At 40.6% G+C, this 57,671-nt stretch carries 60 protein-coding genes and 1 pseudogene (1 of these 61 running past the window's edge); 11 read left to right on the forward strand and 50 right to left on the reverse strand.

What is annotated here, in order from left to right; all coding sequences use genetic code 11:
* Positions 1-467 precede the first annotated feature (467 nt).
* From JJQ88_RS17875 to JJQ88_RS17895, 6 genes and pseudogenes are all read right to left on the reverse strand, one after another.
* Positions 468-875, reverse strand: coding sequence for a VOC family protein (locus JJQ88_RS17875; RefSeq protein WP_210367404.1), 408 nt, complete (start codon positions 873-875; stop codon positions 468-470).
* Positions 876-902: 27 nt separating this feature from the next.
* Positions 903-1,281 (reverse strand): annotated as a pseudogene (locus JJQ88_RS21330) (IS1595 family transposase); the annotation flags it as partial.
* A gap of 127 nt (positions 1,282-1,408) precedes the next feature.
* Entirely contained in the window at positions 1,409-2,575 is a 1,167-nt protein-coding gene (locus JJQ88_RS17880) for a TraB/GumN family protein (RefSeq protein WP_210367405.1), read from the reverse strand.
* A gap of 269 nt (positions 2,576-2,844) precedes the next feature.
* Positions 2,845-3,330: a CcdC family protein gene (locus JJQ88_RS17885; RefSeq protein WP_210367406.1), complete on the reverse strand. Its 486-nt coding sequence runs from the start codon at positions 3,328-3,330 to the stop codon at positions 2,845-2,847.
* An 84-nt stretch (positions 3,331-3,414) separates the two neighbouring features.
* Entirely contained in the window at positions 3,415-3,774 is a 360-nt protein-coding gene (locus JJQ88_RS17890) for a response regulator (RefSeq protein ID WP_210367407.1), read from the reverse strand.
* Positions 3,775-3,952: 178 nt separating this feature from the next.
* Positions 3,953-4,660, reverse strand: coding sequence for a cytochrome c biogenesis CcdA family protein (locus JJQ88_RS17895; protein WP_210367408.1), 708 nt, complete (start codon positions 4,658-4,660; stop codon positions 3,953-3,955).
* A gap of 284 nt (positions 4,661-4,944) precedes the next feature.
* Between JJQ88_RS17895 and JJQ88_RS17900 the strand changes: the two genes are divergently transcribed.
* Complete coding sequence (locus JJQ88_RS17900; protein ID WP_210367409.1) at positions 4,945-5,115, forward strand: aspartyl-phosphate phosphatase Spo0E family protein; 171 nt, start codon at positions 4,945-4,947, stop codon at positions 5,113-5,115.
* Between the two features lie 38 nt (positions 5,116-5,153).
* On the opposite strand, the gene JJQ88_RS17905 is transcribed toward JJQ88_RS17900, so the two are convergent.
* The 5 genes from JJQ88_RS17905 to JJQ88_RS17925 all read right to left on the reverse strand — a co-directional run bounded on the left by JJQ88_RS17905 (position 5,154) and on the right by JJQ88_RS17925 (position 11,182).
* Positions 5,154-6,944, reverse strand: coding sequence for an ABC transporter ATP-binding protein (locus JJQ88_RS17905; protein WP_210367410.1), 1,791 nt, complete (start codon positions 6,942-6,944; stop codon positions 5,154-5,156).
* Positions 6,945-6,947: 3 nt separating this feature from the next.
* On the reverse strand, positions 6,948-8,696 hold the full coding sequence (locus JJQ88_RS17910) for an ABC transporter ATP-binding protein (RefSeq protein WP_210367411.1): 1,749 nt from the start codon (positions 8,694-8,696) through the stop codon (positions 6,948-6,950).
* 670 nt (positions 8,697-9,366) lie between these two features.
* Positions 9,367-9,834, reverse strand: a complete 468-nt coding sequence (locus tag JJQ88_RS17915) for an S-ribosylhomocysteine lyase (protein ID WP_210367412.1) — start codon at positions 9,832-9,834, stop codon at positions 9,367-9,369.
* On the reverse strand, positions 9,827-10,531 hold the full coding sequence (gene mtnN / locus JJQ88_RS17920) for a 5'-methylthioadenosine/S-adenosylhomocysteine nucleosidase (RefSeq protein WP_210367413.1): 705 nt from the start codon (positions 10,529-10,531) through the stop codon (positions 9,827-9,829). Before mtnN ends, JJQ88_RS17915 begins: the two co-directional genes overlap by 8 nt.
* A gap of 6 nt (positions 10,532-10,537) precedes the next feature.
* Positions 10,538-11,182: a class I SAM-dependent methyltransferase gene (locus tag JJQ88_RS17925; protein ID WP_210367414.1), complete on the reverse strand. Its 645-nt coding sequence runs from the start codon at positions 11,180-11,182 to the stop codon at positions 10,538-10,540.
* Between the two features lie 164 nt (positions 11,183-11,346).
* Between JJQ88_RS17925 and JJQ88_RS17930 the strand changes: the two genes are divergently transcribed.
* Positions 11,347-11,703, forward strand: a complete 357-nt coding sequence (locus JJQ88_RS17930) for a response regulator transcription factor (protein ID WP_210367415.1) — start codon at positions 11,347-11,349, stop codon at positions 11,701-11,703.
* A 239-nt stretch (positions 11,704-11,942) separates the two neighbouring features.
* On the opposite strand, the gene JJQ88_RS17935 is transcribed toward JJQ88_RS17930, so the two are convergent.
* Positions 11,943-13,268 carry an MFS transporter gene (locus JJQ88_RS17935; protein WP_210367416.1) on the reverse strand — a complete coding sequence of 442 codons (1,326 nt, stop codon included), beginning with the start codon at positions 13,266-13,268 and terminating at the stop codon, positions 11,943-11,945.
* A 146-nt stretch (positions 13,269-13,414) separates the two neighbouring features.
* Entirely contained in the window at positions 13,415-13,837 is a 423-nt protein-coding gene (locus JJQ88_RS17940; RefSeq protein WP_210367417.1) for a cytidine deaminase, read from the reverse strand.
* A gap of 113 nt (positions 13,838-13,950) precedes the next feature.
* Here JJQ88_RS17940 and JJQ88_RS17945 point away from each other — a divergent pair, with 113 nt between their 5' ends.
* Positions 13,951-14,097 (forward strand): hypothetical protein, encoded by a 147-nt coding sequence (locus tag JJQ88_RS17945; RefSeq protein WP_210367418.1) that lies wholly within the window; start codon positions 13,951-13,953, stop codon positions 14,095-14,097.
* Positions 14,098-14,383: 286 nt separating this feature from the next.
* Here JJQ88_RS17945 and JJQ88_RS17950 read toward each other — a convergent pair whose 3' ends face one another.
* The 18 genes from JJQ88_RS17950 to sirA all read right to left on the reverse strand — a co-directional run bounded on the left by JJQ88_RS17950 (position 14,384) and on the right by sirA (position 30,977).
* Positions 14,384-14,953 carry a hypothetical protein gene (locus JJQ88_RS17950; protein WP_210367419.1) on the reverse strand — a complete coding sequence of 190 codons (570 nt, stop codon included), beginning with the start codon at positions 14,951-14,953 and terminating at the stop codon, positions 14,384-14,386.
* Between the two features lie 204 nt (positions 14,954-15,157).
* Positions 15,158-15,502: a hypothetical protein gene (locus tag JJQ88_RS17955; RefSeq protein WP_210367420.1), complete on the reverse strand. Its 345-nt coding sequence runs from the start codon at positions 15,500-15,502 to the stop codon at positions 15,158-15,160.
* A 517-nt stretch (positions 15,503-16,019) separates the two neighbouring features.
* Positions 16,020-17,360, reverse strand: coding sequence for a phage portal protein (locus JJQ88_RS17960; protein WP_210367421.1), 1,341 nt, complete (start codon positions 17,358-17,360; stop codon positions 16,020-16,022).
* A 56-nt stretch (positions 17,361-17,416) separates the two neighbouring features.
* Positions 17,417-19,015 (reverse strand): phage terminase large subunit family protein, encoded by a 1,599-nt coding sequence (locus JJQ88_RS17965; RefSeq protein ID WP_210367422.1) that lies wholly within the window; start codon positions 19,013-19,015, stop codon positions 17,417-17,419.
* Positions 19,016-19,064: 49 nt separating this feature from the next.
* Entirely contained in the window at positions 19,065-19,460 is a 396-nt protein-coding gene (locus tag JJQ88_RS17970; RefSeq protein ID WP_210367423.1) for a hypothetical protein, read from the reverse strand.
* Positions 19,457-19,675, reverse strand: coding sequence for a hypothetical protein (locus tag JJQ88_RS17975; RefSeq protein WP_210367424.1), 219 nt, complete (start codon positions 19,673-19,675; stop codon positions 19,457-19,459). The genes JJQ88_RS17970 and JJQ88_RS17975 overlap by 4 nt, the downstream gene beginning before the upstream one ends.
* 224 nt (positions 19,676-19,899) lie before the next feature.
* Complete coding sequence (locus tag JJQ88_RS17980; RefSeq protein ID WP_210367425.1) at positions 19,900-20,865, reverse strand: hypothetical protein; 966 nt, start codon at positions 20,863-20,865, stop codon at positions 19,900-19,902.
* A gap of 295 nt (positions 20,866-21,160) precedes the next feature.
* Positions 21,161-22,096, reverse strand: coding sequence for a hypothetical protein (locus JJQ88_RS17985; RefSeq protein ID WP_210367426.1), 936 nt, complete (start codon positions 22,094-22,096; stop codon positions 21,161-21,163).
* A gap of 452 nt (positions 22,097-22,548) precedes the next feature.
* The gene (locus tag JJQ88_RS17990) at positions 22,549-23,418 is read right to left on the reverse strand and encodes an SU10 major capsid protein (protein WP_210367427.1); all 870 of its coding nucleotides are present in this window, start codon (positions 23,416-23,418) and stop codon (positions 22,549-22,551) included.
* 71 nt (positions 23,419-23,489) lie between these two features.
* Positions 23,490-23,918 (reverse strand): hypothetical protein, encoded by a 429-nt coding sequence (locus JJQ88_RS17995; protein ID WP_210367428.1) that lies wholly within the window; start codon positions 23,916-23,918, stop codon positions 23,490-23,492.
* Between the two features lie 15 nt (positions 23,919-23,933).
* Complete coding sequence (locus JJQ88_RS18000) at positions 23,934-24,209, reverse strand: hypothetical protein (protein ID WP_210367429.1); 276 nt, start codon at positions 24,207-24,209, stop codon at positions 23,934-23,936.
* A complete protein-coding gene (locus tag JJQ88_RS18005; RefSeq protein WP_210367430.1) occupies positions 24,209-25,558 on the reverse strand; it encodes a M26 family metallopeptidase in 1,350 nt (449 codons plus the stop codon). Before JJQ88_RS18005 ends, JJQ88_RS18000 begins: the two co-directional genes overlap by 1 nt.
* Positions 25,559-25,564: 6 nt before the next feature.
* A complete protein-coding gene (locus tag JJQ88_RS18010; protein WP_210367431.1) occupies positions 25,565-25,918 on the reverse strand; it encodes a hypothetical protein in 354 nt (117 codons plus the stop codon).
* A complete protein-coding gene (locus JJQ88_RS18015; RefSeq protein WP_210367432.1) occupies positions 25,918-26,133 on the reverse strand; it encodes a BhlA/UviB family holin-like peptide in 216 nt (71 codons plus the stop codon). The genes JJQ88_RS18010 and JJQ88_RS18015 overlap by 1 nt, the downstream gene beginning before the upstream one ends.
* Positions 26,134-28,961: 2,828 nt before the next feature.
* Entirely contained in the window at positions 28,962-29,126 is a 165-nt protein-coding gene (locus JJQ88_RS18020; protein ID WP_210367433.1) for a hypothetical protein, read from the reverse strand.
* On the reverse strand, positions 29,123-30,043 hold the full coding sequence (locus JJQ88_RS18025; protein ID WP_210367434.1) for a tyrosine-type recombinase/integrase: 921 nt from the start codon (positions 30,041-30,043) through the stop codon (positions 29,123-29,125). The genes JJQ88_RS18020 and JJQ88_RS18025 overlap by 4 nt, the downstream gene beginning before the upstream one ends.
* A gap of 190 nt (positions 30,044-30,233) precedes the next feature.
* Entirely contained in the window at positions 30,234-30,449 is a 216-nt protein-coding gene (locus JJQ88_RS18030) for a YneF family protein (RefSeq protein WP_481748315.1), read from the reverse strand.
* Positions 30,450-30,536: 87 nt separating this feature from the next.
* Complete coding sequence (gene sirA, locus JJQ88_RS18035; protein WP_210367435.1) at positions 30,537-30,977, reverse strand: sporulation inhibitor of replication protein SirA; 441 nt, start codon at positions 30,975-30,977, stop codon at positions 30,537-30,539.
* 262 nt (positions 30,978-31,239) lie between these two features.
* Between sirA and JJQ88_RS18040 the strand changes: the two genes are divergently transcribed.
* Positions 31,240-31,875 (forward strand): FMN-dependent NADH-azoreductase, encoded by a 636-nt coding sequence (locus tag JJQ88_RS18040; RefSeq protein WP_210367436.1) that lies wholly within the window; start codon positions 31,240-31,242, stop codon positions 31,873-31,875.
* Between the two features lie 33 nt (positions 31,876-31,908).
* Here the strand turns inward: JJQ88_RS18040 and JJQ88_RS18045 are convergent, their stop codons facing one another.
* The 10 genes from JJQ88_RS18045 to JJQ88_RS18090 all read right to left on the reverse strand — a co-directional run bounded on the left by JJQ88_RS18045 (position 31,909) and on the right by JJQ88_RS18090 (position 42,074).
* Positions 31,909-32,058, reverse strand: coding sequence for a hypothetical protein (locus JJQ88_RS18045; protein WP_210367437.1), 150 nt, complete (start codon positions 32,056-32,058; stop codon positions 31,909-31,911).
* Positions 32,059-32,456: 398 nt separating this feature from the next.
* Positions 32,457-33,830, reverse strand: a complete 1,374-nt coding sequence (locus tag JJQ88_RS18050; RefSeq protein WP_210367438.1) for a 2-oxo acid dehydrogenase subunit E2 — start codon at positions 33,828-33,830, stop codon at positions 32,457-32,459.
* 91 nt (positions 33,831-33,921) lie between these two features.
* Positions 33,922-34,938: an alpha-ketoacid dehydrogenase subunit beta gene (locus JJQ88_RS18055; protein ID WP_210367439.1), complete on the reverse strand. Its 1,017-nt coding sequence runs from the start codon at positions 34,936-34,938 to the stop codon at positions 33,922-33,924.
* A 25-nt stretch (positions 34,939-34,963) separates the two neighbouring features.
* On the reverse strand, positions 34,964-35,953 hold the full coding sequence (locus JJQ88_RS18060) for a thiamine pyrophosphate-dependent dehydrogenase E1 component subunit alpha (protein ID WP_210367440.1): 990 nt from the start codon (positions 35,951-35,953) through the stop codon (positions 34,964-34,966).
* 150 nt (positions 35,954-36,103) lie between these two features.
* Positions 36,104-38,098 carry a sigma-54-dependent Fis family transcriptional regulator gene (locus JJQ88_RS18065; protein WP_349237158.1) on the reverse strand — a complete coding sequence of 665 codons (1,995 nt, stop codon included), beginning with the start codon at positions 38,096-38,098 and terminating at the stop codon, positions 36,104-36,106.
* Between the two features lie 783 nt (positions 38,099-38,881).
* Positions 38,882-39,088 carry a hypothetical protein gene (locus JJQ88_RS18070; protein WP_210367441.1) on the reverse strand — a complete coding sequence of 69 codons (207 nt, stop codon included), beginning with the start codon at positions 39,086-39,088 and terminating at the stop codon, positions 38,882-38,884.
* A 104-nt stretch (positions 39,089-39,192) separates the two neighbouring features.
* On the reverse strand, positions 39,193-39,447 hold the full coding sequence (locus JJQ88_RS18075) for a helix-turn-helix domain-containing protein (RefSeq protein WP_210367442.1): 255 nt from the start codon (positions 39,445-39,447) through the stop codon (positions 39,193-39,195).
* Positions 39,448-39,456: 9 nt separating this feature from the next.
* The gene (locus tag JJQ88_RS18080; RefSeq protein ID WP_210367443.1) at positions 39,457-39,933 is read right to left on the reverse strand and encodes a DUF2975 domain-containing protein; all 477 of its coding nucleotides are present in this window, start codon (positions 39,931-39,933) and stop codon (positions 39,457-39,459) included.
* 633 nt (positions 39,934-40,566) lie between these two features.
* Entirely contained in the window at positions 40,567-41,244 is a 678-nt protein-coding gene (locus JJQ88_RS18085; RefSeq protein ID WP_210367444.1) for a lysozyme family protein, read from the reverse strand.
* Positions 41,245-41,327: 83 nt separating this feature from the next.
* Positions 41,328-42,074, reverse strand: coding sequence for an SDR family NAD(P)-dependent oxidoreductase (locus JJQ88_RS18090; RefSeq protein WP_210367445.1), 747 nt, complete (start codon positions 42,072-42,074; stop codon positions 41,328-41,330).
* 285 nt (positions 42,075-42,359) lie between these two features.
* On the opposite strand from JJQ88_RS18090, the gene JJQ88_RS18095 reads away from it, so the two are divergent.
* The 4 genes from JJQ88_RS18095 to JJQ88_RS18110 all read left to right on the forward strand — a co-directional run bounded on the left by JJQ88_RS18095 (position 42,360) and on the right by JJQ88_RS18110 (position 46,839).
* Positions 42,360-43,055, forward strand: a complete 696-nt coding sequence (locus tag JJQ88_RS18095; protein WP_210367446.1) for a response regulator transcription factor — start codon at positions 42,360-42,362, stop codon at positions 43,053-43,055.
* Positions 43,048-44,052 carry a sensor histidine kinase gene (locus JJQ88_RS18100; RefSeq protein ID WP_210367447.1) on the forward strand — a complete coding sequence of 335 codons (1,005 nt, stop codon included), beginning with the start codon at positions 43,048-43,050 and terminating at the stop codon, positions 44,050-44,052. Before JJQ88_RS18095 ends, JJQ88_RS18100 begins: the two co-directional genes overlap by 8 nt.
* 98 nt (positions 44,053-44,150) lie before the next feature.
* Positions 44,151-44,912: an ABC transporter ATP-binding protein gene (locus JJQ88_RS18105; protein WP_210367448.1), complete on the forward strand. Its 762-nt coding sequence runs from the start codon at positions 44,151-44,153 to the stop codon at positions 44,910-44,912.
* Entirely contained in the window at positions 44,902-46,839 is a 1,938-nt protein-coding gene (locus JJQ88_RS18110) for an ABC transporter permease (RefSeq protein WP_210367449.1), read from the forward strand. The genes JJQ88_RS18105 and JJQ88_RS18110 overlap by 11 nt, the downstream gene beginning before the upstream one ends.
* Positions 46,840-46,982: 143 nt before the next feature.
* Here JJQ88_RS18110 and JJQ88_RS18115 read toward each other — a convergent pair whose 3' ends face one another.
* From JJQ88_RS18115 to yneA, 5 genes are all read right to left on the reverse strand, one after another.
* Positions 46,983-47,399: a VOC family protein gene (locus JJQ88_RS18115; RefSeq protein WP_210367450.1), complete on the reverse strand. Its 417-nt coding sequence runs from the start codon at positions 47,397-47,399 to the stop codon at positions 46,983-46,985.
* 292 nt (positions 47,400-47,691) lie between these two features.
* A complete protein-coding gene (gene tkt / locus JJQ88_RS18120) occupies positions 47,692-49,701 on the reverse strand; it encodes a transketolase (protein WP_210367451.1) in 2,010 nt (669 codons plus the stop codon).
* Between the two features lie 195 nt (positions 49,702-49,896).
* Entirely contained in the window at positions 49,897-50,130 is a 234-nt protein-coding gene (locus tag JJQ88_RS18125) for a DUF896 domain-containing protein (RefSeq protein ID WP_210367452.1), read from the reverse strand.
* A 74-nt stretch (positions 50,131-50,204) separates the two neighbouring features.
* Complete coding sequence (locus JJQ88_RS18130; protein ID WP_210367453.1) at positions 50,205-50,852, reverse strand: YneB family resolvase-like protein; 648 nt, start codon at positions 50,850-50,852, stop codon at positions 50,205-50,207.
* A 19-nt stretch (positions 50,853-50,871) separates the two neighbouring features.
* Positions 50,872-51,189 (reverse strand): cell division suppressor protein YneA, encoded by a 318-nt coding sequence (gene yneA / locus JJQ88_RS18135; protein ID WP_210367454.1) that lies wholly within the window; start codon positions 51,187-51,189, stop codon positions 50,872-50,874.
* A 154-nt stretch (positions 51,190-51,343) separates the two neighbouring features.
* Between yneA and lexA the strand changes: the two genes are divergently transcribed.
* Positions 51,344-51,967 carry a transcriptional repressor LexA gene (gene lexA / locus JJQ88_RS18140; RefSeq protein WP_210367455.1) on the forward strand — a complete coding sequence of 208 codons (624 nt, stop codon included), beginning with the start codon at positions 51,344-51,346 and terminating at the stop codon, positions 51,965-51,967.
* A 50-nt stretch (positions 51,968-52,017) separates the two neighbouring features.
* On the opposite strand, the gene JJQ88_RS18145 is transcribed toward lexA, so the two are convergent.
* The 3 genes from JJQ88_RS18145 to JJQ88_RS21600 form a co-directional block, all read right to left on the reverse strand.
* Positions 52,018-53,946: an ATP-dependent DNA helicase gene (locus tag JJQ88_RS18145; RefSeq protein WP_210367456.1), complete on the reverse strand. Its 1,929-nt coding sequence runs from the start codon at positions 53,944-53,946 to the stop codon at positions 52,018-52,020.
* 150 nt (positions 53,947-54,096) lie between these two features.
* Positions 54,097-54,462 (reverse strand): hypothetical protein, encoded by a 366-nt coding sequence (locus JJQ88_RS18150; protein ID WP_210367457.1) that lies wholly within the window; start codon positions 54,460-54,462, stop codon positions 54,097-54,099.
* Between the two features lie 137 nt (positions 54,463-54,599).
* Positions 54,600-54,734: a hypothetical protein gene (locus JJQ88_RS21600; RefSeq protein ID WP_282597721.1), complete on the reverse strand. Its 135-nt coding sequence runs from the start codon at positions 54,732-54,734 to the stop codon at positions 54,600-54,602.
* 333 nt (positions 54,735-55,067) lie between these two features.
* Between JJQ88_RS21600 and JJQ88_RS18155 the strand changes: the two genes are divergently transcribed.
* Positions 55,068-55,265, forward strand: a complete 198-nt coding sequence (locus JJQ88_RS18155) for a hypothetical protein (RefSeq protein ID WP_210367458.1) — start codon at positions 55,068-55,070, stop codon at positions 55,263-55,265.
* Positions 55,266-55,274: 9 nt separating this feature from the next.
* On the opposite strand, the gene JJQ88_RS18160 is transcribed toward JJQ88_RS18155, so the two are convergent.
* Entirely contained in the window at positions 55,275-55,754 is a 480-nt protein-coding gene (locus JJQ88_RS18160) for a hypothetical protein (RefSeq protein ID WP_210367459.1), read from the reverse strand.
* A 783-nt stretch (positions 55,755-56,537) separates the two neighbouring features.
* Between JJQ88_RS18160 and JJQ88_RS18165 the strand changes: the two genes are divergently transcribed.
* Positions 56,538-57,671, forward strand: the 5' portion of a protein-coding gene (locus JJQ88_RS18165) for a YeeE/YedE family protein (RefSeq protein WP_481748316.1). It continues 66 nt past the right edge of the window; 1,134 of the gene's 1,200 nt are visible here — the first part of the coding sequence; it begins with the start codon at positions 56,538-56,540; its stop codon lies beyond the right edge, outside the window.

The following is a 57,671-nucleotide window of genomic DNA, read 5'->3' on the forward strand; positions in this document are numbered from 1 at the left end:
TGCGCTACCTTTTAACCCTTCCGCTGCCTCAAAAGGGAGTGCATACGGCTCTTGCGCTACCTTTTAACCCTTCCGCTGCCTCAAAAGGGAGTGCATACGGCTCTTGCGCTACCTTTTAACCCTTCCGCTGCCTCAAAAGGGAGTGCATACGGCTCTTGCGCTACCTTTTAACCCTTCCGCTACCTCAAAAGGGAGTGCATACGGCTCTTGCGCTACCTTTTAACCCTTCTGCTGCCTCAAAAGGGAGTGCATACGGCTCTTGCGCTACCTTTTAACCCTTCTGCCTTACCCAAAGGGAGCGCATTCCGTTCTTGCGCTACCTTTTAACCCTTCCCCTGCCTCAAATTCTATTATTTTTCAAATTCAACAGGAGGTAATAGAATCCCTTTTTTATTTGCTATGTTATAGGATAATGTTGATTTTTATAATAAAAGAGAACTCAAATGAGTTCTCTTTTCAATTTGAATTTAAATATTTTTCTTAAAGATTTGGCTCAATTCGCTCCAAACATCAAATATATTTCCATTTAAATCATAGAAAACAAAGTTTCTTCCAGAGTGTCCTCTGTTTTCAATTTCTCCAACTTTAATATTTTTTTCGATAAAATCCTTATGTATAGCTTCTAAAGCACTTAACCCGTTGACTTCAAATGTTAATGAAAAGCGTTCTTCGCCGTGAATATCATTAAAATTCGAGCTTTGATTTCCATTAGACTTTACAAGAAATATGCTTTGATTTGCAAGGTTAAGTATCGCTTTATCTTCATCTTTATAACTCAATTCAGCCCCCAATTTGTTCACATACCATTCTGAGGAAAGTTCAATATTTGAAACCGGGATATATATTGTACCAACTCTTATTAATTTTTCACTCAACCATTTCTCCTCCTTATAGATTATCCATTCGGAAAATTCTGATAATATAAACTTATCATAGGTAACACACATTGAGAACAGGCGACTTTCAACAGCATCTTGCTAACTGTTAAGTTGCCATCTCGATGCCTGATTTGGTCTAAGAATTGAAACCAACTCAAATAATAGTAGAGGTAATTTATTGCTAGTCCATTAAATTGGTTTATCCAGCCCATCTAACTTCTATGATAACTATTCACATTTTGAATATGATATATGCCAAGAACACGTTCTTTACCATCTAATATTTAAATCAATTCCTTTTTATCATAAATGCCCTCCAAGCATCTGTAAAAAGAACATGGGTAGGAGATATTCTAAAATCAATAGCTTTATCCAATCCGACTTTTACAATCCGTCCCTGTCCATATCACCCCATGGCCCTGATGCGATTTATTCAGGGATTCTTCTAAAAGTGGTTTTTATCATTATCTTCGAATGATCCAATCAAAAAAGGATGGAACCACAAAGAGTTCCATCCTTATCATTCTACTTTAGAAATTCTGAAAAAATGTTTTGATGATATCTGCGCCGCCAATGAACGTCCCGAAGGAAGCACCGATGTTGCATAATACGACGATCAGCAAAATGCGGCTTACCTTGTTGCGCCAGAATCCTTTCACTGTAAAAACATCTTCTGAAAGCGTTTCGAAGTCTCTAACACTTGGCCGGCGGATGTACGCCTGTGCCAGCCCTGCGAACCAGCCGGCTGCAAGCAAAGGGTGCAGTGCGGTCATCGGTGCGACAACAAATGCAGTGCCGATCGTAAACGGGTGGCCCATGGCAATGGCCGCTCCAAGTGCCGAAAGAGTTCCTGTCCATAAAATCCAGCTCAGCGTCTGGTTAAATCCCGCTGATGGATTGGTAATGAACGTATAGACTATCAACCCAACGATCAATGCCGGAATGCTCCAGCCAATGATTTTAGGAAGATTGGATTTGGGCGGGAGTGCAGTCAAGCGAGCCATATCCTGTTCCTTTTCGATTTCCTTTGTGATTCCCGGGACGTGTGCCGCGCCAAGTACTGCGACGACTTTTTCCCCTGGCGCGTCCTTGATCTTTTGTGCAAGGTATTGATCGCGCTCGTCGATCAATGGTTTCTTCAGACGGGGAAAAGTCTCGGTGAACTCATTCAGCATTGCGTTGATTGTATCCTGTTCCTTCAGCTTTTCCAGTTCTTCTTCAGAAATGCTGTCATGGCTGAAAATGCTGGTAATGATTTGGCTTAGCAGAATGGTCTTTCCTTTGAATCCCAGGTTGCCCCAAATCCTTGAGAAGGTGATTTGGATGTTTCGATCGGCGAGTACCAGTTCTGCTCCGACTTCTTTTGCGGATTCAATACCCTGGATCATTTCCTGCCCAGCCTTGATACCAAGCTCTTTTGCCATCCGATTTTGGAAAGAAGAGATTGCCAGGTTCATCAATAACAAGGACGCTTTCTTCTGCTTGATGACCTGGACGATATCCATCTCCTTCCACTTGCTGCCTTCAGTGATGGTTTGATAACGCTGTTCATCCAATTCCACGCAGACTGAATCTGGCCGCTCAGCTTCGATGACCTCTTTTACCTGTTCTGCACTGTGCTTCGAAACGTGTGCCGTTCCAATCAAGATATATTCTTTTCCATCTATATTAAGTCTCGTAATATTTTCCTCTGCCATAAATACCATCCTTTTAACACCAATCACATGGTTTCATTTTTCCATTATACCATGAAGATTAGCTGGCATGGCATAGCATATTTTACAGTGGACCCAGATTTAAAAAAGGCTTTCCGACCAGGCTCATCGAAGGTTAAAAAGGGACTCTAATTGTTCTCTTATCCGTTAGGTCATAAAACGTCTCTTTCAGACTACTAAACAGAAGCAATACAGAAAAAACCTTCCAATAAAAAAATCCTCGCCTAAAAAGACAAGGATTCATGATTAGATCAAATTCGGATTTCAGGACCTATATACAGTTCTTTTTCGAGCTTGCGGTATTCACGGTACATCGCGACCCTCCAGGGAACTATCATGCCGAACGCAAGGATCCAGAACATGCCGCTCAGCTCCCCGACATCGATGGAACTGCTCAATACAAGCTTGGCAGCGACCCGGATAGCAAGAAGGCCAATCAGGATAAAAACAAAAGCTTTCGATCTTTTCAGGTAAATTTGCTGATCACGGATTTCGAATTTTGAGGTTTTGATCAGCAGGATCGAGAACAACATTCCCACAGTCAATGCCTCGATTACTTGCAAGAAATGTACCCTGAACATCGGGAAGATGAACATGAGTGCTCCTGTGCTCATGAAGATTGGCGGCAAGATGATCTTTTTTGCGCTTGCCGGTTTCTTAGCTGCTTTCATCCTCATAAAGGTGACGAAAATGGCCATGCCTATGGCTCCAACAGTAGATGCCAGAACATAATTCATTCACTTCTTCATTCCCCGCTTATAGATTTCCACTATCATTATAATGAAAAACAGCCATTTAAGAAAGTCTAAATGGCTGGATTTTTATCTTAATACCCTTGAAACGGAATCGATCACTTGAGATTCATCGAAAGGCTTGACGATAAAATCCTTCGCTCCTGCCTCGATTGCATCGACGACCATTTTTTGCTGGCCCATCGCTGAACACATGATGATTTTAGCATCGTTGAATTCCCGCCTGATTTCCTTCACGGCATCAAGGCCGTTCATTTCAGGCATCGTGATATCCATTGTTACCAAATCTGGGTTCAGCTCACGAAACAGCTGAATTGCTTCAAGCCCATTCTCTGCTTCTCCAACAATCTCGTGATCGGCTTTTCTTAAAATATTGGTTAAAGTAATCCTCATGAATCTTGCATCATCCACTATCAGAATTCTAGCCATTGGTGGTCCTCCCGGGGTAACCGAACAAGTCTGTTACTTCTATTACAATATAACTATATTTCCATTACATTTTCAACGCAAGGGTAGCGATAAAGTTCTCCCATGGTAAAATTAGCTACTGGAAAAAACCATTAATATGGACATATATCTTCCAGTCGTCTCGAACGATATATTGGCTTCAAAATCCAGTGAAGTCACCGAATAACATGGACAGCAGCGAAATCAGCTTTGTCATCCAGTCGAAGAACAGCATGGCTCCGACGATTATCATGATATAGCCGCCAATTTTGAGAATCCTGGCATTGTTCCTGCGGATCCATTGCATTTTTCCTATGAAGAAAGACAGGATGAGGAAAGGGATTGCGAATCCGAGTGTATAGGCAATCATATACAGCATTCCGGAACCAGGGTTCGAACCTGCCAGCAGGATGACAGAAGCAAGGATTGGCCCTGTGCAAGGAGTCCATCCGGCAGCGAAGGCCATCCCAATCAGGATGGAACCGAAGTATCCTGATGGACGGTTCTTGAATTCGAATTTCCGGTCTTTCATTAAAAATTGCGGGTTGAAGAAGCCGATGACCATCAGACCAAAAGCAATGATGAAAATCGCACCGAGCTGGCGGATTAGATCTTGATACTGGATAAAAAACTGCCCAACGAATGATGTGCCGAAGCCAATCGCGATAAAAATGACTGAGAAGCCAAGCAGGAAGAACAGGGTATGAAGCATGCTCCTTCTTTGCAGCATCACATTCTCGCTTTTCAGTTCGCCAACTGACATTCCAGTTATGTAAGAAAGGAAAGCAGGATACAAAGGAAGGCAGCATGGTGAAATAAAACTAAGGAACCCGGCACCTAGAGCCAGGAATATGTTAATATCCGTCATGGTTACATCTCCTGTGATAAGTCGATTTGTTCCCATTCTATCAAACTTTTTTTAAATCATGATACTTAAGCTGTGAACAATTTCTAAAAAAATATTCGAACCATGAATAACGTAAAAAACCGGACCCAAACAGGTAAATTTTTTACAAATCTTTCTTTTGATATTTGGCAGTGTATGCTATATACTAATATAGCAACTTGAAATAATTTCTATATTTATAATGAATTTACATATATGCATTTTTAACAGCTGCCAAGATAAAACTCATGAAAGGAATTTTTGCTTTGTCTAAACAAGAATTGATTGCTCTCATTGAGAAAAAACGCGAAGAACTGATCATGATTGCTTCGAAAAATGGCTTGAATTCTTCCATTGCCATCCACCACAGCCAGGAGCTTGACGAATTATTGAACGAATATAACCGGTCATATATCAAAAAAGCACAAGCCCAATGAAAACAGCTAAACGCACTCGCGTCTAGCTGTCTTTATTTTTATCCGACTGCATCTTCCAGTTTTTCTGCCGAACCATTCTGGAGAAGATACATTTTGTGATAAAGTCCTTGTTCAGCAAGCAGCTCCTGGTGTGTCCCCCGTTCGATGATTTCACCATGGTGGAGCACGAGGATCAGGTCAGCATCCTGGATTGTCGAGAGCCTGTGGGCGATAGCGATTGTCGTCCTGCCTTTCCTCATTTTTGAGAGCGCCGTCTGAATCGCTTCTTCTGTTTCGGTATCGATATTAGCGGTCGCCTCATCGAGCACAAGAATCTTCGGGTTTGCTGCGATTGTCCTCGCAAAGGCGATCAGTTGCCTTTGGCCGCTGGAAAACGTGGACCCCCGCTCCGTTACCCTATGGCTATATCCTTCTTCAAGCTTTTCAATGAAACTGTCCGCCTGGACGAACTCAGCGGCCTTTTTGATCTCTTCTTCCGTGATTTTATTGTCATGGAGCCTGATATTGTCCGCAACGGAGCCAAAGAAGAGGAAGGCATCCTGAAGGACAAGCCCCATTTTCTGACGCAGTTCAGTGATAGGATAATCCTTGATGGATCTATCATCGATTAAAATATCTCCTCGTTCGAATTCATAAAAGCGCATCAGCAAATTGATGATGGAGCTTTTGCCGCTGCCGGTATGCCCGACAAATGCGAGCGTCTTGCCGGGATCCACAGTGAAGCTGATATTCCTCAGGACATCACGCTTCCCGTCGTATGAAAAGCTGACATTCCGGAATTCGATTTTGCCTTCAGTGATCTTCTCTGCAAATCCTGCCTGTTCCGGCGCTAGCTCTGTTTCATCCAGCAGTTTGAAAACCCGTGACGCTGCGACAATCGCCTGTTGGTACATGGAAAGGCGCATCATCATATTGTTGACAGGTTCGAAAAAACGGTCCAAGTAATTAATGAAAGCGTAAAGAACGCCAATCTCGATCGGACTTTCGAAGGATGTGATCCCGAAAAAGCTAAGAACGATGATTAAGGCAAGTGTATAGACTAGATCTACGGCCGGACGGAGCAGCAGGCCGTCTGCCTTGATATTTTTCATGCCCGCTTCATAATGCTTATCATTGATTTCACCGAACTCCTTCTTCAGCCTCTCCTCCTGCCGGAACAACTGGATGACCGCCATTCCTTGCAATGATTCGCTGAGTTTCGCGTTCAGCTGGCTCAGCCGTTCCCGCATATCCTGGTAAAATTTCGAACTAAGTTTACGATACATGCTCATGATAAAGACAATCAGCGGCAAAATCAGCATCGTAAATGCCGCAAGTTTTACATTAAGGAAAAACATCGCAATGAATATCCCCACAAGCATGAATCCGCTCTGGATAAAGGTCGCTATGACACTGACGAACATATCCTTGATCGCTTCGGTATCGTTTGTGACTCTCGAAACGAGGGAGCCAGCAGGGGTTTTATCAAAATACCTCATCCCCAATTTCTGCACCTTGGAAAAAACATCGATTCTCATTTGCTGGATGATCTTCAAGGCTATTTCCTGGAACTTCAACAGCTGGAAATAAGAAATGAACACATTGAGGATATGAATCCCCAGATATGCAGCTCCCAGCATGAACAATGGCTTGAATGGCAAATAGCCTTCCCTGAGGTAATCATCGATAAAAATTTTTACGAGGATTGGCCCCAGGACATCGCCTACGGTCGAAAGCAGCAGGAAGATGAAGGCAACAACGATCGTCCCTTTATGTGGCAATGCGTATGCAAGCAGCCTGAACAAGACGGTCCGCTGCTCCTTCGCATCCAATACAGTCGTTTTATCCATCATTCACCCTCCCTGCTCCACAAGCTCTTCAAGCTGCTGCCTTAAATACATATCTTTGTACCAGCCATCCTTCTCCATTAATTGATTATGCGTGCCTCTCTCTGAAATCTGCCCGTTTTCAAGGACAATGATGAGATCGGCATGGTGAATGGCACTCAATCGATGCGCAGTGATAATCGTCGTTTTATCTTTCCGGTTTTCTTTCAATGCTGATAAGATTTGTTCTTCTGTCTTTGCATCCACGGCTGAGAGTGAATCATCCAGTACAAGGATTTCCGGATTCATCACGAGGGCGCGGGCAATCGAGATCCGCTGCTTCTGTCCGCCGGATAGCGATACTCCTCTTTCGCCGACAACGGTCTGATAGCCATCCGTGAATTCGAGAATGTCATCGTGGATATTGGCGATTTTTGCAGCCTCAAACACAGTTTCTTCACTTGCATCAGGATTGGCGAACGCGATATTTTCCATTACCGTCGCTGAAAAAAGGAAGTGATCCTGTGGAACATATCCAATCGCCTCTCTTAACCGTTCCATCCTATAATCTTGGATGTTTTTTCCTCCAATCATGATGCTGCCATCATGCAAGTCGAATTCGCGAATCAAAAGCTTCAGGAGCGCTGTTTTTCCAGAGCCCGTCTTCCCCGCAATCCCTAGCGTCTGTCCTTTATCTAGTTCAAACGAGATATCTGATAAGACTGGGATTGGCTCATTTGGGTAATGAAAGCGGCCGATTTTATAAACGATGTCCCCATTTGGAACAACATCAAGCGCATCCGGCTTATCAATGATCTCAATCTTTTCATTGAGCAGGGCCGAAACCCGGTCATAAGAAGCACGCCCGCGTTCAACGATATTAAAAAACCAGCCAAAGGCAAGCATCGGCCAGATCAGCAGCCCCAAATATGCCGTGAACGAAACGAGTTGTCCGATTGTCAACTCTCCATTCAAGACATATTTTGATCCAAATGTGATGGAAAGGAAAAAAGAGATCCCGACAATGATGGAAATGGTCGGATCATATAGGGAATCAATCTTCGCTACAGCGATGTTCTTGTTGACAACATCTTCGGATTGCCTGCGGAAATCTTCAATCTCTTCCTTTTCCTGTCCAAAAGTCTTGATGACTTTTATACCGTTGATGCTTTCCTGTGTTTTATCATTCAGGTCAGAGAAAGCCTCCTGAGCTTTTCGGAAACGCTTGTGCAGCATTGTCCCATACCAATTCGTCAGGATCGCCATGAATGGCATTGGGATCAAGGCGATCAACGTCAGTTTCCAACTGATGGTGGCAGCCATCGTGATGATCACAAATCCGCCAGTGGAAACAGAATCGACAAATGTCAGCACCCCGCCTCCAGCCGTCTGCTGGATTGCCGAAAGGTCATTCGTCGCGTGCGCCATCAAGTCGCCCGTCCTTCTTTTCTGGTAAAAAGACTGTGACATGCTCGTGAAATGTGCATATAGCCGATTCCGTAACAGGCGTGACAATTTCACCGCAGAACCAAATATCATGATTCGCCAGTAATAACGGAGCGTATACATCATAAGCCCTGATACAGCCAGTGCAGCAATCCATTTTGAAAGTGAGCTTCCTGTCAGCGTTCCTTCGGTAATCTCATCAACCACAATCCCAATCACCTTAGGCGGTACAAGCGTAAACAGGGAAACGAGAAGCAGCAGAAAAATCCCTGTCAAATAAGCTTTCTTCTCCGCCTTGAAATACCACATCAAATCTTTGAAAACGCTCATATCCATCTCCCCTAACCCTCAAATGCTTAAATAGTTTATCAAATATTTGTAAAATAGGGAAGATTTATTAAATAGATGATGGATGCCCCTTTACTCGGATATCGCTGCACCGGTGATTGATTTTTGGTTCAGGAAGCTTTTTTCGTTGAAAGTCCTTTGGAGCATAGGCTGTCGGCTTGTTTAGTTGTGCTTGGTTATGGCCGCACTTTTCGTTTTTTTCTGTTCGATATCAAAGCCAGTATCATTTCTTCAGATTATGTTTTAAAAATAGGTGGCTGATAATGTCCTGGATTGTTGATTTAGCGTTTTGGAAAAATAATTTAGCGGATGGAAAGGTTAATTGAGCGTCCAAGCATTCTTATTTAGCGAAAAAATGAACTATTTAGCGCAAAAACCGCTTTTTTTAGCCATTTAAAGGGATACTTTCCATTTAAAAAAGCATGAAAAAATGGCGTATGTCCATGCCATACACCATTTCAATTGATCATATTCGTTCAGCATTTGAGTTGTGTCCGCTTACCAGCCAGATGGTTGAAGTGTCAATTAAGCACTGACGGGGAGCTGGCAAAACCTGGCGCAATTTCGATTAGTGAGGGTCTCCGTATGGGATTCGATAATTGGCCAGCTCCTCCCGTGTGTTTAGCCAATTAGTTGTGGAGACTTTAACAATCTATTCAGCAAACACCTGCCGCCACTCATCCTTTTTCGCCAGCATTTTCGACGCTATCTCCTTTGCGCCTTCAAGACTGTGGCTTGCTGCCCAGCCGCATTGAACTTCGTTGCACGCCGGCACCTCTTCAGCTTCAAGAACATCATTCAAGGTTTTTTCCAACACATCGAGGATTTCGTCATAGTTATCGTGATTGATGACAGAAAGATAGAAACCTGTCTGGCAGCCCATTGGACTGATGTCAACGACCCTGTCGTGATGATTGCGGATATTCTCAGCCATCAAATGCTCAAGGGAATGTAGACCTGGCATTTCCATATGCTCTTTGTTCGGCTGGCAGAAACGGATATCGTATTTGTGGATGACATCCCCATTCGCACCCTGGGTTGTTCCCGCTAGGCGGACATACGGAGCCGCCACTTTTGTATGATCCAGATTAAAGCTTTCGACATTCATTTTTTTAACCATTTTTCTTCAGCTCCTCTAACATGAATAAGATTAATTCAGCAGAATTTTTTGCAGCTGTCTGTAAAAATTGATCAAAAGACAAGTTTGCATCTTTCCCGGCAATATCCGATAACGACCGGATCACGACAAAAGGGACACCAAATTGATAGGCAACTTGGGCTATGGCTGCTGCTTCCATTTCAGCGGCATATAATTCCGGCAGTTTCGATCTTATAGATTCTACTCTTTCAGGGTCATTCATGAAGGAATCGCCGGATGCGATCAGGCCTTTTGCCACCTGGATGCCATCAATTTTTTCCGCGTTCCTTTCCGCGATTTCAACTAATTTTTCATCCGGCGCGTAATATGCCGGCATCCTTGGAACCTGCCCGAATTCATAACCAAAAACCGTAACATCGACATCGTGATGGCGGACCTCTGTGGAGATGACCACATCTCCGACATTCAATGCATTATGGAAGCCGCCTGCAGAACCTGTATTGATGATCGTATCAGGCTGGAACTTTTCAATCAGCAAAGTTGTCCCCATCGCTGCGTTCACTTTTCCTATCCCTGATTTGAGAAGGACCACATCAATGCCATCGATACTCCCCTTATAAAACTCACTGCCAGCAATCGTAATCGTCTCTCTATCGTCGATTTTGCTGCGCAGCAATTCCACTTCTTCGTCCATCGCTCCGATAATTCCAACCTTCATTCTTGTTCACTCCCTGTTTTTCTCCGCTTCCATCAGCCAAACATATCTATTCAGCTTCTCGAAGCGTACGTTGAATCCATTCCTATGAAAAATCTCTTTCAGTACCTTGAGTGTGGAGTAATATTCACGGCGCAAATCCGCAAGCAAGTTTTCAAATCCTTGCTCCTTGACGAGGCGATGCCGTTCCTGCCGGTCTTCTTCATTGATAAAAGCGGTATCAGCAAACACAATCCGGCCGCAATCTCTAAGCAGCTTGCTATAAAGGTTAATCGCCTGATTCTTTTCTTCATCAGTCAGGTGGTGGAAAGCATAGGTGCTGACAATGGTGTCGACACTTCCAGGCAGCTGCGGGAAGTTCAGGAAATCCCCCTCCAATAGATTAAAACTCTTTAAGCGCTGGCCAGCTTTTGCTCTCATGGCAGGTGAAGGTTCCACTCCATACACTACACGCCCTAATTTTAACAGTTTTTCAGTCAGATTGCCCGTTCCAACACCAAATTCGAGCACGATTCCCTCAGATTTCAGTGCGACTTGCTCAAGAATATGCTCGTAATGCTCGAACACCTCAGCATATTCCCTATCATGCCCCGCGACAGTTTCATCATAAAATTCCGCCCAGTCATCAAATAAAGAGATAAACTCTCTGCCCATTTTTGTGCACCTCGATTCCAATTTATATAATTCATATAGGTATAGTATGAATAAATTCCATATAAGTTGTTTATATTAGTCATTAATTCGAGGGGTTTTTAAAAATCCAGAGGAAAACAACATTTCTATAGTGTATACTTAGCATAAAAACAGTGGGGGCTAAGATGGGGAAAAGAATACTAGTTGCCGAAGATGAGGCCAGGATCAGCCATTTATTAAAAATATATTTGGAACGGGAATCTTTCATCGTCAATGTTGTCGATAACGGGAAAGATGCGCTTGATATTGCGCTGAATGAGCCTTGTGATTTAATCATCCTTGATATCCTCATGCCTGGGAAGGATGGATTCACCGTTCTCAAGGAAGTAAGGAAGACGCAAAGCACTCCAGTCATTCTGCTTTCGGCCAAGGGTGAAGCGCATGACCTTCAGAGAGGGGCAGAACTTGGCGCGGATGAATATATTTTAAAACCATTCAGCCCAAAAGAGGTTGTGGAAAAAATCAAAACGATGCTGTCTTAAACTTTTCTCGTATGAAATCGCGTTGATAATACGGGGGGAATCCGGAATTTTCCATTTTGCTGAATTAATCGGTTTATCCGCTAAATAAACGTGTGTATTTCCGCTAATTCATCTTACATAATTTGCAATTCTATAAATTAACTTGACCCAGACGTTATAAAAAGCAAAAAAGTGCTCATACCATCAAGGTTGTGAGCACATTTTTATATGGGACGGCTCCTCTCTTTGTAAATCTGCCGCTAAGATGATTGCGAAGCCTTCAATTCTTTGCTTTTACTTGACCATAGTACTGCCGGGATAAGCAAAAGGGATAGAACTCCGCCGCCGAATGAAAGTGCAGCGTAGCTAGAATGCGCGACTACCATGCCGGACAGCGCTCCTCCAGATGCGCCAGATAATGCGACCATGACATCGATTGATCCCTGCATTTTTGCCCGGTTGCCTATGTTGGTTGCATCCACGAGCATGGCTGTCCCGCTGATAAGTCCGAAGTTCCAGCCAAGGCCAAGAAGAATCAGGGCAATGTTTAGAAGCATAAAGGATTCGCCGGGAGCGAAGGCTGCTAGAAGCCCCGATGCCAGCAAGGTAGATCCGGAAGCCACTGCCATTGCGGTTCTTCCGATTTTATCTACGAGGAACCCGGTTAGCAACGATGGTAAATACATAGCACCAATGTGGAAACCGATGATCATCCCGACATCACTCAGTCCATGACCGTGCTTGCCCATATGCACCGGTGTCATGGTCATGATTGCAACCATGACCAATTGCGTTAAAACCATCACGAGAGCGGCAGCGGCAATTCCACGCCTGTCTGTTTTCAAAGTCTCTGCCTTATAGCCTGGATTGCTGCTTATTGTCTCCCGCTCAGCCTTTGCTATCGCACTGGCTACCACATAAGGGTCGGGACGCAGCAAGATAAGCAGCAAGATTCCTGCCACAATATAAGCGGCTGCCGCAAGGATGAAAGGACCGGATAACGCAGGAACACCAATCGACATGGCGAAATCCCCCATGACCTCGACCAGGTTGGGTCCGGCAACGGCGCCAAATGTAGTCGAGACCATCGCGATACTGACGGCGGTCGCTCGCTGTTTCGCACTTGCCAGGTCTGTCCCTGCATAACGCGCCTGCAGATTAGTCGCACTTCCTGCGCCATATATAAGCAAGGAAACAAAAAGCAAAACGATATTGTTTGTAATCGCCGCAAGTACAACACCAATTGCGCCAATCCCTCCAGCGATAAAGCCGGATGCAAGTCCAAAACGCCTTCCGAATCGCTGTGACAGCCTGCCGACTATTAAAGCTGCGCCGGCTGATCCGAGAGTGAAAAGTGCGGTCGGCAGCCCGGTGACACTGTCCGTCCCAAGCATTTCCCTGGCGAGCAGCGCACCGACCGTGATTCCTGCGGCCAATCCTGCTCCACCAAATATTTGTGACAGGACAACGGCGAACAAAGTTCTTTTATATAAAGATTGCCGTTTCTCCTGTGAATTTATGTAGTCCTGAAGCCATTCGGGATCGTGTTCTGAAGCGGCTCCTGGATAATCCGATTTAAAAGCCATTGTGCAGCCCCTTTCTGATGCAGTACATTATCCTAAAAATCGATTATCACCATAATACCATATAGGGTATAATAAATGCACACAATTTTAGGAAATTCGTATCACTCTCCGGCTTTCATATATTTTTACGGAAATCCGTATCACTCTCAGGCTTTCGTATATTTTTCCGGAATCAGTTCCACAATATTGACCTTCACGACTTTTCCTTTATAGGGAATGATTACGTCAATATTCTCTCCATAGTCGCTGATCAATTCACGGCACATGCCGCATGGAGCGACCACCCAACATTTCTCGATGTCTTCATGTGGATGTGGGTGGGCGACTGCGACGATGGTATGAAACTCGCGGTCCCCTTCCGATACTGCCTTACCGATGGCGACTGCCTCACCACACACGGCAATCCTCCCGACATTGGCTTCCAAATGGACCGCTGTGTGAACGGTGCCTGTTGCGGTCGAAATCGCTGCCCCGATATGATGCCTGCCAAATTCATAATTTTTCTCAATCACTTTTTCTGCTTCTTTGATCAATTCGTAGTCTTTTGTATCTAATTGCTTTATCTTCATTGCCCTTCCCCCTTCATCTATTTTTTCGACAACAAGAATGGGGTTTCCTTCCATGGTCGGTTCTGTTTATTGTTTCCTGGTTTGGCCAATGCTACTTTTTAGGAGGTGCTAAAATGGAAAGATTCCAAAAGGATAAAAACAAAAAGAGCGAGAGCCGCCTGTTCCGTGGTGGCATGATGGAGAGCGTCGACCAAATATTCGACTCTGTGCTTAAGGTAAAGGAGGATTCTGCCTCAACCCGTCCAATCAAGAAAAAATAACGCCTGTGCAGGGCGTTATTTCCATTTTGAATGAAAAGAAAAGCACCCATCCATACGAATAAGTGCCTGTCCTCTATTATTTGCCTTGTTGTTTGTTCATGGCTTGCATCATTTGGTTGATCTTCTTCTGGGATGGTTTCTAAAAATAACCACCAAAACCTTATAAATAAAGGGTTTTTCACTACCCTTTTTTCCACTTTTACTGCTAAGGAAAATATACCATGATTTTTACCTATTGTCTACTCAAAAGGAAATAATTAGGTTTATCTTTCTAATTATGAATAAATTAGACACTCTTCTCACAAGTTAAAATTAATAATCCCTTTTTCGTAAAATCCCTATTCAGCACCTTATAATTACCCTCAAAACTAAAAGTGTCATTAACCATGAACTTTTCTCTGTTGTAACTATTGTCCTGTATTACTACAACAATCTGATTTTCTGGAACTCGAATTGCAGAAGAACTGTCAATTGAGAATGATTTATTATCAATAATTGAAGGTATATATGTAGAATCAACATAGACATCTTCATAAACTGGCTCACCAAAATCTGTATGTCCAATTAATTGTTTTGTATAGTTTTTTATTTCAACCACAACATTACAATGACGCATAAGGGCTTTATACTTTCCACCACGTTTACTAATGGATTCAGTAATGACTAAGTACCTCTCCCCCTCTAACGTAACCATATCACCTTGTAAAACCTGTTCAAGAGTATGTATATACTTTTGGTCAAACTCACTTAATGCAGGATTAGTAATAACTGAAATTCTTTCTACATCATTAACTAATATTTTTTGTCCTGCTGATTCAAATAAATATTCTAAGTCGGCTGAATTGGCTTGAAACAATGTTCTAACCTCCCGTCCATATTATTTTAAAATAGATTACCCTTCTTACCCGCTCATTACCGCATCATTACCGAGTGCTTGTATTTTTCATTACCGCAATGATTACCGCCTTACGGGTAATTACCCAGACCCTCGGTAACATAAAAATGGGTAGTTTGATTGTCGGGTAATAAGAGTTGAAAATTACTTTTCTAAAAAATAAACTCAATCAGAGAACATCATAAAAAAGTTAGATTCATTCTGCAATTGTTCATCCGTTTTTAGTGTTCTAATTTTCCGTTCTAATTGATCAATTCGATTCATTAAATTCTCATGGAAATCTGATACTGTCATGTCATCCATTTTGTATGATTTCATACTGGCAGGATTATTCGCAATTGATTCAAGGACAGACAAGGCAGCACGGTATATATTTTTCTTATTTGTGGCTGATTGTGCGTCATATTCATCAAATGGTTGTAAGTCATTTTCTTGTAGGTAAATGGATAGTTCATCTTGTTCTAATTGGATACCTTTTGTTTCTAATTCTAATCGTTGAAGGTTATTCATTTAATTCATTCCTTTCTGTACAAAATAAAAAGCACGGTATAGAACCATGCTGAAATTGATTTATTACTGTCTATTTATTCGATATTAACGTTTTAGGGTAAAGGTAATACGATTGTAAGGGTAAGGATTAAAACGGTTAATTTGCCTGTAAATATCAATATTTTTTCTTGGGTGTGTAAAATGGTATGCTAAGGGGCAGATTTTTCCAATTAGGGGTATTGATATGACTAAAAACACCTTCCAAATACCCTAAAATAGTGGGGGTATAAGATTCATTATACCGGAGTTTACATAATGCACTTTATCAGAAGCCGATTTCTACCCACTTAAAACCATTGATACTACTGGATTAAGTTAGGTTTTTAAAAAATCATCTAGTTTACAATAATTTTACCCACAATACCGCCTATTAGTCAAGGATATATATAATAACATGTGCGTGACAGGTGATATATTACACTCAAATACAAACACTTGCCACGCTTACATTTCCGATTAACTGTCAAGTATTTTTACTTTACACTAACCCCCCATTATCATCTACATTTCCATCTTTACTATTATCCTTAACATTCCCCTCACTCACAATCTTACCTAGTTCCATCTGAACATCAGTCGTATATGGAGAATGTCCTAGAATACTTTCTAAACTAATGGCTCCCATTTCCCTCAACTCTTTAAGATTCTCAATAATCTCCTTGTCATTGCTTGGAGTTGCGTACTGGAATACTAAATCTAAACTCTCAAACTCATCATCTGTAACCTTAATCCCTCTGTATTCTAATAACTTCCTTACCTTCTCGTTCCTTTGCTCCAATCCTTCACGCATAAATTGTTCATTCATTCCTGCCTTTATATTTGCCAATTGGAACAATAACTTAATACTTACCTCTGACAAGTTGCTTATATCCGTCTTATTTAAACTTACAGCAGGAGTTTGTGATACATCTAATAGAGATTGCAGCAATGTTTTATAAATCGTTTCAAAGGATTGATAATCCAATTGATTACTTACAAACTTTGCGTCTGCTCCATCATCTAGGTTAATCCCTTTACCTACTACTTCACTTGGTAATGCTTCACCCTTCAATGTCTGCCCTTGTGTTATAAAGATTGGATCAATAAACTTATAGAAACTATCAGTATACTTACTGATTAAGTCCTCCATGCTATCAAGTATCTGTATCCAATCATCTAACTCACTTCTACCTTCTAATTCAGATAACTCATTTTCATTATGGTAGACAATAGGCAACCCACTTAGATTAGCATACCTTTCAATTAGATTTACTCCCTCGCCACCTGCATTACTATATGTACTAACAGTATCTTCCTCATACACAATATAATAAGTTATTGCGTCATTCACATATGCTTGAACAAAGGCAATTAGATTGTTCTCATGGTCATATACTGGATAACCCTCACTACTATCAATCAACTTAGATTTAATGACACCCTTATCCATATAGACATATTCAGCGACCTGTCCATATTTTAAAATCTTATCCAGCACTTTCAAATTAAGACGGTCATATTTCCCCTTACGATTCACCTTTTGATATTCCTTAACCGCCTTTTCATTCCCTGTCAATGTGATAGGATTCTGCAGAAGATATGCCTTTTGAAAATTTAATAAGGTTTTAGCATACTGCAATACAATCTTTCTTGGTGCAAACTCTTTGCCATTGTATTTATAACTGGCTCTCTTCAATATCTTATGATTACCGTTCAAATATTCTTTTTTGTTCATAATCTCCATGACACGTTGCTGATGATAAACTTCACCTACTACTTCAACGAACCAATCAAAAGCACCATCATATTTTTCACGGATATACTTTTCTAATTTATTCATTCTCTCAACCCCTTCAAATAAAATAAAAGAGGTCTAGTTCAAAGTGAACCAAACCTCTAAATGTCTACATACCATTTTCCAACCTTGACCGCCTGAACACTTAATGCGGAAGAAATAACCAGGTCATCATGATTCTTTTCACCCTTTTTATTTCCCATTGATCCATTTGCACTTTCTACAAATAGTTGCATTTGCTGTAGAGTTTCTTTACATTCAATATTGATTAATCCTTTTTCAAAATTCTCTTTGAAGTCAGTTATAAGGACACTCTTTGACTGTGTTGTTGTGGTAAATCCTAATTGCATTTTCTTTTTACCAGTTTTTTGATCGAATAATTTTTGCTTATACAAATTAAGATAGTTATAATCCTTCCTTAACCTCTCTAAAACTGGCAAACCATAACTGTTCCTTTCGATTGCATAAAACGCATAATTGTACCATCTCCCTATACAATCAATAATCTCCGCAAATAAATACACTGGCACTTTGTCATGGTAGAAAGATAATACTTGCTGACCTTCTGAATCAAAAAGAGACAGTGTAGAATAATCTCCACCGCCCCCGCTCGCTGTATCTACACCGCCATAATATCTTTGTCCTCGTTTTGGGAAATAGAATATACTTAATCCTTTACCTATGTACTTATATAAAATTTCAGGCACATCATCTTTAACTTCGTTCTTGCTTAAAGGTGTTTTAATATTACCTAATCGACTTAATACAATGGATTGGTCAAATACACTATTACCTGTTGAAATAAATGACTCTAATATATTACTAGGATATTCCTGCTGAAACTCCTGTAAGGTCATATCAAGCAATTTATACCTTCTCCACATCAAGAAGCGTAAATTAGCCCCATTGTCATATAAAACTTTTTCATCAGGTTCTAAATCAGCAACAGATAATCGTTTACCTTTATTTGTTTCCCTGTGATACTTTTCTGCTTCATCATGGTCATGTGCAAATTGCTTTTTGTATAAATCATGATAAAAAGGAATGAACATAGTTTTATACTTTGATTCACCCTTAATGGATGCCATTGTTAATCTATAAAACATATTAGAAGTACCATTTGAGGTAGTTTCTATGGTTAATTGACTCTTTTCACCCTTCATTAATGACTGTTCAGCAGAAAGTAATTGCATTTCTTGTTTTGCAAAGAAGGAAAACTCTGACATGTGAATCCAACTATATGTACTTCCTCGACCTATACTTTTATTACTTGCGACAAGGCACGTTACCCTTGATCCATTTTCAAAAAATAATTCATCTCTATTGTCACGTCTAACATTAGGGAATACATTGGGATATTTTTCTCTGGGTAGCCAATCATTCATTGATTTTAATTTTTCAAACAGTGCCTTTGATGAATCTGATTTATATGAAACAATTAGAATATTTTCATTGTCATTTGTAACTGCTCGCCATAATGCCTTTGCAACGGAAAACGTAGAAATGCCTCCTTGTCTCGCCTTACTGACATTTACAAAACGATTTTTATTCATTAATTCTTCTAACTCTAATTGTGCCGAATTCAGTTCAAATTTTACTTTCTCACCATTATTATCAATGATGTAAATAAAGTTCTTAGCAAAAAGGGGAAATGAATCTAATACCTTTTGAAGTTTGCTTTGTTTAGTTTTAACTGCCATCTACCCACCTCCAATCCAATAAAAAAAGGAGTGCCAATTCAGACACCCCCTAACTCAAATCTAATTCGTCATCTTCTTCTAAATCTTCTTCAACCGTCTTAAAAGTTTTCGCTGCCAATTTAGCATTTTGTGTAATATCCTTCTGAATGGACAAAAATAGACGGATAAACTTTTCATCTCCGTCTTTGGCTTTATCAACTATATTTTTATAGATTATGTCATAATCATTTGCCACTTTACTATCCAGTAATAGTAAAACTAAATTCTTGTACTCTTGGCTTTTTTCCCATTTGATGAAACCATTAAGAGTTTTTAATCCAACACTTTTCAGAAAATCTTCTTCTGATTTCTTGGGTACACCTTGAACAAATCGAATATCATGTTTCCATTCAAAATACATTCTCTTTTTATTCTCGGTCTGTTTTAATGCTTCATAGATATTCATTTATTTACACCTTCCAACAGTTCAAGCATTTGATTATAACGTTCAATTTCCTCTTGCTTTGAGATTAATAATTCAGTGTTTAACTCAATTAATTTATTAACCCCAACTTGCATTTCAGAAATATGATAAAGGGATTTTTCCATTGTTTGATTGAAACTTTCAAATACATCTTTCTTGCCTGACCTCTTATTGAATAGATTAATTAATTTTTTCATGATTAAATTCCTCCTGAATTTTTATTAGAAATGGCGAAAATGAAAAAGTTATAAAATGACGGTAATTAGAATATAAGGAAATTTATTAATTGATTAATTTAAGATAATTATTAATTTAAAATTTAATTTAATAATTAATAACATATTCTCAAAGGTGAAATTTCACCTATATTAATATGTACCGTCAAAATATAACTTTTTCAAAAACACAAAGAAACTACCTATCAATAAGGTAGTTCTGCTAAATCAATATTTGCTTTTTTGCCCCATACTTTAATATATTTTTCTTCTTGTTCCTTTTGATATTCTTCAACTAACACAACTTTAATCTTTTGATATTCTTGTGGTTGGTCTGTGAAATGACGAAACTCTTTAGCATGGTATGTATTTGCTTTCCTATCATTTAGGTTCATTGCTAAACAAAAATATTTCTGATTATGTATTGCTTCAATCATTCTGTATTTTTTCAATTGGTCAAGATACCTTAATAATGTTTTCTCAGGCAATCCTGTACTATCAATCATTTTCTCGATTGAAACATCCCAACCATCTTTATGAAAGTCATTCATTCTTTTAATGTATGAGTACAAATAGAATCCAGTCGTACCAATATCATCATTATTCATACAATACATAAACACTTCAAAAGGAATACAGTGTGTATTGGAAATTTCAAAGAATGTACCTTCATCTTCTTTTTCATTTCTATAGAATGCTTTGACCGGAAACTTAATATTATACTTCCTAGGAATTTGATATGTTTGTAGAATTTCCCCTTTTGTCAACAAATGACTATTTTTCATTTCTTCCTCAATTGTTTCCTGTAATGTTGTGAATGTTAATCCTTCAAACTTATCAAAATTCCAATGTAATGGAATGTCATTTGTTGTCATAGTGTATTCCAATTGATCCAGTAAGCCATTTTTCTTAATGAGGTAATCCAATCCTTTTGTTTTAGCATTGTAACCTAGAATTTCCTTGATATGCTCATTGGTAATAATCGACTTACTGTTTAGATATTTAGCATACCTATACAGCCAATGTACAAGGTAAATATATGAATAGGCAAATGTAAGGTGAGGACTATTCTTAATAGCCCCTTTCAAATCATCGAATATTTCATTTGGCATGTAGATTTTTGATTCTTTATCAGTGTATTGTAGTAGTTCCTTGATTTCCTCGAATTTCATTTTGTTACCTCCGAATTTTTATTAGAATTTTTATAGAGTTTCTTATCTTGCTTTGTATTCGTCTAGTGCCTTCTGCAACGTTTCATCAATTGGATATAGTGAGAAAACTTTCTTAGTTTTCAAATCCTGTGCCACTGTGATAAAAGAAATCCCCTGATTCCGCAGAAAATCAGAAAGGGATTTATTGTAACAGAAAAAATATTTCATTGAATTTGTCCTCCCTTGGTATATATATTAAGTTGTAATAGTTCCGTCAACGAAAAATAGAAAAAAGAGGAACATTTTTTGCCCCTCTTTAAGCCAATTTTTCTAATGTAGTTAGTTCAACTTTATTTCGGTATGTATAAGCCAGTGATAAGATATTTTTCTTATCCAGTGTATTAAGATTGATTTCATGTAATTCTTTTGACTGCCTATGTAACTCTCTTGCCAATTTGAATTCACCTTGTGGAAGAATGATAGGAAAATCTAAATGCTTTTCAATGAATGGAATATCAAGTAAATTCCCATCACGAAACCATTTACCTGTAACTGCACTCTTTTTCCACGGTCTTTCATTGACAATATAACCTTGCTTATTCATCTCAATTTTAGAATCAAGACCTATTTTTCTCATGAAGTCATACATTTCATTTATTGAGTATTTGTCTAATAGGTCAATCATCCAAGTAAGACCTAAATCTTCTAGGTATTGGTTATGTATTGCTTTGTATTGAGTTGAATAATGTCCTTTAAATGCAACATCAATACATGCTAAAATAAGCCCTCCTTCAATTGTAGGGGGCTGTTTACCTTCCATATAGTAGGCATACATTTGTAAAACTGTACTACCTGCATACTTTTGATTATAGGTACTTAGGTTAATTCCATTGAAAGTATTGATATTTGCCATTTTACTGTTGCCAATGTCGGCAGCGTTGGATAAATTAACGTGATTATCAAAACACCTGAAACCATCTTGCACTAATGACATATCAATACCAACAAATTTCTTATCTAAATCCCTATCATCTGAATAGTAAAGATTCTTGAAGTTGTAAAATCCTCCTATTTCCACACCTGAAACATGTGAATACAAGGAAGCCCCAATTAATGAATCGTTATCGTCACCTAGACAACTTTCAAATTTATCTTTATTTGGATTAACTACAAAATCTAAACTATCAAATTTAACTTTTAATTCTTTTTTCATACTATCAGTGAAAGAGAAAATTCTCCCACTATTCCTCATTGGTAAAGCCCTCATGACAACAATTATTTAGTCGTCAATAACCTCTATCCCTCAAATTTCAAGAGATAGATTCCTCCTTTTAATCCTCATAAATAAATTTGCGTCTGTACGCAGTTATGATTAAAAAGAGGAATGTGGTTATGACGAATCTTTTGTACCTCTTGTCACTTTTTCACCTCCGCTTTCTGCTGATTATTTTTTAGAATTATTTATTGTCTATGTATTCTCTATATCTTTGAATCTTTTCTTTTGCCATTCCACAATTGCCAGTTTCAAATCGTGAAATTAGTGATTGACTGCAATTCATATAAACTGCTAATTCGATATGTGTAATTTTCTTCCGTCTGCGTTTTAGCAGGTATTCCTCCCTTTTATTCATCCTTTTTACTCCTTGATTAAATTAAAGAACGCTCCTTCAATAAGAAGGAACGTTCCTGATATGTATTTAGTTATTAAGCAACAGTTACTACTGCAATACCTTTCTTTGATCCAATTTTAAGAGTGGCTTCTCCAATTACTTGTCCTTTTACGTTATCCCCGGTTTTCGCTAAAGGTTCGAAGTGTGGCTCACGAAGGTAAACAAGGTCAACATAGTTGTCGTTAAATACAACCATTTTGTTTGCAGGAACATGCTTAGAAAGTACGATATTCAATGTGCCATAATTTGTATTGATAGATTCAACAATCAATCCAAAATTTGTAGTTACATGATTGTAACCATATTTATCCTTGTAGATTGCGTCAATTTGCTCCTTAATGTCAGCATTAACAAAAGCATATACATTTCCTTCTGCTAAATCTTGATTCCATAGTTTACGCATAACTTCTTTAACTGTGTCCTCTGAAACAGCACCAGTAGCAGATACAGCGTTTGAAGCGTCTGCCATCTCAATTAGACCTGACAATTGACGTTTAAATGGAGCAACAGAACCGTCTTTTTTGATACCGTTGATGAATTTCTTCTCCATGTTAATTTTCAATTCAAGAAGGCGGTCATTAATCTCTTGTGTGAATTGTGCAGATTGCATAGCCAGTGCCGTACCTGAAACGCTCGCACCCTTCTTAAAAATTTCCAAAATGTTATTCAATTCTGCTCTTGCAGATTCAAAGAATACAGTAGTATCTTCACCTTCAACCGCTGAAATATCATCAGTATTATCAAGTGTCTTTTCTCTCCATGTGTAAACTGTAGCAAGTGCCTTTTCGATATTACCTTTTGCCATCAACATAGATGTAAGAGGTGTTGCCGAAATGCCCAAAATTGCGATTTCCTTGCTTAGTGAAATTTGTTCAGCATTAGTAAAGTTAGTAGATTTAAACATAAATAATCATTCTCCTTTAAAGTTAGTTTTTAATATATAAAAAGCACCCTGACATTTTGCCAAAGTGCTAGTTACCCAAATAGTTTTGCAAATTTTGCTGAAAGCATACCATTTACATCTTTTTTCTGTTCTGCGACACTATAAGCGTCTGTTTTACTATGGTCAGTAGGTACATATCCCATTGACACTTTAATTTCATTCAATAGACCTTGAAACTTTTCAATTTGTGGCTGTAAATCCTCAATCTTTTCTACCTTGAAAAATTCAGCAAACTTATCAAGTCCTGCTGTTTTTAATTCAAGTGATACTTCTTTTTGAAATAACTCTTGTTCCTTAGTTTGGATTGCCTTTTCTTCATCAGATAAATCTTTCGGTTTGAATTGCAATAGTTCATCCCTTTCACTTTGGATAGGGTTTAACACCTCTGTTTCCCATTGTGCCTTGGCTGTTGCTAATTGTTCATCTAACTGTTCCTGGGTAAAACTAATTTCTTCTGACATTTTCCTACCTCCTGATTAAATAAATTTGACTGCTACCTTTCCTCTACTAAGGATAGGTTTGTTACTATAACTGCCGACAAACTCGAAAATAAATTCGTTCAATTCATCGGCAGGCACATAGTCATAAAAATAGACACCGACTGATTCTTTGTCGCTGTCTGTAATGGCTATTTGTTCAATTTGTGTTTTATCAGTTTTATAAATGGTCAACTTAATATCTGTTGGATCAACTGACTGACCTGTAAATGTTTTAAAATGAACTTTTAACCTAACTGTATCCCCTTGATACATTATTTATTCACCTCCACATGGGAAGGATTGATAATCATGGCTGAATGGCTCTGATTATTGTTTATTATTGATTCTGACGTGTTTATTACCTTCTGAATACTAGACATACCCTCATTGATAGACACGCTAGAATCGTTTAATAAGACGCTTATAGAAGCGGTTATTTGTTTGTTGAGAATTGGATAGATGACATTTACATTAGAATAGATTGGTTGAATAAAGGATAGTAATTCATTTACCTTTTTTGATTCTCTATTTATAAATGATTCTATTGGTTGAATGTGAGTATTAACATTCGCAATCCTGCTTCTAACTGTCCTAGCGTTCCTTGTGGCTGTCGTTTCAATATTCGATAGATAGCCCTCAACTATTCTTTTCGTTGCAGTATGACGTTCAGAAGCGGTAATAAATTGATTTAAATGTGTATGTAACTCTTTGAATGACTTCTTATTCTTTTGAAGATTAGAATCTAAATTAGCAACATATGAATTTACTGAAATAGTTTCTTTTTTAGCAACAATAGGCACACCAAATACTCTTAATGTTGGATAGTTACTATTAATTGCCCAAGTGTTAGAAAAATCCCAACCTGTGTATGTTGATTGAGTTTTCATTTCTGCTGTTGATTTACCTAATAGACCTGTAACATTTGTTGAAGGAGGACTTGAGATTTTTGCTATACTTGGTTGTCCGCTTGTTTGAGTATCCCAAAAACAATTATTAAAGACCACATCTGTATTATTACGGACATATCCAACAAATCCGCTAATTCCATCCCAAGGTGAAGATTGAGTATAATCAACAAAACCACTAGAATAGCAATTTTTCACAGTAGTTAAACTATCTGCTGTTCCTAAGAATCCTCCACCATAATAATTAGTATTTAAATTCATATTGATATTGGCATATGAATCTTCAATATTGGTTTCAAGTGCCTTCCCTATTAACCCACCTGATTCATCTTGTGAAGTAATACTTCCACCATTGACATAGCAATTTTTAATAGTGGCTTGATAGGTATAACCGATTAAAGCACTTGCAAAACGACAATTAGAACCATTTACAGTTACATTCTCTAAACCTACATTTTGAATAGTTCCATAAAAGAATTGTCCAAATAAGCCCAAGTACATTCCTGTTGATTTGTTTATTGTTAAGTTTTTTATCTTAAAACCTTTACCATCTAAATTACCTGTAAATCCACTTATCCAATTTACATTGTCATAATAAGAAATAGGTGTCCAATTTCCCCAACTGGACATATCAATATCATTGGTTAATTCATAATCTGCTGTAAGATTATTTCTGATATTATCTAGGTCTTGGGGTGTGCTTATTAAAATAGGCATTTATCTTCACACTACTTTCGGCACTTCAATTAAATGAATCACCGTCAATTCGTCTTGATCTCCCTCAATTGTAAATGGTGTAAATGATTCTGTACTTAATAGATTACCACCTGTTGCAACATTGAATATTACTGATTTTGCAAATGTCTTAGGTACAGTAATATCTGAATCTGAACCTTTAATGATAACTTGTAATTTTAATGTTTGTTCCCCTACTGAATGTGTCCAAGTTACTCGACTATCATAAACAGATAATCTTACAATTGCAACTCCTGTATCATCTTGTAACTCAATATACTTCCAATTGGCTTGAATGTAATCCCTTAAATTCTGGTATGCTGCCTGTGTTATTTCAGCCATTATTTGACCTCCTTCAAATTCTGAATTTGTGTTTCTAAGCGTTCTAATGATTGGACAATTTTGTCCTGTGCCTCATTTTGCTTGTCAATTTGTGCTGTGAGTTTATCTTCTCTTGTTTTGGCTTCTTTGCGTGTGTCAAAAAGCAACCAAACGAAGAGTAAAGCGAAGATTCCCTGTTGGGCAAATTGATCCAATGGAATTGCGGATAAATCCATGTCAACACCTCCCTTAATAATTGTTGCGATTTAATAATAAATATGAGAAAAAATTTTAAAATCCATAAAAAATAGGAGTAGCCCAAAAAAAGGACTACTCGCAGAAAGTGGAAGTCAAAAAGTGATTTTGACTTTGGAGGATTAATATAATGCACTTGATACTTGAAGGGAATACCCTTCATTCATTGTCATATTGAAATGGCAATCAATGAAATGTATTTTTCTATCATAGTAACAAGAAAATTAAAAAGTTATGTATTACTTGCAGAAGTAGGGCTTGATAGCGTTTTCTATTTCGTCATTTTACGCTTTAAGTAGTTTTCTTGTCTGATTTTGTGATTTTCTTTTTGTAGTATCTCAAGGACTTTTCTCTGTTTTGCTCATCTCTAATGGTGGTTATGTTAGTTTTTATGGTTTTCACCTCTTCCCTAAAAGACGATTAACTACCTTCCCAATTGTCGATTTTCAAAACCTAGTAATAGTAAGGGGTGAAGGGCTTTTTGAGTGAACAATTTTGCTGTTTTTTGATGTTTTTAATGTTCTATTTTCCTAACATTTCACCTCTTCCCTTATAGACGATTAACGGAATTACAGATAAATGCTGAAAAACATTGCCATATCAACATCTAAACAAGATGCCTTTTAAATAGACATGTTCTATTTCAAACATTTTGCTTTTTTCTTCTGTTTTTTATGCTCTATTCTCCTAAGATTTCATATGCTCCCTTATAGACGATTATCTAAAAAATGAAAAAAGTGCTAGAAACATAGACACAGCAATGATTTGAGAATCCAACTTATTTTTTTGAGTGCTGAATACCCTTAACATCTAAATAAAACCGTTATTTTACTGTGCTATCCACCCTGAGAAATAAAGGTCTAATTTTCTATTTGGGTTTTTCATTTTATCCACCTATATCCACTCTGAGAAATACCATTCTAATTGATTAGGTTTTCCTATTTTGATACCACCTGTTTCCACTCTGAGAAATAAATGTGTAAGTTCGGACAAAAAGTTATCTGGAATGTAGTTTGTCTATGTGTATCCGACTCTGATAAATACCATTCTGCTTTATTAACATTTTTGTTCACTTATACCTATCCTGATAAATAAGCCCTAATTGTCCATGTATACCTATGCTGATAAATACCATCCTATTTTATAACAATACTTCTACCATAAGTACAAAAATACCAAAATTTCTTCTATCCCAACTGGCACAAGGGATACAGGTTTTTTCTATTTGTACACGCTACTTCATCCATAAGTACAAAAAGTACATTTTGCTTATGAATCCAGTATTGGTAATTGATCTAGCGTTTTTCTAAACTTCTAGCACTTCATCCACAAGTACAAATTATCAAAAGTTTTGTCAATGTTATATAGGATAAGGGTTTTAGCGTTTTAAAACTTTCTCGCTATTCCTTCCAATAGTCGATTTTCAAAACACTGTAATAGCATAGGTTTGAAGATGTTTTTGATTCCTTTTTTTAGTCATTTTTTCACTTTTTACTCCTTAAAAGAGGATTCATAGTAATTCACAAAACCACACTTAAATCGTTTATATATAAGCAATCTCAAACAATCAACAAATAATACAATATCTTAAAATGGCATTTAACCTTGTCGTTAAGGGAATTATTCTTTTTTATTTCCGTTCACACCTATCCTGATAAATACCGATTGTTGTTCTTATTAAATGCTCCTTAAACGGGGATTCATCAAAATCACGCTTCATTCTTACTGGCTCTAAGAATTGTTTGACATGGTGTGTTACAAAGTTACCCTTACATGGCTTAACAATGCCTATTTGGCAAGGTTTCTATATCGTAACAAACTTCTAGTCAAACTTGGACATTATATTTTTCTTCCTTTAGGGTTTATCCAATAAAAACCGTTAGAAACGTTGATATATCAATGTTTATTAGTTTATTTAAATTTAAAATTTTCGAGAAACGTTGATGTATCAAGTTTTTTTCCGTTTCATTTTTCTCGCCAAACTTGGACATTATATTTTTCTTCCTTTAGGGTTTATCCAACAAAAACCGCTATGAACGTTGATATATCAATGTTTATTAGGGTATTTACATTTTAAAATTATTACAAAACGCATATATATCAACGGTTTGGACAATTTCTATTTCAAAAATTTAGCATATACCCTCATTTATTTTTTATAACGTTTCAGGCATACCCCTCCATTAAAGGTCTTTATCTCCAATTATTCCAAAATGTCCATTTAATCTTACAGTATCAAGGGTTACAAGTCATTTTCGTTTAAAAATGTCACGTTAAAAACTTCATTCTTCATTTTTCTTCCTTTGTAGACGTTTATCTCCTTTGCACTCAATCGCTTGTGGCTGTAAGGGTAGACGGTTATTAGGAATAATTAACGATTATTTAATGTGGTAAGAATGTAGGATTATCAAGATTTTAAACTATCTTAAACTGGTAAAGTTTTTCTCGCTGTTTATACACGCAAACCTTTTTCTTCCTTTGTAGAATATTATCTAAATAATAGTCAAATCCTTATGGTAGTAAGGTCGAATAGGTTATTAAGATAATTAACGATTTGCTAACGTGATTAAAGTGCTGATTTATCAAGTGTTTAAACTGTCTTATTTTTATAACCAATTGTCCACGCTTTTTATTTTTCTTCCTTTAACGGACATTATCTAAAATCGGATTCAAATCCATATGGTTATAAGGGTTAAGGTAATTAATCGGTTTCAAATAATTATCAAATATATTTAAACTGTTGATTTATCAAGGGTTCAAACTTCTAGTGATTATACACGCAAAATAAAAAACAGGGATTGCTCCCTGCTTAATTTCGTTCCTTATTGATACGTTCATGTAATTTTCTTTTTAATTCAAGTATTTCATCTTGCTTTGAGTAATCTCGCCTTTTTGAATAATCAGCAACTACACCAGTGTAATAAGCAATTGCTTCTGGAAGTGTTTTGAATGAGTTAATATCTTTGAAGGTCATTTCTTCCCACTCCCTAAATTCATCAATGGACTACAAGCAATGGCTTTCTCTAAAAGTTGGTCATTACCTAGTGACTGTAAATACCTTTGAGTAGTGCCAATATCCGAATGTCCTAATAGGCGGGATAATGAGTATATGTCCATTTGTCCTGATACCAAACTTTGGACTGCATAGAAATGGCGAAAAGTATGTGGGCTAACCCTTTTATCTTCAACTCCTGCCCTTTTACCTGCTTCTTTAATGACATTATATAATCCAACGTGAGATATTCCTGTTCCAAAGTAAGTTAAAAAGTAATTGTCATCCCTCATGGATATATCCTTGAAGTATTCTTTTTTCAATCTGTCATATTTTATTAGGATTTTCTTCAATGCAGGGCTAATATAAACTATCCGTTCCTTATTGCCTTTTCCATAAACTAAAATACTTGTTTCCTGAATGTTACTTGCCTTTAGTCCTCTAATTTCCATTGCCCTAAGTCCACAATCAGCCATCATAGCGATCATGGCTTTATTTCTCACGTCAATGTAAGTTTTTGTTGAAAAAGCGTCTATCATCCTTTGTACCTCAATGGGAGTAAAGCCCTTCAATACCTTTTTTGGCACTTTGGGAGTTTCAACTTTCTTCATTGGATTCTCTTGTAAATATTCTTCCTTCACACACCAATTGAAGAAGGCAGATACCATTTTATACATAGAAACTATACTTTGAGGTTGAAGTCCTGAATTTTGCTTGTCACGGATATACGCTTTTAAATCAAAAACAGTGACACTTTCCAATTCAGTAATTGCCCTTTTCTCCATTAGAAAAGATTTAACCTGTTTCAATTCTTGACGCTTGTTAATCATGGTCTTTTTCGTGAATCCTTTGGCTAAACAGTGGTAAAAATATTCTTCCATTACATCTTCCAACAACATAAAAAAGCCACCTCTCTGCTTAATCATTCGCAGTAAAAGTGGCTTTTCGTTTCGGGATATGAAAGATTAACCAAATTGGACAAAAATTCTAATGAAAGATTCACTCTGAAAGTAAATTTTCATTTAACTTTTGTCCAATTAGATTTAATAATCACCGTCAAACCCTTATTTGATAAGGTTTTCAACCAAATTATTTGCCTTGTTGTTTGTTCATGGCTTGCATCATTTGGTTGATCTTCTTCTGGGATGGTTTCATTCCCATCTGCATCATCATCATTTTAAGCATTTGTTCATTGATTGGCGGATTTTTCTTCAGATAGCTCTCCATGTATTTCCGAGCAATGAAAAATCCTAGCGCTACACCAGCTACTAATGCCAGTATACCGACTAGAATCAGCTGCCACATAAAAACTTCCTCCTTCATGTTGTCTAACATACAGTGTACTAAACCAAAAGCTATTATACAATATTTGCTGGTTTTTTTCCTCTTATTTTAGATATATTTTCGCTCTTTGATAGGCTTGAGCCAGCCATACTTCATCGACTCAAGGTCGATTGCCAGGAATGACTTCTCACATTTCCGCAATATCTCGAAAAAAACTGTTTCAGTATCGATTGGTCCGTTCGAATCCAGCTTTAGCCACCGGTCAAAAACCTCAAGGGAAGCAGAGGATGAAGTGCTTTTATTTTCATAAAAATAAACGCCATTTTCCAGCTTGAAGCCTCTTGCTTTTGCGAGCCGCTGATGAAGAAGCTGGTGGATACGCAAGACGGGGATGGGCTTCGTAATAAAATCGACCTGCCTTGAAAGGATCGATTTAAATTCACCTTTCGCCTGGCTGCGTTCCAGAAATAATTGGTAAAACATCCGTTCTCTTCCGAAATAATGGGAAGCAAATTCTTCTTCTATTAAATATAGCTGATAAGACCTCATCCAATCCCCTCCCCTTCTAACAGGCTTTTTCTCTATTATAGGAAACCTATTCATTTTCGTTTGTCTAAAGTTGCCGCAAAAGTTCACTAATCTTGTCGAATTCAAAACTTTCTTACTTTTTATTATAAAATTTCCATTAATAGATGTCACGGATTAATAGATTTAGTTGAAGAGTTGATTAATTTTATGTAAAAGGGGCATACTTGACGATTTTAAGGGAATATTAGTGCTGTTGACTTTGATTGTGAAAGGATGAATATACTTGGCTACTGTTTTGTACATCACAGCAAATCCAAAACCTGTTGAAGAGTCCTTCAGCTTGTCTGTTGGAGAAGAATTTATCAGTGCATATCGCGAAAATCACCCAAATGATGAAGTCGTTCGGCTTGATCTCTATAAATCCGATATACCTTATATCGATACCGACGTTTTCAATGGCTGGGGCAAGCTGCAAAAAGGAACTGCCTTTGAGGAGTTAAGCGGTGAGGAAAAAAGGAAGGTCAGTGAAATCAATCAACTGACAGACCAATTTGTAGCGGCCGATAAATATGTATTCGCGACACCGATGTGGAATTTCAGTTTTCCTCCTGTGATGAAAGGCTATATTGACAATATTGCGATTGCTGGAAAGACATTCAAATATACCGAGGATGGACCCGTAGGATTGCTAGGCGGGAAAACAGCGCTTCATATCCAGGGACGCGGCGGTTATTATTCAGAAGGCCCAGCAAAAGGTATGGAATTCGGCGACAGCTACCTAAGAGCTGTCCTTGCTTTCATGGGAGTGACGGAAGTAGAAACAATCGCAGTTGAGGGGATGGCTGCAGAACCGGAGAAGGCACAGGAAATCAAACAAAAGGCAATCGATCAAGCAAAGAGATTGGCAAAGCAATTTTGAAACAAAAAGAGCCTGTTATTCAGGCTTTTTTTATTACTCTGTCACATTCATGGGAATTGCTTTTTGGTGATCATACGAATATCCCTTTCCATCTGTCTGTGGCTTTTCTACCGTTCCTTCCTGCTGAGCAGACCCTGTCATCCGCACTTCTTCCAAAGGGATATCTTTTCCATATTCGAACATCAGCACACCTCCTCTTCCTCATGCAGGCCTTTCTTTCTAAAATATTCCCCATAGGTCTATATTTATCCTATTTTTTTTGAGATGTTCAATTTGACAGATTCCCTGCTCCAGGCACTTTGTTTTTAGCGGCAACCCCTAGTCCGTACTCCCAGCATACTCAGAATGAGCTTCCTTTAATTCATCCACGTAAAAAAATTGCGTTCATTTCGCCCGGACTTAGAGAGGTTTAAACATCAAAAAAAGCAGGGTACCGCCTTTGATTACACAAGAATTGACTCCTAACAGGAAAAGCATCGGAACCAGCCCTTAAATGCAACACAGGGACATAAAAGACAAAAGGCAACCGATTCGATTGCCTTTTGCCGCTGGTTAAAACCTCTATGATATTGGTTTGTTCCCTATTGTAAATCAAGGATCAGAAGTTCAGGGTCCTGAAGCAGGGTTTTGATCTCGTTTAATGCTTTTTGGGCGATTACACCATCAATGATTCTGTGATCGTAACTTAAGGAAAGAGCCATCATTTTGCCTATCGTTATTTCACCTTTCTGGACAATCGGCTTTTCGACAATTTGACCGACCCCAAGAATCGCTGTTTCTGGATGGCGGATAATCGGTGTGAACCATTCCCCTTTTGCGGAGCCGATATTGGAAATCGTGCAGGTTCCATTCTCTATTTGACTTGGGGTTAATCGATTCTCACGGGCTGCTTTTGACAGAATCTCGATTTCCTTTGCGAGCTCAGGAATCGTTAATTGGTCTGCCTGTTTGATGACAGGAACGACGAGTCCATTATCCGTCTGGACGGCAAAGCCAATGTTGTAGAAATTTTTATAAAGGATTTCGTCTTTTTCTTCATCAATGGATGCATTCAGTTCTTTGAATTCCTTTAGTGCTGATACCAATGCTTTTATGATATACGGCATATAGGTAAGCTTGATTTGTTTAGCAGCCGCGAGTTCTTTGTATTTTTCACGATGGGTGACGAGATCCGTGACTTCCGCCTCGCCAAAGTGGGTCACATGCGGAATTGTCTGTTTGGAATGTGACATCGCTTTGGAAATTGCTTTCCGGATTCCTTTTAATTTTACACGTTCAATCGCTTCATCATGGACGTCAATTTGCGGCGATTCCGGCTGTCCTACGAGCTCCTTCTTCTCATCAGCGTACTTTCTGACATCTTCACGATGGATGCGGCCATTGACACCAGAGCGCTGGATTTCTTCAAGATTCACTCCTAGCTCTCTAGCAAGTTTCCTGACTGAAGGCGAAGCAATGATTCTTGGACCGGATTCAGCAGCAAGATCCTTTTCTCCGTGCTCCGCTGCTTTTTGGACATCCTCGATTGTTGGCTGGCCGTTCTTCCCCGTCCCTTTTACTTCGGCAAGGTCGACCCCCAACTCTTTTGCTAGTTTCCGGACTCTTGGAGAAGCTTTGACAAATTCCTTTTTCGCTGACGCTTCCTCTTCTGGCAAGGCTTCTGATGGCTGAGAGGCTGCCTCATCTGCAGGCGCCACTCCGGCTGTACCCTCTTCCTCAATTGTTCCAAGCACATCGCCTACATGTGCCACATCCCCTCTTGGAATGTGTATTTTCGTTAAGATCCCATCCGTCTCCGCGGCAATTTCGGTTACCGCTTTTTCTGTCTGGACTTCTACCAATGTCTCTCCTTTTTGAACAGGATCCCCTTCAGATTTATGCCAAAAAACAATCACACTTTCATCCTCGCTATCATTTATGCGCGGCAGCTTGACTTCCTTTACACTGTTTACCATGCTGATCCTCCTTTGACTGACATGAAGATAAAGCGGTTACCCATAATATGGAGGCAACCGCTGAATCATCGTTACACTTTTTATAAATCGCTTATTCCTCCATAAGCTTGATGACTTCATCGGCAATGGTCCGGGCATTCGGGATCACGAATTTTTCCATACCCCTGTTATATGGAATCGGAACATCCGGAATGGCGAGCCTGCGGACAGGTGCTTCAAGCTCATACAACGCTTCTTCAGCTACCACAGCGGAGATTTCTGAAGTCAGCCCGTAGGAACGATAGTCTTCATCTACGACGATAAGACGATGCGTTTTTCTGACAGACGAAAGAATTGTTTCTTTGTCAAGCGGTACGAGTGAGCGAATATCGATGACTTCTGCACTGATTCCCTGCTGTTCGAGGAGTTCGGCGGCCTCAACGGCATTGTGCATCATCATTTGGATTCCAACAATCGTCACATCCGTCCCTTCACGCACTACTTTCGCCTTGCCTAGAGGAACAGTATACGGCTCTTCAGGCACTTCCCCGACTGCGACATCCAATTGATCCATCCATCCAAGCCCCTGTAACGATTTATGGAACATGAAAACCACAGGATTATCATCCCGGATGGCAGAAGCCATCATGCCTTTCAAATCATAAGGGGTCGAAGGTGCTACGACTCTCATGCCTGGCAAATGGGCAAAAGTAGAGTAAAGAGTTTGCGAGTGTTGCGCTGCGTCGCTGTATCCGCCCCCTACCGCCGTCATCAGTACCATCGGGAGCTTCACTCCCCCTCCGGACATGTACGGGATTTTTGCCATGTGATTATAGATTTGGTCCATGCAAACCCCAAAAAAGTCGACAAACATCAACTCTGCGATCGGTCTCATACCTTCTGCAGCTGCTCCGATGGCTGCTCCAATGAAGGCGGTTTCAGAAATAGGGGTATCAAGCACCCGCTTATCGCCGAATTTTTCAAGCAAACCCTGGGTGGATCCAAATATCCCGCCATATGTTCCGACATCTTCACCTAAAACAAAAACACTCGGATCTCTTTCCATTTCCTGGGCGATCGCTTCTGCCATTGCTTTATTGCCAGTCAGCATTCGTTTCGTTGTCTTCATCGCTTTTCTCTCCTATCGTTCGAATTTAAAAAAATACACCATCTAAAGCGGATTCCGGCAGCGGATCAGCACTTTCCCTCGCAAAATGGTATGCGGCGTCAACTTCATCTATCGCGCGTTTCTCCAATTCCGCGATTTCCGATTCAGTTACTGTCCCTTCAGAAACCAGCTTTTCTTTTAACCTCTTAATCGGGTCTTTCTCACGCAGTCCGGCAACTTCGCCCTCCCCACGATATAGTTCAGGATCCCCCTGGAAATGTCCCAAGTATCGGTACGTTTCAATTTCGATGATCGAAGGTCCTTCCCCTTTCCTGGCTCTCTCAACCGCTTCTTTAGAAACTCGGTACATTTCAAGTGGATCATTATCCTTCACATAATAGCCAGCCGTATTGTCATAAGCAGCTGCACGTTTGTCATTGGAGCTGATTGCGGTTGAAGCTTCTTTTGGAACGGAAATTCCATAGGAGTTATTCTCTACGACGACAATCAACGGAAGTTTCCAAAGGGCCGCCAGGTTCAGTGATTCATGGAATGCCCCCGCATTTGCCGCACCTTCTCCAATGAAGGCGACAGCCACCCAGTCTTTTCCTTTCTGCTTGGCAGCCAAGGCAGCACCAACTGCTTGCGGAATGCCTGCTGCAACAATTCCACCGCATGAAAATTTCACATTAGGGTCAAACAAATGCATATGCCCGCCTTTGCCTTTCCCGAGTCCTGTTTCCTTACCGAATATCTCTGCGGTCATCCTGTTCAGATCAACACCTTTAGCGATCGCATGATGGTGGGGACGGTGAGGGGAAGAGACTGTATCTTCTTTTGTCAAATGCGCACAAATCCCGACTGCTGCGGGTTCCTGTCCAGTCGCTAGATGCATTTCACCCGGAACAGGTCCGGATCCGATATTAAAAACTGGTTTTTTTCCTTCAGCATACACCTCTGCCATGGTATCCTCGTAATACCGGGACTTGACCATTGTTTCGTACATCCAGAGCAATTTTTCCTTGGGAATTGACATGCTGAATCCTCCTTTGGCTTCATTTGTTCAATTTATATGATGCAAGTTCCATGCCAACCTAAAAGAGTTGATCCATCAACAAAAAAGTGTCCCGTTTTGGGACAAGTGTTGCGTTTTGTACGGGACACTGACACAAAATGGGACACTATTTTATTTTATATTGAATCGATCCATCCGGCGATATAGAGTGCTTCGTGATATTCCAAGCTTCTTCGCTGCCTTGCTGTAGTTGTAATTGCATTCTTCAATTGTGTACAGCAGCATCTTTTTCTGCATATCTTCCTTCTTGAAAGGGGAATGATGGGAAAAAGAAAAACCTGGATGCCCTCTTTTAATATCTTCTGGGAGGTCATCGATACGGAGAAAACCGTCTGAAGAATGATTGACCGACCGCTCGATTACGTTCTGAAGCTCACGGACGTTCCCAGGCCAGGAATAGTCTTGAATGGCCTTGATATAAGATGGGGAAATCGACAAATGTTTCCCAGGAAGCCGCTCATTGATTTCACTTATAAAATGGCTGGCGAGCAGCGGGATATCATCCCTGCGTTCACGCAAGCTTGGGATGGAAATCGGCAGGACATTCAAACGGAAATAGAGATCTTCCCGGAAACTTCCTTTTTGGACTTCTTCTTTCAAATTCTTGTTGGTCGCAGCAATGATTCTGACATCCACTGGAATCACCTTGTGTTCCCCAATCCGGACAATTTCTTTGTTTTGAATGACTCGTAAAAGCAGGACTTGCATATCCAGAGACATCTCGCCAATTTCATCCAAGAAAATCGTCCCACCGTCGGCAAGTTCAAATTTCCCCGAATATCCGCCTTTTCTTGCGCCAGTAAATGCCCCTTCGGCATAACCAAACAATTCACTGCCCAACAATTCCCTTGGGATAGCCCCGCAATTAATCGCGACAAATGGTTTCGCGAATCTGTCGCTAGCATTATGGATCGCCTGGGCGAACATGTCTTTACCTGTTCCGCTTTCGCCCAAAAGCAATACGTTGGAAAGGGAGGCAGACGCAGACTCCGCCTCTTTGATCCTTTTTAAGAAGGCTGTATTCTTTCCGATGATATCATCAAATGTAATCTTTGCCCGATTCCCAGTCACCTGGTTCACCAATTGCCGGACTTCCCGAATTTCCTGGATTGTCAGTAACGAGCCGATGCGGATATATTCCTGGTAAACCGGCTTGATATTCAGGAGCACATGCTTCCCATCTGGAAGCCCTTTCACTTTCAAGCGAATATCTTTATCGCGGACCACTCCCTGAGTACGGATATCTCTTAGGAAGAAAGAGTTTGTGAAAATTTCTTCCAGACTCCTATCCAGGAGTTCGTCTTCATTCATTTGTATCATTGTTTTTAAGGTTTGGTTTGCTTGAATGATTTTTCCTTGCTGGTTCACAAGCAGGATTCCCGAAGTCAATGTATCGATTGTTGCTTCAAGATAGCTCTTCATTAGTTCATTTTTTCTTGTTTTTTCCTGGAGCTTAAGGAGATTTTCCACCGCCTTGGCAGCCGATACGACCATACCCAGAGTATGGGGATGGACCTTTTCGAATGGACCTGACATATTCAGCACGCCAATCAATTTTCCATTCGGCCCAAAAATCGGAGCGGCTGAACAAGTCCAGCGCTGGCAAAGCTGGCTGTAATGTTCATGGGCATAAACCTGCAAAGGATGTCCTTCTATAATGCTTGTTCCGATGGCGTTCGTGCCCATCGCTTCCTCGCTCCAATCTGCCCCTTCTTGAAACCGGATCAACTTTGCCTCTTCCAGGGTGGTTTCGTCCCCAATCATTTCCAGCAATAACCCGTTTTCATCACAAAGGATGACAGTAAATCCTGAATCTTCCACAAGATGGTAAAGATTTTTCATCAGCGGAAGGGAGGTTTCAATTAAAGCGCTGTTTTTTTTGATGCTTTCCTCCCACTTATCCAAGTCGATTTGCCCTGCTTTTTGATAAGGATCCACCTTGTTCTGCATTGAACGGATCCAGGAATTCTGGATTAATTTATCAAGGCGTGAATCGATTGTTCCTGTTTCAATGAATATCTCCCACATGCTCGCCAACTCTTCTTTCACCTTCAACCCGCTCACCCCAATGACCGAATTTTTCAGCATCTTCTTTAAGCTTACCACTAAAATGTACCTAGTTTGTTAAGAATAAAGCACATTTACCGCAATGATTGCTACTTAGTCCCTTTTTTGTTTGAATATTCTGTTTTTTAAAACTGGGTTAAGTGGTTCTTTTTGCGTTGGCAGACTAGCAGACTGTCTGATTCTAATTATATCACTATTCCCCCTTGTCGAAGTAGATTGCAGCCTTCTTTCTGATTCGATTGATTGGCCAAAAAAGCTGGACCTCGGCGATGTTTCATTTTCGGGTATTCGGATTTTATGAAGGAAGATCCATCACCATATTTGCCTGTTATGTAGGAGTCTGTTATTTCATGCCAATTGAAAGTGTATAACACAGCTTACTGGAAGTACTTGGATTAAACCGTGGTTACCGTTTCTTTTTAACGTTCTCATTGAATAGTATCTTGGCACATAACGTTTCATATGAGTAACCTCTAGCGTTCTTTCGAAATCCCTAATAATAGGAAATGGAGTAGTGCAAAAAAATTCATTTGTGAACTTTGCTTATCTAATGCGCAAATAACATAAATGGAATGATTCACTACCTAAACCAGGCTTTAAACATTACTCTCAAACCCAAGCTCACTCTATTCTTTTCAAATTTACTTCCTTTATTGAATCACCAATAATTTCAAAGAAGTATTCCTTGTTTGTTGTTAATTCAAGTGCGATTTTTTTCAATGGTATTCTATTTTCTTCTTCACCTATTAATATAAATTCAAATGATGCTTCACCCTCTAGGTCTAAATCTTGTTGGTCAATATATTCTTTTCTAAGCGTTTCTCATTTTTGTATTTTGGAACCATCAGCATTTCTTATACCACTTGTGGTGTTATCGGTGCTGATTTCTATCGTGTGAAAATCAAAATTAGCATAGTTTTTTATACTTAAAATCATGTTGTTCTCATTTGGCTGCACAGGATTACCCGTACAAGAAGATAAAAATATAACTATCACAAATGAAATGGATAAAAGTACTAATCTCTTCATACAATCACCCCCTTCGCCCTTGATAAACACCCCACAAACCATTGGCGTGTTTGTCAAGAGCGATTGCGGCAGCATTTTTACAAGCTCAGTGAAGAAATCATCCCTTAGAATTGATTTTTCACAGAACTTTTGACACTACCTTCTTGAGTATCCCTGTCACTCTGATATTCAAGAATATCCCCAGGTTGACAATCCAAAGCCTTGCAAATAGCTTCTAAAGTTGATAATCGAATCGCTTTTGCTTTCCCATTTTTCAAAATTGAAAGGTTTGCCATAGTGATTCCAACTCTTTCGGATAGTTCTGTTACACTCATTTTTCTTTTCGCTAACATCACATCAATGTTGATTATAATTGCCATGTTTTCACCTCAGACCGTTAAATCATTTTCCGATTTTATATCTAAAGCATTTTGTAATAATTTCTGAAGAACCGCAGTAAAAACTGAAATAACAACAGAAGCTAAAATAATTAAAAATCCGATAATTGCTATTCCTGGATGCAAAGCGTTTTGTGATATAAGAAAGATCATCCCTATCGCATATAAGATACTGATTGTAACCGAACAATATTTTATAGATTTTAACGCCTTTACAGACACTCCCGAGAAAGCCTTGTTATGATCAATACAATTTAAAAGTTTTAAAGCCTGATATAGAGCAATAAAAAACGGAATAGCTGTTCCATACAATCCAATTAAAACAGGATATTGCAAATAAGCAAACTCTGGATACATTTCTGCTGTATCATTCGCTAACCATGGCAGCCAAAATATACACAAAGTAAGTACTGTAATTCCAATAAGAAAAACAGCTGCCTTTAAAAAAAGTGTTGTTCCACGTTCCATAAAAAGCACCTCTCATAATTATCGTTATTATCAACCTAGCACATTATTTATCGAATTACAATAAATTATTGTTGTTTCTTAATATCCTGTTGTTTTACTAATTGATAGGCTCTGTTAAACCTGGGTGTTGATTTACACTCCAGGGACATGCTTTCCGCGGGGCGTCAGTGGAGCTGGTCAAGCTTCAGCGCTGACCAAAGCGCTTCAGCTTCCCTATCTCCTCGGCGCTAAGGGCGCCAGCGGGGTCTCCACCTTGCCGCTGCATCCCGCAGGACACTGAAAGGCTCCGGCGAATTCGCCCACGCACGAAGGAAATGCATTAGCATTTTTGAGGAGTCAGTCCCTTTCGTTCCAATCAACTCTTTAAAAAACAACATCTTTAACAAAGCCAATTGATAAAAAAAAGCATCTCTCGTTAAACGGAGATACTTCAAATAATTAGTTGTTGTTACATAGCGGTAATCGTTTAGCTCCATCTGTGAGAAAAAACAGCCCCTGCAGCAGCAGGAACTGGTTGTTGCTCACCACCAAACTAAAAGGTGTTTCCCTTTCATAACTGAAGATCCAGTCTGCATTCCATCGAACCAACCGCAATCCCACCGCACTGACTGCTCGCTGTAAAGTACATCCGACCTAAAACGCTGCCTTCGCCGCCAATTCATCTGGTTTTTCAACGGTGATGGTCTCAATATGCTTTGCCACTTTCGTACTGTAGCTGAAATCCCCATAACAGTATGGATAGCGGAAATTGTTTTTATCTCCGCCGCAATTGTATTTTTGTGGGTTTTTCTCCACCTGGATCATCGAATATTTCTTGGCCAGCTCCTCGCTGTGCCTTTTGCCATTCTCCGCAACAAAATCTATGTAGCCGATCCCCATGTTATAAGCTTGGATGACGGCAGCAAAATCGACCTGCTTTTGCTCACCATATGCCGCAGCTTTTGAAAAATAACTGACTCCTTGACTGATGCTTTGCCTCGGATCTGTAATGGTGTTTGGCGGAAGGCCTAGAGATTCTGACGCCTGCATCGGGTCTCCGCCCATTCCTTTGCTTTCCTGCATCATCAAGGCTGCCACTGTGACTGTATGTTCTTCCAAATTCACCTTTTCCAATTCTTCATGGATCACCGGACCATATTTTGCGACCTCTTCAATCGAATTGTCCTCGACAATCTTCAATTCGTTGAATTTTTCATTAAACATCCCTAAGAACCTATCAAACATAAAAAATCCCATAAATAGGATGAATAAGAGCATGACAATATTGAAATTCCGCTGAACCTGTTTTTTACTGGATTTCTTCCGTTTCATCGTGACTCTCCTGGCATTGTCTTTATGTCTATATTATAATCGCGGCAGGAAAAACATCAAGGAAACCACCTATAGACTGGTTTTTATTCCTCATAAATCATTTTCCGTGTCATGCCGCCATCAATGATCAGATTCTGCCCATTCACGAAGTCATTTCCAGGCTCCGCGAGATAAAGGCATGCACTCGCAATATCCTCAGGTTTCCCCACTCTTCCCGACCAGTGCTGAAGATGATCCTTTTCCCTCAAACTTCCATAGTCCTCATTCTCGATCCAGCCGGGACTGATGCAATTCACGGTAATTCCTTTCGATTGAAGTGACGCTGCCAACGCATGGGTAAGAGCGACTATGCCTCCTTTGGACGAAGCATAAGCCTCAGAGCCAGGCTCTGACATGATCGCCCGGGTCGAGGCAATATTGATGATCCGGCCTCCCTTTCCCATCATTTTCCCGGCTTCGCGGGATCCGATGAAAGCACTCCGCAGATTCGTGAAAATAACATCCTCCCATTCTTCTGTAGTCAATTCGAATAACGGTTTAAACCTGGAAACACCCGCATTATTGACGAGAACATCAATCTTTCCGAACCGATCGACCGCATTTCTGATCAGGCTGGACAAGTCCTCCTCCTTACGGACATCGATCTTCCAAAAAGCTGCTGTTCCCCCTCCGTCCTCTATCGATTCCTTTAGTTTTTTTCCCTTTTCCCCATCCAGGTCTGCGATGCAGACAGTCGCTCCTTCCCTGCCAAAAGCCATTGCGATCCCTGCTCCGATCCCTTTGGCCGCACCTGTGACAATGACTGTTTTGCCTGTGAATTTTTGTTCCATCTTATACATCTCCCCTTTTAAAATTCTTTTCATTTCTGCCCTTTTGTATAAGCCACAAAATTGTTTCAAGCTCTTTTTAGTTTAAACTATTGAATAGAAAGAGGGTTAAATACTCCTTTCCCCTTTGTCAGGCGAAGTGAAGAAAGCAGCACGATGTTGTGCTGCTTTATAACAAAGCCAGATGGGGGAGGCGGTTCGCTCATACCCTTAAAATTCTCACATGTAGCGGATTGTATATTTTTCCTTTAAAATTGATTCAAGTAATGAAAATAAGTGGTGATGCATGTGTTCAAAATTCTGCTGATCGAGGATGACGCTACTTTGTACAATGAAATAAAGGAACGGTTGGCCCAATGGTCGTATTCTGTCTATGGAATAGCGGACTTCAATCGCGTTATGGAGGATTTCTCGATGATCGAGCCAGACCTTGTCATCATTGATATCCAGCTTCCAAAGTTTGACGGTTTCCACTGGTGCCGGATGATCCGCAGTCACTCTAATATCCCGATTGTCTTCCTCTCATCAAGGGATCACCCAATGGATATGGTGATGGCGATGCAACTGGGAGCGGATGATTTCATTCAAAAACCGTTCCATTTCGAAGTACTGATTGCGAAGATCCAAGCGATCCTTCGAAGGGTCTACAATTATAGTGCTGCAGCCAGTAAGTTAAAAACATGGTGTGGTGCCACTATCGATTTTGATAAAAATACCGTAAGCAATGAATTGGGGACAATTGAGCTGACCAAAAATGAAGTCTTTATCCTTAAGCTCCTGATTGAGCGGAAAAATCAAATCGTCAGCCGTGAAGATATCATCGAAAGCTTATGGGATGATAAGCGTTTCATCAGCGATAACACCCTGACGGTCAATGTGAACCGGTTGCGGAAGAAGCTTGATGAAATTGGACTTGGCAGCATGATCGAAACGAAGGTCGGGCAAGGCTATCAGGCGATCGAAGAGGATCGGCCATATGCTTAAACTGTATCTAAAGGAAAGATTAAGCTGGATTCTCCTGACCTTCTGCCTGCAGATGCTGCTTGTGCTCATCGCTTACTTGGACCCGGCGATTTCCATTGCTTCGACTCTTTATTATGTATTTCTTTCGACAATCGTCACGGTCATTTTCCTGTTTGTACGATACCGGAAAGAAACAAGGTTTTACCAGCAGCTAATTGAACAGGCCGAAATCATGAACTATTCAAATATACCGGCATTTGAGAGTCCGCTTGAAAAAATAACAGCAAAAACGCTTATTCACCAACTGGACAGCTTGAATCAACAGGCAGCCCGCAACCAACTTGAGCTCGAGCAGGAAAAAGATGATCATTTATCCTGGATCCATGAGGTAAAGACACCCTTGACGGCCATTCGGTTGATGATTGACCGGATTGAAGACCCAGCGTTGAAGAAAAACATGACTTTCGAATGGCTTAGAATCCATCTCCTGCTCGACCAGCAGCTCCATCAAAAACGGATTCCTTTCATGGAAAACGACTTGTATATTGAAACGGCCGATTTAGAGGCTCTGATTTTCGGTGAATTGAAGACATTGCAGTCGTGGTGCATCCAGAAAGGAATAGGCTTTGAAATCGACCTCCGGGAATCCGAAGTCATGACAGATGCAAAGTGGCTTGGATTTATCCTTAGGCAGTTACTGACGAATGCCGTAAAATACAGCGATTCATCTGATATTTATATCAGGAGTTTTAATAGGGATGGACACCTTATTCTGGAAATAGAAGACTTCGGGAGAGGGATCGACCCAAGGGATATGCCGCGGATATTTGAAAAGGGATTTACCTCAACAGTCAACCATCAGGATAAATCATCCACTGGGATGGGATTGTTTTTGGCACAGAAAGCAGCCTCTACGCTAAAAATAGATATACAGGCATCATCCAGGCTTGGGTCGGGTACAACCTTCACTCTTACCTTCCCGGCCAGCAATGAATTCACAAGGATCATGGGCATGTGACAATAATGTCACATGCCTCTGTCATTTGTTCGCTGAATCGAAGGATTGTTCTGGAACCTGATTTTATAATAGAGGTATCAAAGAAAGGAAGTGCCGGAATGGTTATCTTGGAAGCTAACAAACTTCATAAATCGTATGGAAATAAGTTCAATAGGCAAGAGGTTTTAAAAGGAATCGACCTTAAGATCAGCAAAGGTGATTTCGTCAGTATCATGGGAGCCTCCGGATCGGGCAAAACTACCCTCCTCAATGTATTATCCTCTATTGACCACGTCAGCAGCGGAATCATCAAGATTGAAGGCAACGAAATTACAAGGTTAAAGGAGAAAAAACTGGCTGAATTCAGGAAGCATCATCTAGGTTTCATTTTCCAGGAATATAACCTCCTTGATACCTTGACTGTGAAAGAAAATATCCTATTGCCGCTGTCAGTCACAAAAACACCAAAAAAGGAAGCAGACCAGAAATTCGAGACTGTCGCAACTGAACTTGGGATTTTTGACATCAAGGATAAATATCCAAATGAAATATCCGGCGGCCAAAAGCAGCGGACCTCCGCAGCGAGAGCCTTCATCCATGAACCAAGCATTATTTTTGCAGATGAACCGACCGGTGCGCTTGATTCCAAGTCTGCTTCGGATCTCCTGAACAAACTGAGCGAACTGAACCAGAGAAGAACGGCAACGATCGTGATGGTCACCCACGATCCAGTGGCCGCCAGTTACTGCAGCCGTGTCATTTTCATAAAAGACGGACAGATTTATACAGAGCTGAACAAAGGGGGGCAAGGCCGACAAGCTTTCTTCAAAGACATCATGAAAACCCAGGCTTTGCTAGGCGGTGTCCAGAATGAGCATTAATAGATTGATGATCCGTAATCTGAAGAAAAACCTGAAAAACTATTACTTATACGTTTTTGCCCTTATTTTCAGCGTCGCACTTTATTTTGCTTTCGTTACCCTGCAATTTGACCCTGCGCTTGATGAAACGAAAGGATCCATAAAAGGCGCAGCATCAATCAAAGCAGCATCCGTCTTACTGGTCGCGATCATCTCGATTTTCCTGGTATACGCAAATAATATTTTCATTAAAAGGCGGAGCAAAGAAATCGGCTTGTACCAGCTCGTAGGGATGACAAAGAATAAGATTTTCGGGATTCTGAGTGCCGAAAACGCCCTGCTATATTTTAGCTCGATGTTTATCGGCATTTTTCTCGGTTTTTCCGTTTCGAAATTGATCATCATGATTCTTTTTAAAATCACTGGTGTAGAAGGAATCGCCTCCCTACATTTTTCAGTGGCAGCATCCATCCAGACACTCGCTGTTTTTATAGCTATATACTTTTTGATCATGCTGATGAACTATATCTTCATCAAAAGGCAAAGCATTCTGTCACTTTTTCGTGCTGTTTCTGTCGCAGAAGCTAAAGTGAAAAAAGTCTCCTATCGGGAGATGCTGATTGGAACCATTGGAATCATTTTGATAGCTTCCGGCTATTTTGTATCGTCGAAGCTATTTGATGGTGATTTCACTACTGTCAATAAACTATTCATGGCGATGGTTTTCATTTTGGGATCCGTTATTGTTGGTACGTACTTTTTTTACAAAGGATCCGTTAGCTTTCTTGCTAACATTGCAAGGAAAAAGAAAGACGGCTACTTAAATATCAATGAGGTTTTGTCACTGTCTTCGATTATGTTCAAGATGAAATCGAATTCCTTGCTGCTGACGATTATCACAACGGTTTCTGCGTTAGCGATCGGCTTATTATCTTTAACGTATATTTCCTATTATTCAGCGGAAAAAATGGCAATAAACAATGTTCCTGCCCACTTCACCTTCGTCAATCCAGAAGCGGCTGATACTTTCAAAGAGTCGCTCAAGAAAGAGAACATCCCATTTAGGGAAACGAAAATTGAAGTACTCCAGGTAATCGTGAATGCTGAGGAAATCATTGGACTTAAAATCGAGAACTTTACCCAGGATCCACACTCCATGAGCTTGTCAGTTATAGGTGAAGGAGCTGTCAATGCCAAAGTAGAAAAGGATGAGACCTTCTTCACTGGATGGAGTGACATCAATCAAAACTTTTTATCGATGAAAGATTCCGGAAATATTGAACTAATCGGAAAAAATAACAGCATTCCCCTGAGATACACGGGAATGGAGAGGGAATATCCCGTATCGCGCTATTTTGGCGGATCTCCTGTAGCCGTTGTCGATGACAAAGTATTCAAATGGCTGAAGGAAAACCTGGACCCCGAGCTGCAAAAGCCATCGTCATTATATATTGGGATCGATATCAAGAATGAGGATCATGTAGTAAAAGCAGATAGAGCTTTTGATGCATTGCAGCTTGCAAAAACCGAAGGAAGTGAATCAAGGTTCGATTTGGTCCAGCAGCAAAAAGCGCAAATGGGATTAATCATGTTCGTGGTCGGTTTCCTGGGGTTGAGCTTCCTTATCACATCTGGCTGCATTCTATACTTCAAGCAAATGGATCAAAGTGAGGATGAGAAACCAGATTACACGATTCTCCGGAAGCTGGGATTCACCCAAGGTGATTTATTAAGAGGCATCCAGGCAAAACAAGGATTCAACTTCGGTATTCCACTGTTGATTGGGTTGCTGCATAGCTATTTTGCTGTAAAATCAGGCTGGTTCTTTTTTGGGACAGAGCTTTGGATGCCAATGTTCCTGGTAATGGTCCTGTATACAGCCCTCTATTCCGTCTTTGGAATCCTGTCAGTACTGTATGCGAAACAGGTCATAAAAAATGCCCTTTAATCAGGGAAGCAATATCCTGTCAGCGATGAATGGAAATCAAACTTGCTGAAAGGTTACGCTATGAAATTATTATCCGGAGAACATCCAAAGGTGAAATCCTAGAAAAAGATGGCGAGGCTGCAGCCTCGCCATCTTTTTTGGTTCTATTTTGCAGACACATGCCAGGCTACACCAAATCGATCGGTCACTAGTCCGTACAGAGGACTCCAGAATGTTTGTTGAAGAGGCATTCCCACTTTTCCGCCCGCTTCAAGCTTGCCAAATACTTTCCTGGCATCCTCAACGGTTTCCACAATGATCGCGACACTCACCTGGTCCCCAAGTTGATAAGGCATTCCAGGGTACGTATCGGATAACATCAAATCTGTATTGCCGACTTTCAAATGGGCATTGAGTACCAGTTCCTTTGCTTCCGGGGGCGTAGGATGCTCAGGGTTATCAGGCAAATCTCCGAAAGTCTGGACATTCAAAACCTCAGCACCCAGGGCGTCCTCATAAAACTTGACTGCTTCCTGGCCATTTCCGTTTGTTACTAAATAAGGATAGATTGTCGCTATCATTGCAACACCCCTATACAAGAATATATGTTCGGTTCTAAGATAACATTGACGCTTCCGATTTGCAAGTAAAATTTAAAATTTTCAATATATTTTTCGCTTCTATAATTTTAAATCGCTTCACAGAGCATACTTTCTTTTGACACAGGAAATTTCCTATCCAATAAAGGAAAGCCGGATTTTATTCCAAGAATCTGGAATAAAATCCGGCTTTTTCAAGTAGCCACTGATTTCAAATGGAACATAACCGGGTTCGGGAATTCTCGAAATCCCTGTCCGTTTCGATTTCAGAGTTTTAGTTTTGCTCAAGCAATGCTTTTACACGCGCGACAACATTGTCTACAGAGAAACCATATTCCTCCATGATTCTCTCTCCTGGTGCGGAAGCGCCGAATGTATCGATGGACAGGACTTCGCCTTCATCGCCTACATAACGGTGCCAGCCAAGTGAAGAGCCCATCTCGATGCCAAGGCGTTTCTTGACAGACTTAGGAATGACGCTCTCTTTGTATTCCTTGGACTGCTGCTCGAATCGATCCCATGATGGCATGCTAACAACAGAAACATTGATTCCTTCTGATGCAAGTGCACTCTGTGCTTTGACAGCAAGTCCTACCTCAGAACCTGCCGCAAGCAATAACGCATCTGCTGTTTCTTTCCCTGCAGGGGAAACGACATAAGCGCCTTTAGATACACCTTCATATGCGTTCTTGTCTGTGCCTTTGATTGTTGGCAGGTTCTGGCGTGTCAGCACTAATGCGGTAGGTGTCTTCGTCGATTCAACTGCCAGTTTCCATGCTGCTGCCGTTTCGTTTCCATCCCCAGGACGGATCACAGAAAGGTTTGGCATGGCGCGCAAGCCTGCAAGCTGTTCAATCGGCTCGTGGGTAGGGCCATCCTCGCCAACAGCGATGCTGTCATGTGTGAACACATATGTGACAGGCAGCCCCATCAAGGCAGCAAGACGGATGGCTGGCTTCAGGTAGTCAGAGAATACGAAGAATGTTCCCCCGAATACTTTCAATCCACCATGGAGCGCCATTCCGTTGAGAGCGGCTCCCATTGCGAATTCACGGACACCGAACCAGATGTTGCGTCCTTCGAATGAACCTGGGAAAAAGTCGCTTGATCCTTTGATCATTGTTTTGTTTGATCCAGCAAGGTCAGCAGACCCGCCAATCAGGTATGGAAGGTTTTTAGCAATGCCATTCAATGCTTCACCCGAAGAAGCGCGGCTTGCAAGGCTCTGTCCTTCCTCATAAACTGGGAGATCCTGATTCCATCCTTCGGGCAGCTCTCCCTTCATTGCTTTTTCAAGCTGGGCTCCGAGCTCCGGATATTCACTCTTATAGCTGTCAAAAAGTTCATTCCATTGTTGTTCTGCTTTCTCACCTTTGACGGCGATTTGCTGTTTGAAGTGATCATATACTTCATCCGGCACATAGAAATCTTCTTCGAATGTCCACTTATATGCTTCTTTCGTCAGCTTCAATTCTTCTGCTCCAAGTGGTGCACCGTGGACATCCGATTTTCCGGAAAGATTAGGGGAACCATAACCGATGACTGTTTTCACTTCAATCAATGTCGGACGGTCTTCATCCTTCTTGGCTTCTTCGATTGCTTTCGCAATAGCATCAAGATCATTCCCATCTTCCACGCGCAAATATTGCCATCCATATGCCTTGAATCGGTCAGCAACGCTTTCGGAGAATGACTTGTCGAGATCACCGTCAAGCGAGATATCATTTGAATCGTATAAAACGACCAATCTACCAAGCTTAAGGTGGGCTGCAAGGGAGGCTGCCTCTGCTGATACACCTTCCATCAAGTCGCCATCCCCGCATATGCCGTATGTATAATGGTCAACAACATTGAAGTTATCCTTGTTGTAAACAGCTGCAAGGTGACGCTCTGCCATTGCCATCCCGACAGCCATGGCAATTCCTTGTCCTAGTGGGCCGGTTGTCGCGTCAACACCTGCTGTATGGCCGTACTCAGGGTGCCCTGGAGTTTTGCTGCCCCATTGACGGAATTGTTTGATATCATCCATGGAGACATCATAGCCTGCAAGGTGCAGTAAGCTGTATAGAAGCATGGATCCGTGTCCGGCTGATAATACAAAACGATCACGGTTAAACCATTCTGGGTTTTTAGGATTGATATTCATGTAACGAGTCCATAGGGTATAAGCCATAGGTGCTGCTCCCATCGGCATGCCCGGGTGACCAGAGTTCGCTTTTTCAATTGCATCAATCGACAAAGTCCGAATGGAATCGATCGATAGCATATCAATTTTATTAAACATTCAATACATCCTTTCTATATAGATACTTGCTACATCATTTATATTATAGCGGGAACAATCATTATACAACAAATTGCATCCAGGGGAGACAGAAAATAAACGAATCTTCCCTTTTTAGACACATTCCCTATTCCCTATTATCTTTCCTCAATAACAAAAACAGGATACATATTTATGTATCCCGTATATCGCCTATTAATGAAGTTTGTTTTTGCTTTGCAATTCTTTCAATTTATCAGGCGTAACATCATTTCCCTCAGGATCGACAATCGTTACACCCTTGAGGGTATTGAGCATCGAGGACCGGAATGACTGAAGATACTCAGCACGAAGCCTGGATTGTTCCTTCGCCTCTTCGTCAGTCAGCATGGACTCTTTTGCTTTTCTAGCCAGCTCGTTGATTCTTGCGATTTTATCACTTGATAGCATGGTAAAGCTCCTTTGTAAAAAAGTTACGTCACCAGACATGTTACTAGAATCATTTATGTTTTACAAGTTTGAGACTAACTTTCCCTTGACTCAATGTATTCCAGATACCTCCTGTTAACGGTTGCCTTTGAGACATCGAAACCAAATCCCCTTAGAGTCGCAGCTATTTCAGAAAAGGTCAATCCATTGCTCCTTAATTTCACAACCTCTTCAATCGGGATTTCCTTCCGGTCCCGCCCTGACTGGCTGCCGTGATTTTTCAGGTTCCTTTCCGGCTTATACCCACGTTCGATTGCCCGCTGCATTCCTCGTTTAATTTTGATATTATGGATTTTTCTTTGGTATTCCTCGACCATGCTGACTATTTGCAGCACCATAGAATCCGATTCGGAAAGCTGCAGTTCCCCATTATGGGCAATGCTGTACAGCTTTACATTTTCCTTTAAAATGCAATGGAGGAGCGCAACCTTGGCGTTCCCCCTTCCAAGTCTCGTCTCGTCCTGAATGAGCAATGCACCGATTGATCGATCCTTTATTAACTCTAGCAGCTCGAGAATTCCTTCTCTTTCAAGATCGTATCCGCTCGCCTGCTCCTTGATGACGGATACCACATCGAACCCATAGCTTGCCGAAAGGCGGATCAGCTCCTCCTCCTGCCTCGCGAGCGAAGTTTCCTGTGTTTCCTTTGTTGTGCTTACACGGCAGTATATGATTGCTTTCATGATAGCTCCTTAAGTAAACTTATCTTCCGCTGTCTGCAATTTGGGAAATCTCTTCCCGTTCCGCATTCACTGGGATGACCAATTCGTCCCCAGGGTAAATCTTTTCATCCATGATTCCATTTTCCTTTTGCACCCATCTGACAAATTCGCTTTCAGAAAGATTATGCTCTTCGGAAAAAATATCGGCGATCTCCCAAAGCGACTGGCCTTCTTCTATTGTAACAGTTATGTATGAATCATCGGATGAATTCAAATGGACTTTTGCAACCAATGAAAAAATCAAACTTACAGCTATAAGCACAATTGCATATGAGTAATGATTCCAAAGTTTTTTCATGTCCCTAACCCCTTTATCGAATATGCGTTCGGTTATTTGAATTTATTATAAACCGAACATTTGTTTCCTGTCAACCAAAAATTCGAACTTATGTTTGTATCCACCGAACAGACATGCTATAATAATGACAAGAAACGATACGAGGTGCTTTAACATGACAAAGCTATCAAAAAGGCAACAAGATATATTCGAGTTCATCAAACAAGAAGTCAAGAAGAAGGGGTATCCGCCATCAGTCCGCGAAATCGGCGAAGCAGTCAGTCTTGCTTCCAGCTCCACTGTCCACGGACATTTGGCAAGACTTGAAAGCAAGGGATTGATCCGCCGTGATCCAACCAAACCGCGCGCGATCGAAATCCTGGAGATCGAAGAGGATGCACGGATTCCTAAGTACAACGTTGTCAACGTCCCTGTAGTAGGTAAAGTAACAGCCGGTATGCCAATTACAGCAATTGAAAACGTCGAAGAGTATTTCCCACTGCCTGACCGCCTCGTACCTCACGATGAGCAGGTTTTCATGCTGGAAATCATGGGGGACAGTATGATTGAAGCCGGAATCCTAGATGGTGACTATGTCATTGTTAAACAGCAGAAAACAGCAAATAACGGCGAAATCGTCGTTGCGATGACAGAAGAGGATGAAGCGACTGTCAAGCGTTTCTTCAAGGAAAAGGATTACTTCAGACTGCAACCGGAAAACTCGGCAATGGAGCCAATTATCCTCCGGAATGTTTCCATCCTTGGAAAAGTAATCGGCGTCTATCGCCATATGCACTAAAAAAGCAAGCGGCCCACACCGCTTGCTTTTTTTTGATATCTATCGATCCATCAGACCGATTGTATTGCTTCTACAGGAAGGACCTGATGTATTTTCCCACTGAAAAGGGCTTCCTGATCCGGTTTGATCCAGATGTGTACTGTTCCATGATCCTGGCTGCTCCTTATCAATCTTCCGACTCCCTGCCTCAATCGCAAAAGCATGTATGGAAGGTCAATTTCGAGCCATGGATCAAGAGCATGCTTCCGTTTCGCCTCAAAGACTGGATCATGCGGAGGGAATGGCAAAGAGGCAATCACCACCTGTGTCAATGACTCTCCGGGTACATCAAGGCCTTCCCATAAGCTGAATGAACAGAAGACTGTCGTCTTTTCTGCCTGGAATTGCTTTACAGTTTCACTGATTTCCCGGTCACCTTCATATACGATTGCAAATGGCCAATCATTCTGGTCTGCCCAGTTCCTGAACCTGTCCATTTCCCCGGAAGAAGAAAATAACACAAGCGCCTTCCCGCCTTTACTTCTTAGGTCCTCCCCTATCTGCTCCCATTTGGCCTGTTCATCGTTCTGTACATGTCTGAATAGTTCCATCCGTTCTGCATAATCAAAAGGCGAGTCAACTGTAAATGAATCAAACTGGTCGATTCCAAGGGTCTTTGCAATGTAGCTGAAATCACCGGCTTGGGATAAAGTTGCAGAAGAAAAAACGAACGGAATCGTTTGTGAAAATACTTCCTTTTTCAAAATATCTTCCACAAGCCTAGGCATTATGATGAACGATGTCTGGACACCATTTTCCTCCAGCCAGTAAATACCTTCATCATTCTTAAGAAAAATGGAGAGCCCGTAAGCGAAAAACTCAAGATACTCCTCCATGATTTTCAAATGATAGTCATCAATCATGAACAACTCGGCATCAAATACAAGCTGGTCCAGCAGCTCACTCACCTTTTCCTCCAGCTTCTCCGCTGTCTTCATGATTCCATCTGTTCGAGGCACTACCTTACGGTTCGATCCTTCAGTACCTGGAGTTTGCGCTGACAGCATGTCGAACCAGTCATCGTTCAACGCAAGGATCTCCTCGATCAGGTAAAGGGACTCCTCCCTTACATCCTGGTTCAAGTAGCCTGTCAGAACAGAATCCAGCGTTTGCGAATTGAATCGATAGGTCAATCCTTTTTGGGCAGCAAATTCCAACAGATGCCCTTCATCGAAAATCACTGTGCTTGCATCGGGCAGCAGTGGCATCTGCCCTTCACGCCTGCGTGATTCCTTTGTCCAAATATGCTCCATATAAAAATCATGGGAGCAAATGACAAGATCAGCAGAACGATGATAATATCCCCGATTCAGCGTCTGGCCGCAGCGGTGCCGCCAATTGCACGTTGAGCATTGCTGCAGCGGGTCCCAGGCAATACTCGCCCACTTGTCATTTGAAACCCAGGGATATTCCTTGCGGTCGCCATAACGGCTGAAGGTGTTCATTGAAATACCTTCATCCAAAACAAAGTCAGGCAACCGGTCATGGACATCGAGAATGTCATCATCCTTTGTTTTGGCCGACAAATCATCCAGCTTTCTCACGCAAACATATTGGTCACGGGCTTTTGCCAAGCGGACATCCACTTTAAGACCCAGTGCCTCTTCAAGTTTATCAATGTCCCCGCCTTCTTTTACGAGCTGCTCAATCAGTGTTTCATCCGAGCAGGAAATGATCGCAGGTTTTCCCATATAACGCGCATAAAAGATCGCATAGAGCAGGTAAACGAATGTTTTGCCTGTTCCAACACCTGCCTCGGCAAAAATGATGCCCTTGTTCTTGAACGCCTGTTCGAGCTGGAACGCCATATAAATTTGCTCATCCCGCAGCTCATACCCTTTTTCGGGCAAAATGTCATAAAAAACATCCCCAATATAGTCACCCAATAAATCAAAGAATGTATTTTCCTTCGTGATAGCAAATGGAAGTTTGTTCGTCATGCAGTTACTCCTTCAATAAAGTTCATTAAAAGCCAGACCTTTATCATAGCAAACATAAGCTTGTTTTGCATTCAGAATTTGTCTTTGCAAAGAATGGGAAACCCTTCATATAAGAACAGAAATCCAATTTGCTTCTGCGTCCCAATTTCCTCAATGCCCTTCATGTCGGAAGATCACGTCTGAAAATGCCCAGGCAAGAGCGAAACCAAATGATAATCCATAGTCAAGCAGGCCCGATGAAGGTTTCACCAACAATGAAACAATAGATAAGATGGCAAAAAGGGATGTGAACTTCCAAACCCGTTTCCAAAGTTCTTCCTTAGCCATCGTTCTCGTGCTTTTAAGGATTATCACAATCTGATAGAATGCGTAAATCAATAGAAAAAGCGCAAACCCAATGATGAATTCACCCGTCCATGGACGTTCTACACCCTTTAAGATTATATAAGTCGTCGTTAACAGGCCTGAAAGGAACAATATGAACAATCCGATATTGATCCGACGTTTAGTATGCATCAAACTTCCTTCTTTCCTTGGACAAAATAAAAAAGGGGTTGGTAAGCTATTTGCCGAGTAGCCATAAACCTGATCGTCCGCCTCTTAGACAAGAAATCAGCTCTTGGATAACCATTCACTTTGAATAGCTCCTTTACTCATAGCTGCGTGATGCCCCATATGAACGACTCTAAAAGGGTACTATCGTTGCTTATATTCTTATTTTCCGTCAACGCCAGTTCATCGATCAGGTCTTTTTTATAATCGTTCGGGCATGTTTTAATCTTCTTCAAAATATAATTCCGCGCCAATGCCCTCATATCTTGCTATCTGTGGCTTAGCAATTTCATCCCATTCTACATTCCGCAGTGATGATTAGATCACACCCAGGCATTCATGGTCCACTATGATCACTTCCTCACTGGCAGATCCATTTTCCCTGATATCCCTTACATCGATTCTGACTAATGTATTACCGGGAGTACAACCGATAATGGCAAAAGATGCCTGCCAGATGAAAAGTTATTGTTTCCATTTCAATTATTCTCCTACTATAAATATAGATAAACAGGCACCTTAATGGAGCAAAATCAATATGTTGTCTAAAAAGGATGGTGCTGTATCTCATGGACCATACTGATGGAACCTTCGCTTCAGACCTGGTTATCGCGTTGCTGGATATTATTGTGGTCCTACACGTTGAAGATCATCCCGTTATGGGAATTGCCTTGCTCGCCCTCTTAAAAACAGTTACCAATGACCGCTTGCTGAGGATTTTATTCATCCTTTTTATTATTGTTGTAGGTTCATTCAATTTTAAGTAAAATGCCTTTTTAGTCTTGACGCTCATCCACATGAATGACAAAGGTATAGGACACTTCCCCATTTTCCCACTTTGCGATGACTTCATAAATGTAATGCCCTGATTCACCTGGTACCTGGATTTCATCGTTTAGAGGATTTTCCAACTTTGTTTTTTCACTTAAATTATGTACAGTTATATCAGGCTCCTGCTCAAGCATGATTGCCAGCTTTTCATCAGGCTGCACTTCAATTGGGGCAAAATTATCAGCTATTTGAAAGGGGCTGGCTGCATCGGTCGTCAGTGTAGAGTTTCCTTTACGCCATTTATAATTCCCCTTCTCCATTTCATATGTTTGTTTGTCCGTCTTTACATATCCTGCCGTTTTGGGAGGAAATTGCCCTTTTTCAAAAATAAATTCTTTCCCGCTGCCTGTTGTTTTTTCTGAACATCCAATTAGGGACATAGCAGAACAGATGATCAGGATGAAAGTTGCAATCTTCTTCCTCAATCCACTTCCCCCTTTTGTTACATATACAATATGACGGAAAGTATCGATGATTGTTTCGTTTAAGACAAAAAAATTTTCCGGAAAGAATGCCCATAGTCAGTCTCTGGGCATTGAAGAAGTAGCGTGTACTTCCCACACACTGATTCTCTCCATTCCTGAAATGATTGGTCTTGCCTTAGTTATCAATCTTTTCATAGCTCCAAGGGAAGGGATGCCTGATGCGTTTGTCCATTGCTCCATTCCTCATACACAAATACAGCATGGGGATCTTCAACAGAGACACTTACTAAATATACATCGTATCCGTCTAAATCCTTCATTGAATCAACAGCTTCCTACGAGATCTCAACTAGACTATCGCGTTCGCCATCCTTCACTGTAAACTTTCCAAACAAACCGAATTTCTTCACTTCATCAACCAACCCGAATATTTTTTCCATCTTATAGTTCTCTATATTGGTGATTGTAACCTACATTCTCTATTGATATTTATTTAATAGTAATTCTCCTGGTATAGCGGTATGGAAATCGCAAGTCCAATAAACTTTTTCTCGTGATTTTTCTTTCCAGTTTATCAGGGGAATTTTGTGTACTTTTTACAAATCAAAAATTGTCCAGGCAGGGGGTTTACAATAAGAAAAAAATAGGATAATATGAATACATTCTTTAATTCCAACTATTTTTATAGGAAAAGAGGAGATATATTTGGCACAAAGCCGTCTATCCTCCGGTTCGACTGTCGCATCCGTAAATTCGAACTGGGATAAGAAGTCAACTACTTTCATCGCTCCGCTCAGCCCAGTGCAAAGGCCTCTCGTTCTGCTCGGTACCATTGCAGCATTCATTATATATATCAGTATTGTATTTGTTGTGAACTGGACTCAAGGCACTTTATTCATCATTGGGCTTGCCCTTGGAATGACCCTGCTTCATGCCCGCTTCGGCTTCACTTCCGCCTTCAGAAGATTGGTTTCCGTAGGCAATGTCCAGGGATTGCAGGCACATATGCTGATGCTGGCTATCGCTTCAACCCTTTTTGCGATTATATTAAGCTCTGGATTCACGTTCACTGGAGTTGCTCCTGAAGGAAACGTCTCGCCGGTAGGCATCAGTTTGATTGTTGGTGCGTTCCTGTTTGGAATCGGGATGCAGCTTGGCAACGGATGTGCTTCCGGTACACTTTATGCTGTTGGAGGAGGAGCGTCCTCCATGGTGCTGACACTGATTTCGTTTATAGCTGGTTCTGTCCTGGGGGCCTACCATTTCACCTTCTGGATGGAGGACACCCCTTCTCTTCCGGCGATTTCGCTCGCTGAATCAACAGGTCTTGGTTATTTTGGAGCATGGATTGTCCAGCTCCTGGCTTTTGCTGTAATTTACTTTGTCACCATTCAAATCGCCAAAAGGAAGAAGCCGCCAATGATGAAGCCGCTCCCGACCATAGGAGGCTTCAAGAAAATTGTCCGCGGCTCGTGGCCGCTCTTTGGAGCTGCGATTGTTCTTGCACTATTGAATGCCTTAACACTTGCTGTCAAAGGAAATCCATGGGGGATTACATCCGCTTTTGCCTTATGGGGCGGTAAAGCATTGATGGCCATTGGAATAGATGTTTCAACATGGGGTTATTTTTCGGGATCCAAGGGAGAAGCGCTTGCGAACACTGTCCTTGCTGATGCTACAAGCGTCATGAACTTCGGGATCATCCTGGGAGCCTTCGTTTCCGCTGCAGCGCAGGGAACGTTCAAACCAACGAAAATCAAGCCAGGCATCGCTGGAGCAGCCATCATCGGCGGATTGCTGATGGGATACGGCGCACGCCTTGCTTTTGGCTGCAACATCGGCGCCTATTTCAGCGGAATTGCATCCTTCAGTATCCACGGCTGGATCTGGGCTGTCATGGCATTGCTCGGAACATTC

This window comes from Bacillus sp. REN3 (assembly GCF_017912555.1).
Taxonomy (GTDB): domain Bacteria; phylum Bacillota; class Bacilli; order Bacillales; family Cytobacillaceae; genus Mesobacillus.

Excerpts from the sequence above, each read along its gene's own strand:
- JJQ88_RS17880 (WP_210367405.1), bottom strand. The coding sequence starts at position 2,575 with ATGGCAGAGGAAAATATTACGAGACTTAATATAGATGGAAAAGAATAT.
- JJQ88_RS17885 (WP_210367406.1), bottom strand. The coding sequence starts at position 3,330 with ATGAATTATGTTCTGGCATCTACTGTTGGAGCCATAGGCATGGCCATT.
- JJQ88_RS17890 (WP_210367407.1), bottom strand. The coding sequence starts at position 3,774 with ATGGCTAGAATTCTGATAGTGGATGATGCAAGATTCATGAGGATTACT.
- JJQ88_RS17895 (WP_210367408.1), bottom strand. The coding sequence starts at position 4,660 with ATGACGGATATTAACATATTCCTGGCTCTAGGTGCCGGGTTCCTTAGT.
- JJQ88_RS17905 (WP_210367410.1), bottom strand. The coding sequence starts at position 6,944 with ATGGATAAAACGACTGTATTGGATGCGAAGGAGCAGCGGACCGTCTTG.
- JJQ88_RS17910 (WP_210367411.1), bottom strand. The coding sequence starts at position 8,696 with ATGAGCGTTTTCAAAGATTTGATGTGGTATTTCAAGGCGGAGAAGAAA.
- JJQ88_RS17915 (WP_210367412.1), bottom strand. The coding sequence starts at position 9,834 with ATGGTTAAAAAAATGAATGTCGAAAGCTTTAATCTGGATCATACAAAA.
- mtnN (WP_210367413.1), bottom strand. The coding sequence starts at position 10,531 with ATGAAGGTTGGAATTATCGGAGCGATGGACGAAGAAGTGGAATTGCTG.
- JJQ88_RS17925 (WP_210367414.1), bottom strand. The coding sequence starts at position 11,182 with ATGGGCAGAGAGTTTATCTCTTTATTTGATGACTGGGCGGAATTTTAT.
- JJQ88_RS17930 (WP_210367415.1), top strand. The coding sequence starts at position 11,347 with ATGGGGAAAAGAATACTAGTTGCCGAAGATGAGGCCAGGATCAGCCAT.
- JJQ88_RS17935 (WP_210367416.1), bottom strand. The coding sequence starts at position 13,268 with ATGGCTTTTAAATCGGATTATCCAGGAGCCGCTTCAGAACACGATCCC.
- JJQ88_RS17940 (WP_210367417.1), bottom strand. The coding sequence starts at position 13,837 with ATGAAGATAAAGCAATTAGATACAAAAGACTACGAATTGATCAAAGAA.
- JJQ88_RS17945 (WP_210367418.1), top strand. The coding sequence starts at position 13,951 with ATGGAAAGATTCCAAAAGGATAAAAACAAAAAGAGCGAGAGCCGCCTG.
- JJQ88_RS17955 (WP_210367420.1), bottom strand. The coding sequence starts at position 15,502 with ATGAATAACCTTCAACGATTAGAATTAGAAACAAAAGGTATCCAATTA.
- JJQ88_RS17960 (WP_210367421.1), bottom strand. The coding sequence starts at position 17,360 with ATGAATAAATTAGAAAAGTATATCCGTGAAAAATATGATGGTGCTTTT.
- JJQ88_RS17965 (WP_210367422.1), bottom strand. The coding sequence starts at position 19,015 with ATGGCAGTTAAAACTAAACAAAGCAAACTTCAAAAGGTATTAGATTCA.
- JJQ88_RS17970 (WP_210367423.1), bottom strand. The coding sequence starts at position 19,460 with ATGAATATCTATGAAGCATTAAAACAGACCGAGAATAAAAAGAGAATG.
- JJQ88_RS17975 (WP_210367424.1), bottom strand. The coding sequence starts at position 19,675 with ATGAAAAAATTAATTAATCTATTCAATAAGAGGTCAGGCAAGAAAGAT.
- JJQ88_RS17980 (WP_210367425.1), bottom strand. The coding sequence starts at position 20,865 with ATGAAATTCGAGGAAATCAAGGAACTACTACAATACACTGATAAAGAA.
- JJQ88_RS17985 (WP_210367426.1), bottom strand. The coding sequence starts at position 22,096 with ATGAGGAATAGTGGGAGAATTTTCTCTTTCACTGATAGTATGAAAAAA.
- JJQ88_RS17990 (WP_210367427.1), bottom strand. The coding sequence starts at position 23,418 with ATGTTTAAATCTACTAACTTTACTAATGCTGAACAAATTTCACTAAGC.
- JJQ88_RS17995 (WP_210367428.1), bottom strand. The coding sequence starts at position 23,918 with ATGTCAGAAGAAATTAGTTTTACCCAGGAACAGTTAGATGAACAATTA.
- JJQ88_RS18000 (WP_210367429.1), bottom strand. The coding sequence starts at position 24,209 with ATGTATCAAGGGGATACAGTTAGGTTAAAAGTTCATTTTAAAACATTT.
- JJQ88_RS18005 (WP_210367430.1), bottom strand. The coding sequence starts at position 25,558 with ATGCCTATTTTAATAAGCACACCCCAAGACCTAGATAATATCAGAAAT.
- JJQ88_RS18010 (WP_210367431.1), bottom strand. The coding sequence starts at position 25,918 with ATGGCTGAAATAACACAGGCAGCATACCAGAATTTAAGGGATTACATT.
- JJQ88_RS18015 (WP_210367432.1), bottom strand. The coding sequence starts at position 26,133 with ATGGATTTATCCGCAATTCCATTGGATCAATTTGCCCAACAGGGAATC.
- JJQ88_RS18020 (WP_210367433.1), bottom strand. The coding sequence starts at position 29,126 with ATGACCTTCAAAGATATTAACTCATTCAAAACACTTCCAGAAGCAATT.
- JJQ88_RS18025 (WP_210367434.1), bottom strand. The coding sequence starts at position 30,043 with ATGTTGTTGGAAGATGTAATGGAAGAATATTTTTACCACTGTTTAGCC.
- JJQ88_RS18030 (WP_481748315.1), bottom strand. The coding sequence starts at position 30,449 with ATGTGGCAGCTGATTCTAGTCGGTATACTGGCATTAGTAGCTGGTGTA.
- sirA (WP_210367435.1), bottom strand. The coding sequence starts at position 30,977 with ATGAGGTCTTATCAGCTATATTTAATAGAAGAAGAATTTGCTTCCCAT.
- JJQ88_RS18045 (WP_210367437.1), bottom strand. The coding sequence starts at position 32,058 with ATGTTCGAATATGGAAAAGATATCCCTTTGGAAGAAGTGCGGATGACA.
- JJQ88_RS18050 (WP_210367438.1), bottom strand. The coding sequence starts at position 33,830 with ATGGTAAACAGTGTAAAGGAAGTCAAGCTGCCGCGCATAAATGATAGC.
- JJQ88_RS18055 (WP_210367439.1), bottom strand. The coding sequence starts at position 34,938 with ATGAAGACAACGAAACGAATGCTGACTGGCAATAAAGCAATGGCAGAA.
- JJQ88_RS18060 (WP_210367440.1), bottom strand. The coding sequence starts at position 35,953 with ATGTCAATTCCCAAGGAAAAATTGCTCTGGATGTACGAAACAATGGTC.
- JJQ88_RS18070 (WP_210367441.1), bottom strand. The coding sequence starts at position 39,088 with ATGAAGAGATTAGTACTTTTATCCATTTCATTTGTGATAGTTATATTT.
- JJQ88_RS18075 (WP_210367442.1), bottom strand. The coding sequence starts at position 39,447 with ATGGCAATTATAATCAACATTGATGTGATGTTAGCGAAAAGAAAAATG.
- JJQ88_RS18080 (WP_210367443.1), bottom strand. The coding sequence starts at position 39,933 with ATGGAACGTGGAACAACACTTTTTTTAAAGGCAGCTGTTTTTCTTATT.
- JJQ88_RS18085 (WP_210367444.1), bottom strand. The coding sequence starts at position 41,244 with ATGAAACGGAAGAAATCCAGTAAAAAACAGGTTCAGCGGAATTTCAAT.
- JJQ88_RS18090 (WP_210367445.1), bottom strand. The coding sequence starts at position 42,074 with ATGGAACAAAAATTCACAGGCAAAACAGTCATTGTCACAGGTGCGGCC.
- JJQ88_RS18100 (WP_210367447.1), top strand. The coding sequence starts at position 43,048 with ATGCTTAAACTGTATCTAAAGGAAAGATTAAGCTGGATTCTCCTGACC.
- JJQ88_RS18105 (WP_210367448.1), top strand. The coding sequence starts at position 44,151 with ATGGTTATCTTGGAAGCTAACAAACTTCATAAATCGTATGGAAATAAG.
- JJQ88_RS18110 (WP_210367449.1), top strand. The coding sequence starts at position 44,902 with ATGAGCATTAATAGATTGATGATCCGTAATCTGAAGAAAAACCTGAAA.
- JJQ88_RS18115 (WP_210367450.1), bottom strand. The coding sequence starts at position 47,399 with ATGATAGCGACAATCTATCCTTATTTAGTAACAAACGGAAATGGCCAG.
- tkt (WP_210367451.1), bottom strand. The coding sequence starts at position 49,701 with ATGTTTAATAAAATTGATATGCTATCGATCGATTCCATTCGGACTTTG.
- JJQ88_RS18125 (WP_210367452.1), bottom strand. The coding sequence starts at position 50,130 with ATGCTATCAAGTGATAAAATCGCAAGAATCAACGAGCTGGCTAGAAAA.
- JJQ88_RS18130 (WP_210367453.1), bottom strand. The coding sequence starts at position 50,852 with ATGAAAGCAATCATATACTGCCGTGTAAGCACAACAAAGGAAACACAG.
- yneA (WP_210367454.1), bottom strand. The coding sequence starts at position 51,189 with ATGAAAAAACTTTGGAATCATTACTCATATGCAATTGTGCTTATAGCT.
- lexA (WP_210367455.1), top strand. The coding sequence starts at position 51,344 with ATGACAAAGCTATCAAAAAGGCAACAAGATATATTCGAGTTCATCAAA.
- JJQ88_RS18145 (WP_210367456.1), bottom strand. The coding sequence starts at position 53,946 with ATGACGAACAAACTTCCATTTGCTATCACGAAGGAAAATACATTCTTT.
- JJQ88_RS18150 (WP_210367457.1), bottom strand. The coding sequence starts at position 54,462 with ATGCATACTAAACGTCGGATCAATATCGGATTGTTCATATTGTTCCTT.
- JJQ88_RS18155 (WP_210367458.1), top strand. The coding sequence starts at position 55,068 with ATGGACCATACTGATGGAACCTTCGCTTCAGACCTGGTTATCGCGTTG.